This is a genomic window from Pseudomonas sp. GM74, assembly GCF_000282455.1.
Classification (GTDB): domain Bacteria; phylum Pseudomonadota; class Gammaproteobacteria; order Pseudomonadales; family Pseudomonadaceae; genus Aquipseudomonas.
Window position 1 is genome coordinate 55,646 of record NZ_AKJG01000046.1, and the last position, 57,671, is coordinate 113,316.

The window sequence follows — 57,671 nt, forward strand, 5'->3', positions numbered from 1 at the left end:
CACGCTTCGCTGTCGTCTCTTCAGGGAACAGTCTAGCCGTTGCTGCATTTCAGGCTATTGACCGAAAGTCGCCTGTCACCAACCAGTTCGCTCTATCGAATTCACTCCACTACCGTTTAGAGCTATACCGTAGCGGCGCGGCGACCTATGATCGACGACCAAGCCGGGAATGGGATTGCCTGGCGTCTGAACCTGAACAAGAGAGAGATGATGGTGCGGGTATTTTCTCGAATTTTGTCGACCATGCTGATCGCCGGTTGCGTGGCAAGCCTGGCGGGCTGTGCCGGGAGCGTTGCGCCCGAGATCAAGCGCTTGCCCGAGCGCGTCGAACTCAGCGGCCGGTTCTACCGGGGCGATGCGTATCAAAGCGGGCCGCAGGTGCTGGCCAGCATGCTGTCCCAGCAGGGCATCGTGATTACCCCGGGGTTGCTCGACAAACCCTTGCATTTGCCGGGGGGCGAAGCCCGGTTGCAACAGAACATGCAGAACCTTGCCCGCGAGTACGGGATGGTGGTTTATCCCCTCGATAGCAACCTTGCGGCCTTGTTGGCGCAAGTCGCCGCCGGTTATCCGGTGATGGTGCGCTTTACCGAAGGCTCGGCCATGTGGGCCGAACCGCGTTACGCCATTCTGGCCGGCTACAACCGTCAGAAGCAGACGGTCCTGCTGCGGGCCGGGATGAATCGCCGCGAACTGATGGGCTTCAGTTCCTTCGAGTCAGCGTTCAAGGATGCCGGTGGTTGGGCGGTGCTGATCCAGAACCCGACGCAGGTCCCGGCCCAGGTCGATCAGCAGCGTTGGCTCAAGGCCGCCAACGATCTGGCGCAGGCCGGTCAGGAGCAGGCCGCCGCCAGGGCGAAGAAGGCCCTGGCCAGCCAGTAAGTCCGTTGGTCACCCGCCGGGCACCATCGCTCATCGCCAGCCTCTGATCTTAAGGGCCCGGAACTTTGCTTCGGGCCGAGATCAGGAGGCACCCATGGCTCATTCCAAAACGCCCGTCGGTCCGCATTCGTCTGAACATTCGTCTGGTAATGAACTGGGTTTCGATCCTGACTCCCCGGACCTTTCCGATCCTCAGGTTGACCCGATCGGGCCCGCCAAGGCGCCGAGGGACGTGAAGCCGGGTGAGAACTCCAAGGCTCCGGCCAAGCCCTATGATCCACTGGGCAACCTGAAGCCTTAGGTTCAATGGAGGTGTGTATGTCTACCGATTCCAGTTTCGACGACAAACGTCCGGAAACCGTCCCCACAACCCCCGAGCAAAGCTCCGATCCGGTGATGGATCCTGACAGCCCTTTAAGAGATCCCCTGGCGCGGCCAACGGTGGTGCCCACTGAAAAGCCGAAGGGGTGGAGAGATCCAAGTGCCGGCGACGGCATCCCGGATGACGACCAGATGCCGCTGCCCAACGACTGACTTTGCGACGAAAAAAAGCCCCGAATATTCGGGGCTTTTCAATGGGGTTGCAGCAAGGTTACTTCGACGCTTCAACCACGCCGCTCTGGCGCTGCTTGAGGTTCTTGTCTGCCTTGTACTGCAAGGCCACGGAAGGCACGTCCGCGCTCTTTCCGCTCTCTACCCAATTACGCATGCGCGTGGCATCGGCAAAATGGGTGTACTTGCCATAGGCGTCAAGGATCACCAAGGCCACCGGGCGGTTACTCATTCGGGTCACCAGCACCAGGCAGTGACCTGCTTCGTTGGTGAAACCGGTTTTTGTCAGCTGGATGTCCCAGTCCGGCTTGCGGACCAAATGGTCGGTGTTGCGAAAGCCCAGGCTGTAGTTCGGTTTGCGAAACGAAACGGTCTTTTCCTTGGTTGTACTCAGTTCGGTCAGCAGCGGGTACTTGTGGGCGGCGATCAACAGTTTGCTCAAATCGCGCGCGGTCGAAACGTTGCGCGGCGAGAGACCTGTCGGCTCGACGAAATGGGTATTGGTCATGCCCAAGGCCCGGGCCTTGGCGTTCATTGCAGCGATGAACGCGGCGTAGCCACCCGGATAGTGGTGGGCCAGGCTTGCAGCGGCCCGGTTTTCAGATGACATCAGGGCAATCAGCAGCATTTCCCGGCGCGGCAGTTCGCTCTTGAGCTTGACCCGGGAGTACACACCCTTCATTTCCGGTGTGTCGCTGATGTTGATGTTGATGTATTCATCCATGTTTTGCCGGGCTTCAACCACGACCAGGCCGGTCATCAGTTTGCTGACGGACGCGATGGGGACGACAACGTCCGGATTGCTGGCATAGATGACTTTGTTGGTCTGCATATCCAGCAGTAAAGAGCTGCCGGAAGCGAGCTTGAGTTGCGAGGTATCCCGAGGCGCGGCTGTGGTTTCGCCAGCGCTGGCGATTGGCGTGATGAAAGTCCCTGTAACTGCAAAAAATAGGCTCAGGATAGAAAGACGGATTTTCACGCTGGCAGACTCGTAAGGTGTTGATAAGCCGTTTTGTAACGGGCTATTTCGTAAAAAGCGCGACATTCTGGAGTATGGCTGAATAACTGTCGATGGTTGTTCAAGCAACGGGTGAAAGTCCTGAGAAACATGAAAAAAAAGTCATTTTCCGTCGGGTGGTCGAGGTTGTTTGCAGGCAAAAAAAACCCCGCCAGGGGGGGCGGGGTCCTTCGTCACGCTATCAGCGTCCGCGGTGAAACTCAGCTATGCAGGGTTTCGGCGGCATACAGGGTGTTTTCCAGCAGGCAGGCACGGGTCATCGGGCCTACGCCGCCTGGTACCGGAGTGATCCAGCCGGCGCGGGGCAGGGCGGTTTCGTATATCACGTCGCCCACCAGCTTGCCGTCTTCCTGACGGTTGATGCCGACATCGATCACGATCGCGCCTTCCTTGATCCATTCGCCCTTGACCAGACCCGGCTTGCCGGCGGCAACGACGACCAGGTCCGCGCGGCCGACATGGCCGGCCAGGTCCTTGGTAAAGCGATGGGTGACCGTCACGGTGCAACCGGCCAGCAGCAATTCCATGGCCATCGGGCGGCCAACGATATTGGACGCGCCGACAACCACGGCATTCATCCCGTAAAGGTCGACACCGGTGCTTTCCAGCAGGGTCATGATGCCTTTGGGGGTGCATGGGCGCAGCAGCGGGATACGTTGGGCCAGGCGACCGACGTTATAAGGATGGAAACCGTCGACGTCTTTATCCGGACGAATGCGTTCCAGCAGCCTGGAGGCGTCCAGGTGTTCGGGAAGCGGAAGCTGAAGCAGGACGCCGTCGATTGCAGGATCGTCGTTCAGGCGATCGATCAGCTCGGTCAGCGCTTCTTGAGTGGTTTCGGAAGGCAGGTCATAGGCTTGGGATAGAAAGCCGACCTCTTCACAGTCTTTACGCTTGTGCGAGACATAAACCTGAGAGGCAGGATCGCTGCCGACCAGGATCACCGCAAGGCCGGGCGTGCGCAGGCCTTGCTGGCGACGCTCGGTGACACGTTGGGCGATCTGCTGGCGCAGGCTGGCGGCGATCGATTTGCCGTCGATAAGTTGTGCAGTCATTGCGCGTGATTAACCATCGAGAGGGGAAAAAAAGAGAACGCATTCTCGCATGTCATGCGGTGAGGGCAAAGGCGCTTGGTCTGCAAATTCCCCTAACTCCTTTAATTAAATGAATTTTTTTTAAAAAGGATTTGACGACCTTCGGGTGGCTCTATACTATTCGTCGCACTTGTCGGGCACAGCCTAGCACTGGTTAGGAAGGTTGAGCGGGATTACGATTCTGCAAGACTGGAAAGCACTTAGTTTGTAGTCCTCCAAGGTTACAGCTAACAAGGCGCCCGTAGCTCAGCTGGATAGAGCATCCGCCTTCTAAGCGGATGGTCGCAGGTTCGAGTCCTGCCGGGTGCGCCATTAGGCAGCTTTGGCACAAGTAGCGCGATATGGTGGGCGTAGCTCAGTTGGTAGAGCACGGGATTGTGACTCCCGTTGTCGTGGGTTCGATCCCCATCGTCCACCCCATATTTCGAAAGGCGCCAGATTAACAGTCTGGCGCCTTTGCTTTAAAGGCTTCACCCGCGGATGTGGTGGAATTGGTAGACACACTGGATTTAGGTTCCAGCGCCGCGAGGCGTAAGAGTTCGAGTCTCTTCATCCGCACCAATTAAAGCTTCACTCAGGCCGTTGGTCTGGCTGGAGCTTGATAAAGAAGTTGTTTGGCTTCTTTAACAGGCAATATGGTGGGCGTAGCTCAGTTGGTAGAGCACGGGATTGTGACTCCCGTTGTCGTGGGTTCGATCCCCATCGTCCACCCCATATTTCGAAAGGCGCCAGATTGAAAAGTCTGGCGCCTTTTTTGTTTCGGCGGCCGCAGGTTCCGGGTCGCAGGGGCGGGGCGTTTCGTCGTATTTATGTTTCTCGATGATGCAGTCCTGCCCGCCGGCCTTGCTTGCGAGATCGGCTGTCAGGGAGATGATTGGCTGCCTTCTCTATATATGGAAAGGTTGGCGCAGAGCCCTGGCGTGATTGGTTGTATTTGCCATCGGGGCGAGGTGCATTCGTGCATTCGCACCTATAAATTGCCTGCTGCGTTTTTACCCGTTTTCAGTAGGGTGACTTCTTGAGTTTGACCCACTAGAATGCATGCCCTTGATTCTGGGGTCGGAAACGGCCGGCTAACGTCTGTGCAACGAGGAATATCCATGCAAGTTTCTGTTGAAAATACTACTGCTCTTGAGCGCCGCATGAGCGTCACCGTGCCGGCTGAGCGCATCGAGAGCCAGGTCAACAAGCGTCTGCAGCAGACCGCCCAAAAGGCCAAGATTGCTGGCTTCCGTCCAGGCAAAGTGCCAATGAGCGAAATCAAGCGCCGTTTCGGTGCTGACGCTCGCCAGGAAGCTGTAGGCGACGTGATCCAGTCTTCCTTCTACGAAGCTGTGGTTGAGCAGAAGCTGAACCCGGCTGGTCAGCCTTCGATCGAGCCAAAATCCCTGGAAGCAGGCAAGGACCTGGAATACGTAGCCGTATTCGAAGTGTTCCCTGAGTTCACCGTTGCCGGTTTCGAAGGTATCGCCGTAGAGCGCCTGAGCGCTGACGTGTCTGATGCCGATCTGGACAAGATGCTGGACATCCTGCGCAAGCAGAACACCCGTTTCGAAGTGGCCGATCGCGCCGCTCAAAACGAAGACCAGCTGAACATCGATTTCGTCGGCAAGGTCGACGGTGAAGTGTTCGCTGGCGGTTCCGCCAAGGGTACTCAGCTGGTTCTGGGTTCCGGTCGCATGATCCCTGGTTTCGAAGATGGCCTGGTTGGCGCAAAAGCCGGTGAAGAGCGCGTTCTGAACCTGACTTTCCCAGAGGACTATCAGAACCTGGACCTGGCTGGCAAAACCGCCGAGTTCACCGTGACCGTCAACACCGTTTCCGAGCCAAAGCTGCCAGAACTGACCGAGGAGTTCTTCGCTCAATTCGGCATCAAGGAAACCGGTCTGGAAGGCTTCCGCGCCGAAGTTCGCAAGAACATGGAGCGTGAGCTGCGTCAGGCGATCAAATCCAAGGTCAAGAATCAGGTAATGGACGGTCTGCTGGCCACCAACCCGATCGAAGTGCCAAAGGCTCTGCTGTCCAACGAAGTTGACCGTCTGCGCGTGCAGGCTGTCCAGCAGTTCGGCGGCAACATCAAGCCAGACCAACTGCCGGCCGAGCTGTTCGAAGAACAAGCCAAGCGCCGTGTAGTGCTGGGCCTGATCGTGGCTGAAGTGGTCAAGCAATTCGACCTCAAGCCTGACGAAACCCGCGTTCGCGAGATGATTCAGGAAATGGCTTCGGCCTACCAGGAGCCTGAGCAAGTTGTGTCCTGGTACTACAAGAACGACCAGCAACTGAACGAAGTTCGCTCGGTTGTGCTGGAAGAGCAAGTTGTGGATACTGTTCTGCAGAAAGCTAGCGTGACCGACAAATCGGTCTCTTACGAAGAAGCGGTCAAGCCGGTAGAAGCACCACAAGCCGACTGATCACTTTTGCGGTAAGAAGCAAACACCATAAGCCAGCCTTCGAGCTGGCTTATGCGTATTCAAGACATAACTATTTGGGAGTGACTGCAGAGCATGTTCCGTAATTCGTATATTCAGCAGAACTCTGATATCCAGGCCGCAGGCGGCCTGGTCCCGATGGTTGTCGAGCAGTCCGCTCGTGGCGAGCGCGCCTATGACATCTACTCGCGTCTCCTCAAGGAGCGGGTGATCTTTCTGGTTGGTCCGGTAGAGGACTACATGGCCAACCTGATCTGTGCGCAACTGCTGTTCCTTGAAGCGGAAAACCCGGACAAGGACATCCATCTCTATATCAACTCCCCGGGTGGTTCGGTGACGGCGGGCATGTCGATCTATGACACCATGCAGTTCATCAAACCCAACGTGGCGACCACCTGTATCGGTCAGGCGTGCAGCATGGGTGCGTTCCTGCTGACGGCCGGTGCTCCTGGCAAGCGTTACTGCCTGCCGAACTCGCGTGTGATGATTCACCAGCCACTGGGTGGTTTCCAGGGCCAGGCGTCGGATATCGAAATCCATGCCAAGGAAATCCTCTTCATTCGTGAGCGTCTCAACACGCTGATGGCCCAGCATAGCGGGCGCACTCTCGAAGAAATCGAGCGCGATACCAATCGCGACAATTTCATGAGTGCGGAAGCCGCGCGTGAGTACGGGTTGATCGATGAAGTGATCAGCCAGCGTCCTGCTTAAAATAAGCAGCTCAAAATAAGGTTGGTCGGCGGGTCCGACACCTGCGGGCTTGAAAAAGCCCGCAATAGCCTTCATCTTGTGTTGCAAGCCTATCGGATTTGGATCGAACGAATGACTGACACCCGCAACGGCGAGGACAACGGCAAGCTGCTCTATTGCTCCTTCTGTGGCAAAAGCCAGCATGAAGTACGCAAATTGATTGCCGGCCCCTCGGTCTTTATCTGCGACGAGTGCGTCGACCTGTGCAACGACATCATCCGCGAGGAGGTGCAGGAAGCACAGGCCGAAAGCAGCGCGCATAAATTGCCTTCGCCTAAAGAAATCAGCGGCATCCTTGATCAGTATGTGATTGGTCAGGAGCGTGCGAAAAAGGTTCTGGCCGTAGCGGTGTACAACCACTACAAGCGCCTGAATCAGCGTGACAAAAAGAATGACGACGTCGAACTCGGCAAGAGCAACATCCTGCTGATCGGCCCGACAGGCTCGGGTAAGACCCTGCTTGCCGAAACACTGGCCCGTTTGCTGAACGTTCCGTTCACCATCGCCGACGCAACCACCCTCACCGAGGCGGGTTACGTGGGTGAAGATGTCGAGAACATCATTCAGAAGCTGTTGCAGAAGTGCGATTACGACGTGGAAAAAGCCCAGATGGGCATCGTCTACATCGATGAGATCGACAAGATTTCGCGCAAGTCTGACAACCCGTCGATCACCCGGGACGTTTCCGGTGAAGGCGTGCAGCAGGCCCTGCTCAAGTTGATCGAAGGCACGGTCGCTTCCGTTCCGCCACAAGGTGGTCGCAAGCATCCGCAGCAGGAATTCCTGCAGGTCGACACCCGTAACATCCTGTTCATCTGCGGTGGCGCGTTCTCTGGTCTTGAGAAGGTCATTCAAAACCGTTCCACCAAGGGTGGCATCGGTTTCAATGCGGAAGTGCGCAGCAAGGAAGAAGGCAAGAAAGTCGGTGAGTCCCTGCGTGAAGTCGAGCCTGACGATCTGGTCAAGTTCGGTCTGATCCCGGAGTTCGTCGGTCGTCTGCCGGTACTTGCCACGCTGGACGAGCTCGACGAGGCTGCGTTGATGCAGATCCTCACCGAGCCGAAAAATGCTCTGACCAAGCAGTATGCCAAGCTGTTCGAGATGGAAGGCGTGGATCTGGAATTCCGGACCGACGCTCTGAAATCGGTCGCCAAGCGTGCCCTGGAGCGTAAAACCGGTGCCCGTGGCCTGCGTTCGATTCTCGAAGGTGTATTGCTCGACACTATGTATGAAATCCCCTCGCAATCGGAGGTGAGCAAAGTAGTGATCGATGAAAGCGTGATAGAAGGCAAGTCCAAGCCACTGTATATCTACGAGAACAGTGAGCCGACCGCCAAGGCCGCGCCAGACGCTTAAGCGTCACGCAGCCGGTACAAAGAAGGGGCCTTCGGGCCCCTTTGCTATTTTGGGGCCTGACCGGCAGGCGTTGGCTTGCCAGCGATGACGGTTTTTGAAGACGTATCCGGCCCATCCCGGCAGCTTTCGTAAGCTGCAATCTTTCAAGTGGTTCTTTTATCCGCTTGTTTTTTTCCAAGGCAGCCCCCATCTTGGTTTCAAGCTTACTTCCATCTGTTTACGGCCTTACGGCCGCCGTAGAGGCGAAATCATGAAGACAACCATCGAATTGCCTCTCCTGCCATTGCGTGATGTCGTGGTTTATCCGCACATGGTTATCCCGCTGTTCGTGGGGCGCGAGAAATCCATCGAAGCCCTCGAGGCTGCGATGACGGGTGACAAGCAGATTCTTCTGCTGGCCCAGAGAAACCCGGCTGACGACGACCCCGGTGAAGAGGCTCTGTACCGCGTGGGTACGATTGCCACTGTTCTGCAGCTGCTGAAACTGCCTGACGGAACGGTCAAGGTTCTGGTCGAAGGCGAGCAGCGGGGCGCCGTTGAGCGCTTCAGCGAAGTGGACGGCCACTGCCGCGCCGAAGTCTCCCTGATCGACGAAGTTGAAGCGCCAGAGCGCGAGTCGGAAGTGTTCGTTCGCAGCCTGCTGTCCCAGTTCGAGCAATATGTGCAGTTGGGCAAGAAAGTCCCGGCTGAAGTCCTGTCGTCGCTCAACAGCATCGATGAGCCAGGCCGCCTGGTGGACACCATGGCCGCGCACATGGCGCTGAAAATCGAACAGAAGCAGGAAATCCTCGAAATCATCGATTTGTCGGCCCGGGTCGAGCACGTCCTGGCGTTGCTGGATGCCGAGATCGATCTGCTGCAAGTCGAAAAACGGATTCGCGGTCGCGTCAAAAAACAAATGGAGCGCAGTCAGCGCGAGTACTACCTGAATGAGCAGATGAAGGCCATTCAGAAAGAGCTCGGCGACAGCGACGAAGGTCACAACGAAGTCGAAGAGCTGAAAAAACGTATCGATGCCGCCGGTCTGCCGAAAGACGCGCTGGCCAAGGCGACGGCCGAACTGAACAAGCTCAAGCAGATGTCGCCGATGTCCGCGGAAGCGACCGTGGTGCGCTCGTACATCGACTGGCTGGTTCAAGTGCCGTGGAAGGCTCAGAGCAAGGTGCGCCTGGACCTGGCGCGTGCAGAAGACATTCTGGACGCCGACCACTACGGCCTGGAAGAGGTCAAGGAACGCATCCTCGAATACCTCGCCGTGCAAAAGCGCGTGAAGAAGATTCGTGGTCCGGTGTTGTGCCTGGTCGGTCCTCCGGGGGTGGGTAAAACGTCCCTGGCGGAGTCGATTGCTCACGCCACCAACCGCAAATTCGTGCGCATGGCCCTGGGCGGTGTGCGTGACGAGGCGGAAATTCGTGGCCATCGCCGTACTTACATCGGTTCGATGCCAGGAAGATTGATTCAAAAGATGACAAAAGTGGGTGTCCGCAACCCGCTGTTCCTGCTCGACGAAATCGACAAGATGGGCAGCGACATGCGTGGCGATCCGGCATCGGCGTTGCTGGAAGTGCTCGATCCCGAGCAGAACCACAACTTCAACGATCACTATCTGGAAGTCGATTACGACCTGTCCGATGTGATGTTCCTGTGCACCTCGAACTCGATGAACATCCCGCCGGCGTTGCTGGACCGGATGGAGGTGATCCGTCTGCCGGGCTACACCGAAGACGAGAAGATCAACATTGCCGTCAAATACCTTTCGCCGAAGCAGATCACTGCCAACGGCCTGAAGAAAGGCGAGCTGGAGTTTGACGCAGAGGCGATCCGCGACATCATCCGCTACTACACCCGTGAAGCCGGTGTGCGTGGGCTGGAGCGCCAGATTGCCAAGGTCTGCCGCAAGGCCGTCAAGGAGCATGCGCTGGAAAAACGCTTCTCGGTGAAGGTCACCGCAGACATGCTGGAGCACTTCCTGGGCGTGCGCAAATTCCGCTACGGCCTGGCCGAGCAGCAGGATCAGATCGGTCAGGTGACCGGCCTGGCGTGGACTCAAGTGGGCGGCGAACTGCTGACCATCGAAGCGGCCGTCGTACCGGGCAAGGGCCAGTTGATCAAGACCGGTTCCCTGGGTGACGTGATGGTCGAATCGATCACCGCGGCCTTGACCGTTGTCCGCAGTCGGGCGAAGAGCCTGGGGATCCCTCTGGACTTCCATGAGAAGCGTGACACGCACATCCATATGCCGGAAGGGGCGACTCCCAAGGACGGCCCTAGCGCCGGCGTGGGCATGTGCACGGCCCTGGTATCGGCATTGACCGGCATTCCGGTACGCGCGGATGTCGCCATGACCGGCGAAATCACGCTGCGTGGTCAGGTCCTGGCCATTGGTGGCTTGAAAGAAAAGCTGCTGGCTGCCCATCGGGGCGGAATCAAGACCGTGATCATTCCTGAAGAGAATGTGCGCGATCTCAAAGAGATTCCGGACAATATCAAGCAGGATCTACAGATTAAACCGGTTAAATGGATTGACGAGGTCCTGCAAATTGCGTTGCAATACGCGCCGGAGCCCTTGCCGGACGTGGCTCCGGAGATAGTCGCGAAGGATGAGAAACGTGACGCAGATTCTAAGGAAAGAATTAGCACGCATTAGTACGTATTTGCCTGGGGGGCTTTCTTGACAGCTTTTTAGAGCCCTTGTTATAAAGCGGCTCTTAAGTGTCTGTAGGCCATTCAGCACTCGTTTTTGCTTTCACCAAAAAAACTTAGAATCATACTCAAATAGATATAAGGGGACTTAGAGTGAACAAGTCGGAACTGATTGATGCTATCGCTGCATCCGCTGATATCCCGAAAGCTGCTGCTGGCCGTGCGCTGGACGCTGTAATCGAATCCGTCACTGGCGCTCTCAAGGCTGGCGACTCTGTTGTTCTGGTTGGTTTCGGTACCTTCTCCGTAACTGATCGTCCGGCTCGCATTGGTCGTAACCCACAGACCGGTAAGACGCTGGAAATCGCAGCAGCCAAAAAACCAGGTTTCAAAGCTGGTAAAGCACTGAAAGAAGCTGTCAACTAAGTTCGATTCAGGTTTTTACCCATCCGGGTCGGGGTCATGCCTGACTTGGCAGCGGAGCGGCAGTCCTGACAGCAGGTCGCCGGTTCAAGACACCGAGGGCCGCCAGTTCGAGCCCTCGATCCGCTCCGCCAGTTACGAGAAGGCGCATCCTCGGATGCGCCTTTCTTCTATCCGGACTCTACCCACGCTCCACGGTTGCCTAATTTTGAAGTTCAACCGTTTCTGGGGGACGCATGCTGCAGAATATCAGGGACAATTCACAAGGCTGGATTGCCAAGACTATTATCGGGGTCATCGTTGCACTGATGGCCTTGACCGGTTTCGACGCCATTTTTCAGGCCACGACGAGCAAGAATGAAGCGGCGAAGGTCAATGGTGAAGAAATCAGCCAGAACGAGCTGAGCCAGGCGATGGATATGCAACGCCGCCAGCTCATGCAACAGCTGGGCAAGGATTTCGATGCTTCCTTGCTGGATGAAAAAATGCTGCGCGAATCGGCTCTCAAAGGCCTGATCGATCGCAAGCTGCTGCTGCAAGGCGCAGAAAGTTCGAAATTCGCTTTTTCCGAAGCGGCTCTGGATCAGGTCATCCTGCAAACGCCTGATTTTCAGGTGGATGGCAAGTTCAGCTCCGAGCGTTTCGACCAGGTGATTCGCCAACTCGGCTACTCCCGCATGCAATTCCGCCAGCTGATGGCTCAGGAAATGCTGATCGGGCAACTGCGTGCCGGTCTGGCCGGTAGCGGTTTCGTGACCGATGCACAGGTTCTGGCGTTTGCCCGTCTGGAAAAACAGACCCGCGATTTTGCCTCCCTGAACATCAAGACCGACCCGGCAGCGGTGAAGCTGACCGACGATGAGGTCAAGGCTTACTACGACGACCACGCCAAGGAATTCATGACGCCGGATCAGGTGGTCATCGATTACCTCGAGCTGAAGAAGGCTTCCTTCTTCGATCAGGTCAGCGTCAATGACGAAGACCTGCAGGCGGCCTATCAGAAAGAAATCGCGAACCTGTCCGAGCAACGCCAGGCGGCGCACATTCTGATTGAAGTGAACGACAAGACCACCGAGGCGCAAGCCAAGGCGAAGATCGAAGAAATCCAGGCCCGTCTGGCCAAGGGCGAGAAATTCGAGGCGCTGGCCAAGGAATTTTCCCAGGACCCTGGTTCAGCGAACAACGGCGGTGACCTGGGTTATGCCGGCCCTGGCGTCTACGACCCCGCGTTCGAAAAAGCCCTGTATTCGTTGGCCAAGGATCAAGTCTCGGGTCCGGTTCGCACCGATTTCGGGTACCACCTGATCAAGCTGTTGGGCGTGGAAGCGCCTGAAGTGCCGACATTCGCCAGCCTGAAAGACAAGCTGACCCATGGTCTGAAAATTCAGCAGGTCGAGCAGCGTTTCGTCGAGGCGAGCAAGCAGCTGGAGGATGCCTCGTTCGAAGCCTCCGATCTGGCTCAGCCGGCGCAGGACCTGAAACTGACCGTCCACACGTCCAAGCCGTTCGGCCGTGAAGGCGGTGAGGGTATTGCCGCCAACCGTGCCGTGATCACGGCTGCGTTCAGTCCGGAAGTCCTGGATGAGGGCGCGAACAGCACCGCCATCGAGCTCGATCCGGAAACCGTAGTCGTGTTGCGTGCCAAGGAGCACCTGAAGCCTTCGCAATTGCCGCTGGAAAGCGTTTCTGCCGCGATCCGTGTGCAATTGACCAAGGAGCACGCCAGCGCCGATGCCAAGACCAAGGCTGACGCCCTGATTGCCAGCCTTCGCGAAGGCAAGACCCCGCTGGATCAGGCGATCGACGGCCAGACATGGAAAGTCACCGAAGCGGCGACTCGCGCTCAGGAAGGTGTCGATCCAGCGGTACTGCAAGCGCTGTTCCGCATGGCGAAGCCTGCGGCCAAGGACAAGCCGACCTTCACCAGCGTGACGCTGGCTGATGGCAGCCTGATGATCGTGCGCCTCAATGGCGTGAACGAAGCCGCGGCGCCGACTGAAGAGGAGAAAGCACAGTATCGTCGCTACCTCGCTTCCCGCATCGGGCAGCAAGACTTCGCGGCTTATCGCAAGCAACTGGAAAGCCAGGCGGAGATCAAGCGTTACTGATGTCTGATCAGGTTTAGCGCTGCACGGAAGACCCCGGCCGAAAGGCCGGGGTCTTTTTGTTTGGCCGTACGTCAATTGCCGCGGTGACTTTTGGGCAAAACCGGGGTCAATCAGCCTGTAACCGTTTTAAGACACGATCGATGCTCCGCTAAGCATCGATCTGTTGCACAATACGCCCCGAACCGTTTTCCTCAGGATGTTCAATGTTTAAATCACTTCCCATGCGGGTTGTCGGGCTGGCAGCCGTGCTTGCCACTGCGGCTGGTTGTTCATCGAACAAGGCCGCGATCTATGAGCATGAGAATTTCGACGACTCCGGTACCTTTTCCCGAAACTATCCGGTCACCGATACCCAGAGCTGTGAAGCCGCCCGTCGCGCCTTGCTCAGCCAGGGTTACATCATCACCAGCAACGATCCCAAGCTGGTCAGCGGTCACAAGAGCTTCCAGCAGACCGGCGAGAATCACATGGAGATCAGCTTCAGTGTGGTCTGCGCCGATGACGGTAGCGAAGGGCACCACGCGACCGTATTCGCCAATGCCCTGCAGGATCGTTATGCGTTGAAGAAGACCAACAACTCCGCCAGTCTCGGTGTGGGTGTGTTGGGCTCGGTGTCGATGCCGATCGGCTCCTCCGATGACTCGATGGTCAAGGTCGCCAGCGAAACCGTATCGTCTGCCAAGTTCTACGAACGTTTCTTTGCGCTGGTCGAGTTGTTCCTGCCGCCGGAAGCGAAAAAGGCTGCGCACATCCCCGAAAAGCCGAAAACGGATCTGGGCATGCCTGAAGCCAAGGCACCGCTGGCACCTGCCCCGGCAGCGACTCCCACTGTAGAGCCTGCTGCACCTGCACCTGCACCCGTTGAAGCGGTTCCAGCGGCCTCCGAGCCTGTTGCACCGCCTCCTGAAACGGCGCCGATCACGCCGACCGAGCGTGTAGAGCCTGCATCGCTCCAGGAAGTCGTCACGCCACCGTCGAACCCGAGTGACTTGCCACCGCCGAGCGAACCCATCCCGGCGATGCCTGCCTCCGGCCAGTGATGGAGACGTCACGGGATCGGGTCGGATGACCCGGTCCCGTGGCCAGCCAAAAGATTGACCCTCATCAACAAGGTCCGCTGTTCTGCGGCCTTGCGCTAAAAAAACCAATGATAAATTCCTGACCAGATGCTACGTTTTATTCAGTAGCGACAGAGTGTCGTGTCCGCGTCATTTTTCTTTCACGCGGGCACTTTATGCTCAGGGAACTGGTCATTAATTCAGACGTTTTTTCAGTATGGTTGGGGGATTCAAAAATGGACGATTATCAAGAAGAGCTGCTCGAGTACCAGGCATTTGAACTGGATCCACTGGAGCCGGCGGAAGACGCTACCGAGTTGTAGGCATCAGGTGGATTGGCGATGGCTGCGGCGAAATTCGCCGGGTGTCTGCCCGTTCCAGCGTTTGAATGCCCGTTGAAACGCTTCTGCTGAGGCAAAACCCAGCAGGTAGGCGATCTCTCCGAACGCCAGTTCGGTGTCGCGTATGTAAGTCATGGCCAGGTCGCGACGTGTGTCGTTGAGAATCGCACGAAATTGTGTGCCCTCATCGGCGAGCTTGCGACGCAAGGTCCAGGTGGGGAGCTTCAGGCGTGCCGCCACCTCCTGCAGGTCGGGCTCTCGGCCGCCATTGAGCAAGGGTCCCAGCAGCGCGATGATGCGTTCACGCAGGCTACGGGTGCGTGTGAGTTGTTCCAGTTCCCGCTCGCACAGTTGCAGCAAATGCCGCCAGGTACTCGGGCAATGCTCGGGGTTGCGCTGGGCGAGACTTGTCAGGCTCAAGCGCAGTTGATTGCGCTCGCCGCCAAACTGAATCGGACAATCACCCAACACGTCATAGGCCGCACGGTAACCGGGCTCCTCGAATTCGATCTCGATGCGTTCGGCGTGCAGCGGGGCAGGGCTGACACTGGATAATTGCTGCAACCATCCGGCGATGATCGAATCCACCACAAAGCGGTTATAGGCGTTGTAGGGGCTGATCGAATAGAAGCGCAGCCAGGCGCCCTGGGCGTCTTCGTGAAAACTTGATTGACCCCGATAATTGGAGCCGTACAAGGCTTCGAATCGAATCAGGCAGCGCGCGGCTTCTCGTACGGTCGGCGCCTGGGCGGCGGTGACCCCTGCGAGGCCTGCCTGGCTCAGGCGACTGAGCTGACCCATGCGCAAGCCAAGGGCCGGGTTGTCGGTCAGTTGAATGGCGCTGTGGCCCAGGCGCATGTAGCGCGGTATCGATAACCGGGCACCGGCTTCGCTCAGGCGCGCGGCATCGAGACCGTATTGATCGAGCAGTGGCTGCGGGTCGACGCCATGACTGCGCACGGCATCGGCCAGGCTATGAACAAAGCCCACCGACAGATCGCCAAGGCGCATCGGCTGTGGATTCATGGCTTACAACCAGAGGTTCAGCAAGCGCGCACCCTGGGCGTTGCCATCGGCAAAGTGCTGGCCGTTGCTGCTGAGGAAGCTATGCCCGGCGCTGCCCTGGTCCCAGAACTGTCCCCGCAGGAACACACTCATGCCAGCGACGGCCTGACTGGCCGGCATCCGGGTCGTGAGGGTCAGGTGCTGCCAGGCCTGGCCTTCACTGACTTCTCCAGGCTTCAAGTTGACCGACGCCGGTGCCGAAGAACCCCTGTAGCCGCGCCACGGTTGATCCCAGGTGCCACGGCCGGCAACAAAGGCCGGTACCGCAACCAACTGTACGCTCTGGTCGTTGAGCTTGAGGTAGTTGTCCGGGTACCAGCTGTCGTGGCCGATCAATACGCCCAGCCTTCCCGCGGGGGTATCAACGACATTGAGCGAGTGTTCGCCATTCGCCTTGATCCCGTTTTGTTGCGCGAAGAACGGGTGTATCTGGCGTTGGGGCTGGCCGATCGGCAGGCCATCGCTGTTGAACACCACGCTGCTGTTGTACAGCGCGCCGCGGCCGATTTTCAAGGTGCCGTCGATGATGCTCGGTTCGGGCAGCACGATGGAGCCCGCCACCAGTGTCACGTGGAATTCTTTGGCCAGCCCTCCGAACAATGCCTGGTAGTCCCTGGCCATTGCCTTGGCTTTCATGCGCAGGTGGGCATCGTCCAGACGATTGCCGCCCTCGGCGTTGATCCACGCCTTGGCGAACTTCAGGGGATTGCTCACCGCCAGCCAGTTCATGGCCTCCTTGAGGGTGCTGGCCTGATACAGCTCATCCTTCTCGCCGCTGACCATCAGCCAGGTACCGACGTGCTCCGGCAGCACAACGACGGTCTTGCCGTTCAGCAAACCCTGGTCCCGGGCTGCTTGCAGATAGGCCGCGAGCTTGCGGTGCAAACGCTCGGGGCTTTGATAGTCGGTAGGAAACAGTTCGGGCTGGATGCCCAACAGATTGCCTCGGTCCGCAGGCGTGCCCTGGTCGACAGCCAGGCTGATCCGCAGGTCCGAAAGGTAATGACCCACTGGCCGGTCTGCGGCCCACATCGCGTAGGTCGTGAGGGCGGCGAGCAATGCCATGGAAAATGTCAGGTACAAAAATTTGCGCATGGGGAAACAGTTTACAGCCTGGAGCCGGGCGTGGCTTTTGATTTGGAGCGGGATCGAGCATAAAGGGAATCAAGGGCTTATTGGGCAAATTTCAGCGGTGACTGTTTATTTCTCTGGCGGCTGCCTTTCTGCGTGAAGGCGCGGTAATGAATGGCTTGGTGGGGATCATGGGAGGAGGGGGCCGGTCAGCCATCATTTGGCGCGACCGGCCGGCAGGTGAACGTTATTTGGTGACCAGCAGTTCCGGGCCGAGGTAGTTGTTGATCTGGTCAATATCGTCGTCGCCCAGGCTGCCCACCGAAGAGGCCAGGCGCAGGCGCGACATCAAATAGCGCAGCTTGGCATCGAACAGATCGTGGCGCGCAACGAAGAGCAGTTCTTCTGCATTGAGGACATCCGAGTTGGTGCTGGTGCCGCCTTCCTTGAAGCCCTTGCGTGACGATGCCAGTGAGCGCTCGTTGGACGCCACGGCCTTCTCCAGCGCACGAATGCGTTTGGCGCCGCTCAGGATGCCTTGATACTCGCGGGTGGTTCCGGTGATGACCTCCTGTCGTGCGGCGTCGAGTTCGTCCGTGGCCTTGTCGCTATTGGCACTGGCCTGGCGTGTCAACGCGCTGACGCCGCCACCGGCGAATATCGGGATGTTGACTTCCAGTCCGATCGAACCGTAGCGGTTGCGTTGATTCAGTTCGGAGAGGGATTGGCTCTCACCCGCGGTGTAGCCGGCAACGAAATCCAGGGTTGGCCAATGGCCGGCCCTGGCGCGGTTCACTTCTTCTTCGGCGAGGTCGCGACTGTAACGGCGCGCATGGAGCAATGGGCTATCGACCTGGGCTTTGACCAGCCAGTCCTGCAGGTTGCTTGGTACCAGCGGTGGTGTATCGAAACTCGGACGCAAGGTGGTCAGGGATTCGGGGGTTTCACCGATGTATTCCTCGAGCTTGCGGCGCGCGTTGACCAGGTTGTCTTGGGCTTCGATCAGTTCGGCTTCGGCGAGGTCGCGGCGAGCGGTCGATTCGTCGACGTCGGTGACGGTGCCGGCCCCCAGTTCCAGGCGCCGTTTCGCCGAAGCGAGTTGCTCTTCAAAGGCGTTCAGCTTGGACTTGGCCAAGGTGATGGTTTCGCTGGCCAGGAGCACGTCGAAATAGCTTTCGGCCAAGCGCACCGCGGCATCCTGGCTCTTGGCATCGAATACCGCGTTGCTGTAGTCGGCACGCTGCTGACCCTGGCGGTACTCGGCCATCTTCTGTTTGTTGAACAGCGGCTGGCGCAGGCGCACGTTGGCGCCCTTGGAGTCGTAGTCGAGATCCCTTTCGATGCCACTCTGGCGTTGTGTGCCGTTGACCTTGTTGTCGTAGGCAGAGGCGTTGATCTGCGGTAGCAGGCCGGCCGTGCCGATGGCGCGGTTTTCCCCGCCGGCCTCTTTTTCATGCATGGCGGCCTGGTAGATGGGCCCCTGGAACTGCAACAGATCCCAGGCTTGCTTGAGGTCCATGGCGTTGGCCGGCAAGGCCAACCCCATCAGGCAGAAGAGCAGGCAATGACGATCCATTTCATTGTTCCTTGAATGAGCTGTCCACACGTTCGAGCATTGGTTTAAGAAGATAGCTCAACATATTGCGTTCGCCGGTCTTGATGGTGACGCTGGCGGGCATCCCGGGGCGAATGTGATTGGTGCCAAGCAGGCCCATGCCATCGGGGGTGACTTCCACCTGGGCCAGATAGAACGGCTGCTTGCTTTCCTCGTCCATCAGGCGGTCGGCGGAAATGGTCATCACACGGCCGGGGATGTTTGGTGTCTTGGCATGGTTGAAGGCCGGGAAGGAAATGTCCACGGGCAGGCCGGGGACCATTTTGTCGATGGCCTGCACAGGAATCATCGCGTCGACCTGCAAGGGTTCGTTGACCGGAACGATTTCCATGATCTTGAAGCCGGGTTGAATGATCCCGCCGACGGTGGCGATGCTCAAAGCCTGGACCATGCCATCGATCGGCGATCGAATCACCGTGTGGGTCACTTCATAGTCGAGCGCGCGCAAGCGGTCGGCCAGGGTGGTGTTTTCCTTGGCGGTTTCCGTCAACTGCGATTCGACTTCCTTCAGGTAGTCGTGCTGGCGCTGCAGGATGCGCAGCTTGATTTCGGTGGTCTGGCTACGCACGCGGGCGATGTTGTTGAGGTTCTCGGCCTGGCCGGCGGAGAGGTCGGCATTACTGCGTTCCAGCTCAAGCAGGCGGTTGCGCGGCACATAGCCTTCGGCCGTCAGCACGCGGGTGCCTTGCAGTTCCTGGTTGAGGAAACTGATCTGTGAGGCGCGGGCACTGTAGACCTGCTGCAGGCCCTTGAGCTGCACGGCCGACGCCGCCAGGTTCTCCTGCAGGATGCTGATCTCGCCGGCGAGACCGGCGCGCCGGGTGTCGAGCAGACGCTGTTGCAGGTCCATGGCGGCTTCCAGGCGGTGGTCATCCTTGAAGCGCTTGAGCAGTTCAGGATCGAAGTTCACCACCTCGCGGCCGTCACGTTCCGCTTCCAGACGGTTTTCCACCGTCTTGCTGACGATGTACTGGGCGCTGACCGCACCCTGTTCGGCAAGGGCACGCAACGAGTCGAGGCGGACCACCTCCTGGCCTTTTGTCACCAGATCGCCTTCGCGAACGAGAATGGCCTCCACGGTGCCGCCGCTCAGATGCTGCACGGCTTTGCGATTGCTGGTGACCTTGACCGTGCCTGTCGCTACCACGCCGGCATCCAGCGGCGCCAGCCATGACCACAGGAGGAAGCCGCCGAAGCCGGCAAGCACCAGCCACACGCCCCACCGCGCGGGTTTGCCGACGTCCAGGTCTACCACGCTCCTGGAATCGGCTGTAATCATCTCGGTATGTTGGCTCATTTGCATGATCGGTCACTCCCGTGCTTTGACGGAGGCCAGCGGAGTCGAGGCGCCTGCAGGGATCACACTGGCCTTGCGCAGCGCTGCGAATACTTCATCGCGCGTGCCGAGCATCTGCACGCCGCCGTCGCGCAGCATCAGCACCTTATCGACGGCACAGAGTACGTTGGGACGGTGAGAAATCAGAATGACGGTCGCGCCACGGCCCTTGAGTTCGGCCAGGGCATCGACCAAGGCCTTTTCGCCGACGTCGTCGAGGTTGGCGTTCGGCTCGTCCAGCACGATCAGATTGGGCTCGCCATACAGCGCGCGGGCCAGGGCGATGCGTTGCTTCTGGCCGCCGGATAGCGGGCTGCCATCAGTGCCCAGGCGGGTGTCGTAACCCTGCGGGAAACGCAGGATCATCTCGTGCACGCCAGTGATCTTGGCGGCGCGGATGACCGCTTCGCTGTCCACTTCGCCAAAGCGCGCAATGTTGTCGGCGATATTGCCCTCGAACAACTCCACGTCCTGTGGCAGATAGCCGAGCCAGGGGCCAAGTTCGCCCTTGTTCCAGTTGAATATGTCCGCACCGTCCAGGCGCACCTTGCCGGCCTGCGCCGGCCAGACGCCGACCAGCAGGCGGGCGAGGGTGGATTTACCCGAGGCGGACGGACCGATAATGCCAAGGCTTTCGCCGGGGACAAGGCTGAAGCTCACGCCCCGCAGAATCGTGTTGTTGGTAGCCGGGGCACCGGCATACACATTCTCAACCGCCAGCATGCCCATTGGTCGCTGCAGCGACATGCTCGGTGGCCGGCGCGGATAGTCCTGCAGCATCTCGTTGAGCCGGCCCCAGGCCGAGCGGCAGCCGAGCAATTGCTTCCACGACGCGATGACCTGTTCCACCGGACCCAGTGCGCGGCCGGTGAGGATCGAGCAGGCAATCATCATCCCCGGGGTGATCTTGCCTTCGATCGCCAGCAGCGCACCGGCGCCGAGGATCAACGACTGCAAAGTGATCCGCACGAAGCGCCCGGTGCTGCTGATCAAGGCGGCGCGATCGGAGGCCAGGGTCTGCATTTCCAGGATGCGCAAATGGCTTTGGAACCAGCGCTTGCTGATCGACGGCAGCATGCCCATGGCCTCTATGACCTCGGCGTTGCGCAGGTTGTTGTTGGCGTACAGGGCGGATGAGAGGGCAGCCTGATTGGCGTCGGCCAGCGGCTTCTGCGTCGCCTTCTCGGTGAGCCAGGCCAGGGCCACCAGAATCAGCGAGCCGATCAGCGTGATCAGTCCGAGTATCGGGTGGATCAGATAGGCGACCAACAGATAGATCGGCGTCCACGGTGCATCGAAGAAAGCGAACAGGGAATTGCCGGTGACGAACTGACGGACCTGGGAGAGGTCTTGCAGGGCCTGGGCCGGGTTACCTCCGGCGCGGCTCAGGTTGCGCTCGAATGCAGCGGTGAAGATGCGTCGGTTGAGGTCCATGTCGAGGCAGTTGCCGACCCGGATCAGTACGCGGGTGCGAACCATTTCCAGCGTGGACATCAGCAGGAACAGACCCACCACCAGGACCGTCAACATCGCCAGCGTCGTGACGTTGCGACTGACCAGGGCTCGATCGTAGACCTGCAGCATATAAATAGCTGGCGTCAACATCATGACGTTTATGACACCGCTGAACGCCGCCAGCGAATAAAAACTGCGGCGCAGGCGAAAGAGCGCGTCGGCCAGTTCGGAACGGATGTTCGACTGCTTGGGCATGTTGGTCCTCCCACTGCGAAAAGCCGATTGCCCTTGGGGCGCAGCAGCTAACAGTAAATGTAGTCCCATAAACAACTTATGGACACGCAGGCTGGTCGCTCTATGGATGGCGAGTCTTCCGAAATCGCTGCGTTGCTCCCTTATGCAGCAGCGTAGGTGGCGGTTAAACACTCCGAAATAACATTTCGCTCTATACCAACGCGCAACTTTCTATATGTCTTTTAAAAACAGCTAGTTGGGATGCCTGCCACCAGTCGTCTGTTTTAACGACGGAATATTGACAAAGATTTGCTATGGAACTTTAGTCTTAGTTATCGGGGGGCCCGCCCGCCTGAAGCCTGCCATCGCTTTGGCAGTGCAAGGCGCGGTGATTTTCCCGAGAGGAGCAGAAATATGTCGATCATTTCGTTCTTTTGCAGAGGGAAGGGGCTTTCCAGAACGTTTGCCTTCACTTCCAGATTCCATGGCCCGCCCAGGGCTCGAATCCGCTCTGCCTGAACGCCCGGCGAGCAATTCATATAGCGAATTCCAGGCGCTGATCCCGGGTCCCGGGTAACGCCAGCTCTCGCAAAAAAACACAACCAACAAACTGCGCAAGCCAGCACTTGACTTGGCGCGGGAGGATTTTCTCGTCCCGCGCCTTTACCCAGACAAATCGAGGGCAATCCAAAATGGCCAATTTCAGCAAGTCGGACCTGGAGTTCATCCTCAAGCAAATCTTTATCGCGGAAGCGAACGCCGACGGCGCCAGCCTCATTGATTTGCTTCCCAACACTCAGGTGCCGTTCGGCCTGCGTACCGTTGATGGCAGCTTTAATAACCTGGTCACCGGTCAGAGTGAATTTGGCGCAGCGGACAATCCCTTCCCGCGCCTGCTCGATCCTTCCTTTCTATCGCCGCAATACGCCGGAACAGGGACGGTGGTCGACCCGCAACCACGGATTATCAGTAACCTGGTCGTCGACCAGACCGCCAACAACCCGGCGGCCTATGCCTCAGCGTTCGATCCAGGCCTGGACGGTGTGCTCAACTTCGGCGCGGTGGGTAATGACGACGTGCTCAAGGAAGGCGTACAGATAGTCACCAGCCCCGGGCTCGATGGCGTGTTCGGCACGGCCGATGACAAGGATGTGTTCTTCTTTCCCAACGTGTCGCCGGATGTCGGCCTGACCGCCAGCTTCAACTCGTGGATGACCTTCTTCGGCCAGTTCTTCGACCACGGTCTCGACCTGGTCACCAAGAGCGCGACCGACGTCGTGTTCATTCCGCTGCAGCCGGACGATCCGTTGTTCGTACCGGGCAGCCCGACCAACTTCATGGTGCTGTCACGTGCAGTGCGTACCGCGGGCGCGGACGGAGTCGTCGGCACGACCGATGATGGCCAGACCAACACCACTTCGCCGTTCGTCGACCAGAGCCAGACCTACAGTTCGCACCCTTCGCATCAGGTGTTCCTGCGTGAATACGTCCTCAATGCGGCCGGTGATCCTGTTGCAACAGGGCGTTTGATTACCAACCGTGACCTTGGCCCGGATGGCCTGTTCGGCACTGCCGATGATGGCGACGGCGAGAATGGCGGCATGGCGACCTGGGCAGTGGTCAAGGCCCAGGCCCGTGACATTCTGGGCATCAACCTGACCGACGCCGACGTGCACAACGTGCCATTACTGGCAACCGATGCGTACGGCAACTTCATCCGCGGGCCGAACGGCATGCCGCAGGTGGTGATTCGTATCAGCAACGGTGCCGACGGCATCGCCGGCACGGCTGACGACGTCACGCAACTGGTCGAAGGCAACCGGGCAGCTCCGATCAGTCTGACCAACGCCGTGAGTACCGGACATGGCTTCCTCGACGACATCGCCCACAATGCCGCGCCGGTCGTCGTCGGCGGGGTTCTGCAGGCGGATGCCGACATCGCTGTCGGCAATGCGCAGCCCGTTGGCCCTGGCGGCAACAACCTGACCTATGACAACGAACTGCTCGACGCCCACTACATTGCCGGCGATGGCCGGGCGAACGAGAACATTGGCCTGACCACCGTGCACCATGTGTTCCACTCCGAGCACAACCGCCTGGTCCAGCAATCGAAGGACACTATCCTGGCCTCCGGCGACCTGGCCTTCCTCAATGAGTGGCTGGTGGACGACGTGGCTGCAATACCGACTACACCTGCCGGGATCGCGGCATTGGTGTGGGATGGCGAACGCCTGTTCCAGGCCGCCAAGTTCGGCACCGAGATGCAGTACCAGCACCTGGTGTTCGAGGAGTTCGCGCGGACCATTCAGCCACAGGTCGACGAGTTCCTAGCGCCCAACGGCTATGACACCTCGATCAACCCGGCAATCCTCGCCGAGTTCGCCCACGTGGTGTACCGCTTCGGTCACTCGATGTTGACCGAGACCGTCGATCGCTTCGACCCTGCGTTCAATCCGCTGCTCACTGACCCGACCAACCCGGACTCGCAACTGGGTCTGATCGCAGCCTTCCTCAACCCGTTGGCATTTGCCAGCAGCGGGGTGACTGCGGACCAGGCGGCAGGGGCGATCATTCGTGGTGTGACCCGGCAGGTCGGCAACGAACTCGATGAGTTCGTCACCGAAGCGTTGCGCAACAACCTGCTCGGTCTGCCGCTCGATTTGCCGACCCTGAACCTGGCACGTGGTCGCGACACGGGCATCCCCACCTTGAATGAAGCGCGCCGTGAGTTCTACGCATCCACCGGCGACAGCCAACTCAAGCCGTACATCAGCTGGGCTGACCTGGCGGACAGCCTCAAGCATCCCGAGTCGCTGGTAAACTTCATCGCGGCCTATGGTACGCATAGCACGATCACCGCGGCGCTCACACTGGCAGACAAACGCGCTGCAGCCCTGGCGCTGGTATTGGGTGGCGTGGGTTCGCCGGCTGACCGTCTGGACTTCCTCAACAGCACCGGTGCTTATGCCAACGTAACGCAGGCCGGTGCGGATGGGGTACTGGGTACTGCAGATGACGTGACCGGTGTGACGGTCACGGGCGTCGACGACATCGACTTCTGGGTCGGTGGCCTCGCCGAACAGAAGATGCCGTTCGGCGGCATGCTCGGCTCGACGTTCAACTTCGTGTTTGAAACCCAGATGGAGGCGTTGCAGAACGGCGACCGCTTCTACTATCTGTCGCGTACCGCGGGCCTGAACTTCGGCACCGAGTTGGAGAACAACTCCTTTGCCAAGCTGATCATGCTCAACACCGATGTCACCCACCTGTCGAACACCGTGTTCCTGACGCCGACGTTCACCCTCGAAGTGAATCAGGCCTCTCAGTTCACCGGCCTTGGCGTGGATGGCCGCGCCGATCCGACCGGCGGCATCATGATCAACGGCGTGGAAGTCGTGCCCCTGGTGATTCGCGATAACCCCGACACTGTGGGGCCGGACGCCAATTATCTGAAGTACACCGGTGAAGACCATATCGTCATGGGCGGCACCGCCGGCAATGACATCATCATTTCCGGTGAAGGCGATGACACCATTTACGGTGACGCCGGTAACGACCTCCTCGAAGGCGGTGCCGGTAACGATGCGGTACTGGGCGGCGATGGCGATGACATCATCAGCGACTCGTTCGGCGACAACCGTCTGGAAGGTAACGACGGTAACGATGTGATCGTGGTCGGCAGCATGCTTGTTGGCGGCAACCTGGTCCTGGGTGGCGACGGCCAGGACTTCATCATCACCACCGAAGACATCACTACCACCTTCGGCGGTCAGGGCGACGACTTCATCCTCGGTGCCAAGACCAACCTGCCACCTACCGGTAACGAAGGTGACGACTGGATCGAGAAGGGCACCCAGGACGGTGCACCTGGCGATAACTTCTCGCCGCTGCTCAATGACGATGTGATCGGCAACGACATCTTTATTGGTGGTGGCGGTTTCGACGAAATGATCGGCGAGGGCGGCGATGACATCTTTATCGGCAGCGATGCCCAGGACAAGATGGACGGCATGTCCGGTTTCGACTGGATCAGCTACAAGAATGATCGGGTCGGCGTGACCGCTGACCTGAGCATGGCCGCGCTGGCTCAGCCCCACGGCAATACACCAAACCAGAATGCCGGCATATTCAATCCGGTCGGTGCCTCGCCAGCCTCGATTCTCGACCGTTTTGCCGAGGTCGAAGGCTTGTCCGGTTCGAGTTTCGGCGATGTACTCAGGGGCGATGATGTCGATGCGGACACCATCATCAACCACGGCGGCACCACGGGCAGTGCGCTGACCAATGTCGCGTTGATCCGCGGCCTGGACCAGTTCCTGGCCGATGCCGGATTGCCGGTCACCGGCTTTGCCACTGGCAACATCATCCTCGGCGGTGATGGCAGTGACCTGATCGAAGGCCGCGGTGGCGACGATCTGATCGATGGCGACAAATGGATCAACGTCAGGATTGCGGTTTATGCCGTCGGCGACGTCGACCATACCGGTCCCGAAATCGACTCCTTCGACAGCATGGTCGATATGATCCCGCTCATGCTGGACCGCACCTATAACCCTGGTCAGCTCAAGGCCGTGCGGGAAATCATGCCCGGCACCTCGACTGGCGGGGCGGCCTTCGACACTGCCATTTACTCCGGGGTTGAGGCCGACTATGCGGTGACGGTCGACGACCGTGGCACGAACGATGTGACGGACGATGTCTGGACAGTGGCGGATAGCGTCGCAGGTCGCGACGGCATCGATACCCTGCTGAATATCGAACGCCTGCAATTCGCCGATGGCCAGCAAGTGCTGGTACCGGGGCTGAACGCACAACCGGTTGGCAGTCCTACCGTTTCGGATGGAAACGGCGGGGCGATAACAGTGGGCGACACGCTGACGGTCAGCGTGGTCGGGGTGCGTGATGCCAACAACGTCACGCCGGGTAATCCACAGGGGTTCATTACCAACAGCTCGGTGTCCTACATCTGGCAGTTCGAGGCCGATCCAGGCACTGGCGTATTCGAGGACATCATTCTGTTGCCCGCTGGCGACCTGGCGTTCCAAAGCGCCGACGGTACGGCGTTCAAGGTCTCTCCTGACCTCGCCGGGTTGTCGTTGCGGGTCAAGGCGATCTATCAGGACGGTCACGGCACCACGGAGATCCTGTTCTCCACGCCGACGGCTGCCGTCGTTGCCGGTGCACCGGTTACGCCAACGGCGCAGGTACCTGTAGTCGATGCCACTGCGGGTGGCGCGGGCCTGCACATGGTCCGCTCCGACCTCAACTTCATCCTTGACCAGATCAGGATTGCCGAGGCGGATGCGGCCGGTCAGGACATCCTCTCGCTGATCCCGAATATCCGCGCACCGCTGGGGCTGCGCACGGTCGACGGGTCGAACAACAACCTGATGAACCTCAACGGCAACAATCACACCGAGTTTGGTGCCGCCGATAACCTCTTTCCGCGCTTGACCGATCCGGTCTTCAATCCGGCGGAAGGGGGAACGTCGTATACGCAGAGCAACGGCCTTGTGATTGACTCGCAGCCGCGCACCATCAGCAACCTGATCGTCGATCAGACGGCAAACAACCCGGCGGCCTATGCCACGGCTTTCGACCCGGGCCTGGACGGTGTGCTCAACTTCGGCGCGGTGGGTAACGACGACGTGCTCAAGGAAGGCGTACAGATTGTTGCCAGCCCCGGACTGGATGGTCAGTTCGGTACTGCCGATGATCACGATGTGTACTTCTTCGAGAACACCACGGCGGATGCGGGATTGTCTGCGCCGTTCAACGCCTGGATGACCTTCTTCGGGCAGTTCTTCGATCATGGTCTGGACCTGGTCACCAAAGGTGGTTCGGGCACCGTCTTCATTCCGCTTCAGCCGGATGATCCACTCTTTGTCCCAGGTAGCCCGACGAACTTCATGGTGCTGACCCGCGCGACCAACCAGCCAGGGGCGGATGGCGTTCTTGGCACGGCCGACGACATCCATGAGCACACCAATACCACCTCGCCGTTCGTGGACCAGAACCAGACCTATAGCTCGCATCCGTCGCACCAGGTGTTCCTGCGCGCTTATCAGATGACCGACAGCGGCCCCGTAGCGACCGGCAGGCTGATCACCAACCGTGATCTGGGTGTGGATGGCACGTTTGGTACCGCGGACGACGTCGAAATTGGTGGCATGGCGACCTGGAAGGTGGTCAAGGCGCAAGCCCGCGACATCCTGGGTATCAACCTTACCGATGCCGATGCCGACAACGCCCCGCTGTTGGCGACTGACGCCTATGGCAACTTCATCAAAGGGCCGAACGGCTTCCCGATGGTGGTGATGACAGGGAATGACGGTATTGGTGGCACGGCTGATGATGTCCTTGTCGAAGGCAATCCGCTTGCTCCCCTTAACCTGACCAATGCTGTGCGCACCGGTCACCAGTTCCTCGTCGACATCGCCCACAATGCCGTGCCGGTAATCGTCGGCGGGGTTCTGCAGGCGGATGCCGACACGGCTGTCGGCAATGCGCAGCCCGTTGGCCCGGGGGGCAATAACCTCACCTATGACAATGAACTGCTCGACGCTCACTACATGGCTGGCGACGGCCGGGTCAACGAGAACATCGGCCTGACCGCGGTGCATGCGATCTTCCACTCCGAACACAATCGCCTGGTCCAGCAGACCAAGGACACCGTGCTCGATTCGGGTGACTTAGCCTTCCTTAACGAGTGGCTGCTGACTCCGGTGACCGCGTTGCCAACTACCCAAGCTGAGTTCGATGCGCTGCTTTGGAATGGTGAACGGCTGTTCCAGGCTGCCAAGTTCGGCACCGAGATGCAGTATCAGCACCTGGTGTTCGAGGAGTTTGCGCGGACCATCCAGCCCAACATCGACCTGTTCTTCGCACCGACCCAGGTCTATGACGTCGACCTCGATGCCTCGATCGTCGCCGAGTTCGCCCATACCGTGTACCGGTTTGGCCACTCGATGCTGACCGAGACCGTCGATCGCTTCGATATCGATTTCAACGTGGTAGGCGATCCGGCCAGCGCTAATCCCGATCAGCAACTGGGCTTGATCGCGGCGTTCCTCAACCCGTTGGCGTACGCCGCCAGTGGCGTGTCGCCAGAGGATGCGACCAGTGCGATCATACGTGGGGTGACCCGGCAAGCCGGTAACGAAATCGACGAGTTCGTCACCGAGGCGCTGCGCAATAACCTGCTCGGCCTGCCGCTCGACCTGCCGGCGATCAACATCGCCCGTGGCCGCGACGTGGGGATTCCCTCACTCAACGCGATCCGCCGCGACATCTACAGCCAGACCGGTGATACCCAACTCAAGCCGTACACCAGCTGGGTCGATCTGGTGCAGTACCTCAAACATCCGGAGTCGTTGATCAACTTCATCGCGGCCTATGGCACGCATGACACGATCACGGCGGCGACCACGCTGGAAGGCAAACGCGCTGCAGCTCTGGCGCTGGTATTCGGTGGTGTGGGGGCGCCGGCTGACCGCCTGGACTTCCTCAACAGCACCGGTGCTTTTGCCAACGTAACGCTGGCCGGTAGCGATGGGGTACTGGGTACTGCCGACGACCTGAGGAACGTGACGATCACGGGTGTCGATGCCATCGACCTCTGGATCGGCGGCCTGGCCGAACAGAAAACCCCGTTCGGCGGCATGCTCGGCTCGACCTTCAACTTCGTGTTCGAGAACCAGCTGGAAAAACTGCAGGACGGCGACCGCTTCTACTACCTGGAGCGTACCGCTGGCCTGACGATGAATGCCGAGCTTGAAAGCAACTCGTTCGCCAAGCTGATCATGGCCAACACCTCGGCCACGCACTTGCCGGGCCTGGTGTTCTCGGACCCTGGGTTCTATCTGGAAGTGGACCAGGGCAGGCAATTCAACGAAGGTCTGCTCACCGCCGATCCGCTCGGTCCGAACGGCGAGCAGGTGGTGTTCCGCGACAACCCGCTGACCGTGGGGCCGGACACCAACTACATTCGCTACAGTGGTGACGAGCACATCGTGCTGGGTGGCACCGAGGGTGCAGACATCCTCGTCTCCAGTGAAGGCGACGACACGGTCTGGGGTGATGGCGGCAACGATCGCATCGAAGGCGGTGACGGTAACGACCAGTTGCGCGGTGGTGCCGGCGACGACATCATCACCGACACCGGCGGCGACGATAACCTCCAGGGTGGCGACGGCAACGACGTGCTGCACGGAGGCAACGGCGTCAACCTGCTCATTGGCGGGTTCGGCAACGACTTCATCATTACCGGTGAGGACGCCTCCGAAGCCATTGGTGGCCAGGGCAACGACTTCATCCTGGGCAGCAAAGCCAACGAACAGGACATGGGTAACGAAGGCGACGACTGGATCGAGAAGGGCACCTCGGACGGTGCGCCTGGCGACAACTTCGACCCGCTCGGCAACGACCCGGTCATCGGTCACGATGTCTACATCGGCGGTAACGAGAACGATAAGTTCAACGGCGAAGGCGGTGATGACATCATGGTCGGCAGTCTCGGCTTTGGTGACCGCTATATCGGCGGCTCGGGCTATGACTGGGCGACCTTCAAGGATCTCGCCCAGGGCGTGAGCGTCGATTTCAGCGACCGCTTCTTCGATGTGCCACCGATGCCGGGTTCGGGCGCTTCGGCGCTGGTGCGTTTCGACATCATGGAAGGCCTGTCGGGGTCGTCCCACGGTGACTTCCTGCGCGGTGATAACGAAGATGCAACATCGCTGCCTACTGCGGGTGCTACCGGCAGTGTGCTGACCAACATCAGCCTGATCAACGGTCTGGCGGGTCTGTTGCCAGCCGGAGCGACGTTCTTCGACGGTGGCAACATCATTCTCGGTGGTAGCGGCAGCGACCTCATCGAAGGCCGCGGCGGTGACGACATCATCGATGGTGACAAGTGGCTGAACGTGCGCATCAGCGTACGGGCGAATGCTGATGGAAGCGGCGCGGAGATCGCCACGTTCAACAGCATGGAACCACTGGTACCGTTGATGCTCAACGGTACCTACAACCCGGGCCAACTGGTCATCGTGCGGGAGATTCTGACCGGCACGGACAACTTCGACACTGCGGTGTTCTCCGGTAATGCGTCGGAGTACACAGTTGCTGTCGATGGCAACGCTGTCATCGTGACCGATCTGGTTGCAGGGCGTGATGGCGTCGATCGCCTGACGGGCATCGAGCGCCTGCAGTTCGCTGACCAGACGCAGGCCTCCGGTGTTGGCACCGTCACGAACAGCGCTCCTGTGGGGCGTCTGGCGATCCTCGATGCTACCACCGGTGCGCGTGTCGATGCGCCTGTCGCCGGCCAGCTGCTGCGCGTCAGCAGCCAGTCGATACGCGACGCCAACAACGAGGGTGTGGCCAATGTGACCGGCGCGATTACCGGGCCCGTGTCTTACTACTGGCAGGTCGAAAACGTCCCGGGTTCGGGCATCTTTGAGGACATCACCTTTATCGCCGCAGGCGAGGCTTCGCGGGCGACCGGCGCCACCTATATGGTGGCGGACGATGTCGCCGGTCTGAACATCCGCGTTCGGGCGGTGTATCAGGATGCCATTGGGACGCTGGAGATCGTCGACTCGTCGGCGAACAACGCACCGATTGCCGGGCCGGGCATCCTTGGGTTTGCGTTTTTGAACGAAGTGCTGACCGCCAACCTGTCGACCCTCGTCGACGTCGATGGCCTCAGCAATCCGCAGTTCACCTTCCAGTGGCAGGAGACCAACGGAGTCAGCTTCGTCAACATCCCAGGAGCCACCGGTAGCACGTTCACGCTTGGCCAGGCTCAGGTCGGCGATCAGGTGCGCGTGGTGGTCAGTTTCGTGGATGACTTCGGTGTGTCCGAAAGCATCGCATCCGACGCCACGGCCCCGGTGCTCGTCGGTACGGTGTTTGCCGGTACCGTCGGTGTCGACACATGGATCGGCACGGCAGGCAATGATGTGGCCAGCGGAGGTGATGGCAACGACATCATGAACGGCATGGGTGGCAACGACATCATCAATGGTGACGCGGGCAATGACATTCTCATCGGTGGTAACGGTAACGATACGATGGCCGGCGGTACTGGCAACGATATCTACGAAGTTACCTCCGTTGGGGACGTAGTGACCGAACTCGCCGGTGGCGGCAGCGACACGATCTGGACCTCGCTCGCGAGCTACACCCTGGGTGCCAACGTCGAGAATCTGTATTTCGGCGGTAGCGGCAACTTCGCGGGTACCGGTAATGCGCTGGCCAACACGATCGCGGGTGGTGCGGGTAACGATGTCATCAGAGGTGGCGGTAGTGCCGACACGATGGTCGGCGGTGCCGGCAACGATGTCTACGAGGTCACCGACCTTGGAGACGTTGTGACCGAGCTCGCCGGTGGCGGCAACGATACGGTCTGGACCTCGCTCGCGAACTACACCCTGGGTGCCAACGTCGACAATCTGTATTTCGGCGGCAGCGGCAACTTCACGGGTACCGGTAATGCGCTGGCCAACACGGTCGTGGGTGGTGCGGGTAACGACGTCATCAGAGGTGGCGGAAGTGCCGACACGATGGCCGGCGGTGCCGGCAACGATGTCTACGAAGTCACCGACCTTGGAGACGTGGTGACCGAGCTTGCCGGCGCCGGTAGCGATACGGTCTGGACCTCGCTCGTGAACTACGCCCTGGGCGCCAACGTCGACAATCTGTATTTCGGCGGTAGCGGCAACTTCAGGGGCACCGGTAACGGGCTCGCCAACACGCTTGTGGGCGGTGCAGGTAACGACGTCATCATCGGTAGCTCAGGTTCCGACACGATGGCCGGCGGTGCCGGCAACGATGTCTACGAAGTCACCGACCTTGGAGACGTGGTGACCGAGTCCGCCGGTGGTGGTAACGATACGGTCTGGACCTCGCTCTCGAGCTACACCCTGGGTGCCAATGTCGAGAGTCTGTTCTTCGGCGGCAGCGGCAACTTCGCGGGCACGGGTAACGGGCTCAACAACACGATCGTGGGTGGTGCGGGTAACGACGTGCTCACCGGTGGTGGTGGTAACGACCTGTTGAGTACCGGTACCGCCGGCAACGATACCTTCATGTTTGCTGCCGCGGGTTTCGGCACCGATGCGATCTTTGGATTCGGAGCCAATCTGGTCGCAGGGCACGACTTGATCAACATCGCGGGGCTGGGGATCACCAGTGCGACGTTCGCGGCCAACGTGAGCATAACGACCGACGGGGCGGACACGATGCTGGGGATCGGGGCGGACTCCATCCGCCTTGTGGGTGTCGCCAGCGCGGCCGTTGATCAGACGGACTTCATTCTGGCCACTTGAGGTCCTGGTCAGTACTGTCGCAGGGAGCGTGGACAGCGGAGGGGAGGGCAATGGATGCCCTCCCTTTCTCCTTCCATTCGATTGCCCATTAGCTATCGGGGTGCCAGCAGCGTACTGGAACTCATCTAGGCAGGTTGGAACCGAACTGCGAAATCAAAGAATCAATGGAAAAAGGAAACCCGGCCTTGAACATTTCAGCCATCTGCCTCTTGAGCAGCTTATTGGTTTCGGTCGCGGCATCTGCCAGTGGGGTCACTCCGCTCTTCGACCTGGACTTCACCAGATCAGCCACGCAAACGCTCAAGGAAATGGGCATCAACGACGCCTGTATTATCGCCGTCTCAAGTCCTGCTGCGTTTACCTACTGCCGGGAGGGATCATCAACGCTCTGGAAGTACCAGGCGCTGGATCTGGAGCAACAGGCGGTGATCCAGATTGGCCAACAGCGGTCTTCGGCGGGCTATCAGCGAATAACCGTTGTGGAAGTCGATAGCGTTGCTTGCGAACAGGATCACCTTGCGCCATTGGTTAAACCGGCTTTCAGGCATGCACTTGTCCTTGGCCTGATTACCCTGTTTCTGTTGGTCGGTCTGCGATATACCTACCGGGCGATCATGCATTACTGTTATGACCAGGCCGGATTTTCGAAGTTCGGCTTGCAGCGATTGGACGAATCCTGGTCGACGCAAAATTCAACGGTAATGGCGTTGGTTGCATGGGGTATCGTGGCAGCTACGGCATTTATCTACTTCGGGTTTTGAGCGTGACCACAACTGGCGGGTATGCCGTTTCAATGTACTTTCCATTCGATGTGGTTTGACCGTGCACAGTTTTATTCGCTGACAATTAACTGACTTGATTGGCATCCTGTTTGTTTCAGTTAATCCTGCGTTGCCGTCTACCTGAAAGGGTGGCTGGATCACCGTGAAATCCGCAGTTGGAGTTTGCTCTGGATGAGAGTCGCTCGCTATTGCGTGAGTTGTGAGATGTATAACAACTAGCGGATCCAATTTGCAATTGTCGAAGTGCATCTAGTCAAGCAGACCCGTTGTCGTGGGCAATAGCGCGGAAGTTGACTCCTTGCTGTCGCGTCAGACGAACTTTCGCTATGCACCGTTTGTCGGTGGTTTGTGCGAAAAATGAACATTGCAGCGTCTGCGGCCTCTGATCCTTGAGCACGTCAGCCATGACCTGCCTCCGCGATTGCAAAAAAAGAAGTGGAAATGGAATCTCAAATGCAGTGAAAGCAAATGGGGGGATTTTATCTGAAACTCAAGGAGGCAATAAACCAGCCGGTCATTGATTCGCCAAGTGAGTCAATGAGGTTGACAGCGCCGAGTCCATGATTTGGCTTATCTTTTAGAAGTAAGGTCGTACAGGATTTTTAATAATTGAAGATTCTGTCAAGTGGTCGATCCGTACTCTCGAATAAGGTGGAGAAAATACCGTGGCGATAAATACCATTATGAGTCTGCTGGAAAATAAGGAATTCCTGGAGTTTTTGCGTCTGGGCGTTATTTACGTTCATTTGGTGGCGTGTTGTGTGGCCATTGGTTTGGTGCTGACCAGTGATGTTGCGATGGTCAGGGACCTTCTAAAACGGAAAGTATTCACTGAGCATGATAATGCTCACATGGAAAGTCTTCAGAAGTCTGTCATCGTTGCACTAATAGCGCTGTGGGTAACGGGGGTCGCTGTCGTCGGTATTGATTACCTGGATAAAGGAGCCGATTACTTTTTGAATCCAAAGCTTCAGGCCAAAGTCATTATTGTGGCATTGCTCAGTTACAACGGCGTCCTGTTGCATCGCCTGGTACTGCCAGCCCTGCAAAAGGCAGGCTCCTTGCTCAAGCTCGGATTCAGTGCACGGATGCTGGCGTTGGCCTGCGGGTCGCTGTCGGCAGTGTCCTGGATGTATGCCGCCATGCTGGGAGTCGGGCGCCCCTTGGCCTGGAAGTATTCCCTTTCCGAACTGTTGATGGCTTATCCGCTACTGATTTTGCTGGGGTTCCTGACGATGCTGGTGTTGACCCAGCGAGCAAAACAACAGCATGACTACGTTGCGCCTGCGCGGGCCGTAGCAAGCGCATGCTAGGCCCATACTGCGGGTAAATCCTGCGGGCTTGTCCAGAGCCCGAAAGGAAGCGGCCTTTCGGGCGCAGGTTTCAATGCGGACCTGCACCGCAAGGTCGTTTTTGTTTTGTGTCATTCCCTTTAGCCCAATGTCGCTGCTCATTTCGATCAATAAGTTGTCATTTATGGTCATTGAGGGATGGCGGCGCGACTCTTAGTCTGTCGAACATGACTGATGGGGGCCACAGAGCTCCTGCACTTTCCGTGATCGCTCGATGTGGAGTTACCGATGACCGCCGCTCAATACCCGCACCTGCTGGCTCCGCTGGACCTGGGGTTCACCACGCTGCGCAATCGCACCCTGATGGGGTCGATGCACACTGGCCTTGAAGAGAAACCGGGTGGCTTCGAGCGCATGGCAGCGTACTTCGCCGAGCGTGCCCGTGGCGGTGTCGGCCTGATGGTCACCGGCGGTATCGGCCCGAACGACGAGGGTGGCGTGTATTCCGGCGCGGCCAAGCTGACGACCGAAGAAGAGGCGCTCAAGCACCGTATCGTCACCCGTGCCGTGCATGACGCGGGCGGCAAGATCTGCATGCAGATCCTCCATGCCGGTCGTTATGCCTACAGCCCGAAACAGGTTGCGCCCAGCGCGATCCAGGCGCCGATCAACCCGTTCAAGCCCAAGGAACTGGATGAGGACGGCATCGAGAAGCAGATCAGCGATTTCGTCACCTGCTCGGTACTGGCACAAACCGCCGAGTACGACGGCGTGGAAATCATGGGCTCCGAAGGTTATTTCATTAACCAGTTCCTCGCCGCCCACACCAACCATCGTACCGACCGCTGGGGCGGCAGCTACGAAAACCGCATGCGCCTGCCGGTGGAGATCGTCCGTCGCGTGCGTGAAGCGGTAGGTCCGAACTTCATTATCATTTTCCGCCTGTCGATGCTCGACCTGGTCGAAGGCGGCAGCACCTGGGAAGAGATCGTTCAACTGGCCAAGGCCATCGAGCAGGCCGGTGCGACCATCATCAACACCGGTATCGGCTGGCACGAAGCGCGGATTCCGACCATCGCCACCAAAGTTCCGCGCGCGGCCTTCAGCAAGGTCACGGCCAAGCTGCGGGGTTCGGTCAATATTCCGCTGATCACCACCAACCGTATCAACACCCCGGAAGTGGCCGAGCAGATCCTGGCCGACGGCGATGCCGACATGGTGTCCATGGCGCGGCCGTTCCTCGCCGACCCGGATTTCGTCAACAAGGCCGCTGAAGGCCGTGCCGATGAGATCAACACCTGCATCGGTTGCAACCAGGCCTGCCTCGACCACACCTTCGGCGGCAAGCTGACCAGTTGCCTGGTCAACCCGCGTGCCTGCCACGAAACCGAGCTCAACTATCTGCCGGTGCAGCAGCTGAAGAAAATTGCCGTGGTCGGTGCCGGTCCGGCCGGTTTATCCGCCGCGACCGTGGCCGCCGAGCGTGGTCATCAGGTGACGCTGTTCGATTCGGCCAGTGAGATCGGCGGTCAGTTCAACATTGCCAAGCGCGTTCCGGGCAAGGAAGAGTTCTTTGAGACCATTCGCTACTTCAACCGCAAGTTGCAGACCACCAACGTCGAGGTGTGCCTGAACACCCGCGTCGACGTGGCGGGGCTGGTCGAGGGCGGCTACGACGAGATCATTCTGGCCACCGGCATTGCGCCGCGCGTGCCGGCCATTCCAGGGGTGGAAAACGCCAAGGTGCTGAGCTACCTGGACGTGATCCTGGAGCGCAAGCCGGTCGGCAAGCGCGTCGCGGTGATTGGTGCCGGAGGTATCGGTTTCGACGTTTCCGAGTTCCTGGTGCATGAAGGCGTCGCCACCAGTCAGGATCGCGCCGCGTTCTGGAAGGAATGGGGCATCGATACACACCTTGAAGCGCGCGGCGGTGTCGCGGGAATCAAGGCAGCGCCCCATGCGCCGGCCCGCGAGGTATTCCTGCTGCAACGCAAGACGTCCAAAGTCGGCGACGGCCTGGGCAAGACCACCGGCTGGATTCATCGCACGGGCCTTAAGAACAAACAGGTGCAGATGCTCAACAGTGTTGAATACCTGAAGATCGACGACGAAGGCCTGCACATCCGCATCGGCGAAGCCGGCGAGCCGCAGGTGCTGCCGGTGGACAACATCGTGATTTGCGCCGGGCAGGACCCGCTGCGCGAATTGCATGACGGTCTGGTGTCGGCGGGGCAGAGCGTGCACCTGATCGGCGGCGCGGATGTCGCGGCAGAACTGGATGCCAAGCGTGCGATCAATCAGGGTTCGCGCCTGGCGGCGCAGTTGTAATACGCAGATCCAGCGAGCCAATGGCTATCGCGGGCAAGCCCGCGAAGGCGTCCTCAAGGCTGTTAAGATGCCTGTTCCCCACTCGGATCAGGCGTCAATGCTTCTCCCTCCCGATACTTGGCTACCCCAGGCCCCCCTCGAACGCCTTGATCTCGACTGGCTCACCCACGCCGGCATTGAGGTGGCGATCCTGCGTCTGGACCAGATCGACCCGCTGATCAGCGGCAACAAATGGTTCAAGCTCATCGAGCACCTGAAGACCGCCGAACGCCAGGGTGGCGAAGGCATCATCAGTCTCGGTGGCGCGCACTCCAATCACCTCCACGCGTTGGCGGCGGCGGGCAAGCGCCTGGGCTTTTCCACTGTCGGCCTGTTGCGCGGCCACCCTCAGCAAACCCCGACGGTCAAGGACTTGCAGGCGTTCGGCATGGAGTTGCACTGGCTGGGTTACGCCGGCTATCGAGCGAGGCATGAAGAGGGTTTCTGGCAACCCTGGCAAACCCGCTACCCGACGTTGCATCCGGTGCCTGAAGGGGGAGGCGGTTTGCCTGGCGCTCTGGGTTGCATGCAACTGCGGGCCAGCGTTTGCGCGCAACTGGAGGGCTTGGGTTGGCGTGACTACGACGGCTGGTGGCTGGCCTGCGGGACCGGCACGACCCTGGCCGGCCTGGTGCTGGCCGAAGCGGGGGATCATCCGGTGTACGGTGCCCTGGCGGTACCTGACGATCACGGGGTGGCGCAGCAGGTCGAGAGGATCGTGCGGGAAGCGGGTCTGATCGCTGCAGCTTATGAGCTGTTCGAGGCCAGTCGCGGCGGGTTTGCCAAGGTTGATCCGCTGCTACTCGACTTTATCGAAAAGACCGGGAAGGGTAGCGGCATTCCCCTGGAACCGCTGTACACCGGCAAGGCTCTCATGGCCCTCAAGCAACAAGTCGAGGTGGGTAAGTTCGCCCGGGGCACGCGGCTGATCTTCGTCCACACCGGCGGTTTACAGGGACGAAGGGGGTTCAGTCTACAAATCTGAAACGCACGGCAAATCAATGTGGGAGCGAACTTGCTCGCGATGGCGGTGTGTCAGTCGACAAATGCGCCGAATGCAATACCCTCATCGCGAGCAAGCTCGCTCCCACATTGGAATTCATTGGTCTCAGGCGTCGCGGTTCACCCGCTTGGGCATCATCCGCAGCAGGGTGTTATCGCCCACCACATAGTGGTGATACAGCGCGGCCGCGGCATGCAGGCCGATCAGCCAATAGCCGATAGTGCCGCCGAGCTCATGCCAGTCCTGGAGTTGTTTGGCCAGGTCCTTGTTTTCCGCTACCAGCATCGGCAGGTCGAAACCGTAGAACATCACCTGATTGCCTTTGGCGCTGGTGACCAGCCAGCCGAGAATCGGCGTGACGATCATGAAAATGTACAGCGCCCAGTGCATCAGCCTGGCCAGCGTCGTTTGCCAGTGCGGCGACGCCGGGAAGATCTGCGGCGCCGGGCCGAAACTGCGTGCGAACAATCGCAGCCAGACCAGAACGAATACGGTCAGGCCGAGCATGAAGTGTGATTCGACGATCAGCGTGCGCCCGCCACTGCCCTTGGGAAAGAACCCGCGAAACTCGATACAGGCGTAAACCAGCACCAGCAGGACCAGCATCAACCAATGCAGCGCGATCGATATGGTGCTGTAGCGCGACTCGGAGTTTTTCCACGGCATAACGGTGTTCCTCAGAGGTCCGGTTTAAAGCCACCGCTGTTGTTCGACGGTGAGCTTTAACTGTAATCCTGTTTCACCGGGTTTGCCTGAGGCGATTGGTCGCTGAAGCCCTGGTTCAGGTAATAGACAGAAAGCACTATCACCGCCACGAAAAAGGGGACTTGCGTCCCCTTGCGGTATTGCCTTGTGCAGCCCTAAACCATCAATAGATGTCCTTCGACAACAAGGTGAACGGCGTCTTCACCAGAATCTTCAGGTCCAGCCACAGCGACCAGTTGTTGATGTACTTGAGGTCGATCTCGACACGCTTCTGCATTTTGTCGATGGTGTCGGTCTCGCCACGACAACCGTTGATCTGCGCCAGGCCAGTGATGCCCGGTTTGATTCGATGGCGCGCCATGTAGGCGAGAATTTTCCCCGAGTAGTAGTTGTTGTGCGCGATGGCGTGAGGGCGCGGGCCGACCAGTGCCATGTGTCCTTGCAGCACGTTGAACAGTTGCGGCAACTCGTCCAGCGAAGTACGACGGATGAAGCGTCCGACGGCGGTGATACGCGAGTCGTTACGGCTCGCCTGCTTGACCTCATGGTCGTCGTGCACGCGCATGGAGCGGAACTTCCAGACCTGAATCACCTTGCCGTTCCAGCCATGGCGGTCCTGCTTGAAGAACACCGGGCCGGGGGAGTTGAGCTTTACGGCCAGGGCAATGACCAGCAACACCGGGCTCAGCAGGATAATGGCCAGCAGGGCCACGCTTTTTTCCACCAGGCTTTTGCTGAGCGCGGCAGTGGGCCGACTGGTCAGCGGACTTTCGTTCAAGTAGATCGCCGGCAGGCCGTCCACGACTTTCACCGAGTGATTGAGCAGCGTCAGGCTGTTCAAGTCCGGCACCCAGACCACGTCAACGTTGGCATCGAGCAAATCGACGTACATGGCTTCGATTTTTGCCGCTTCCGACAGGGGTAGCGTGATGTACAAACGACGGATGTCATGGGTCTTGATCAGCTCCAGCAGGTCCTCCTGGGCGCCGACGATGCGCGGTGCGCCCGGCTCCAGGGCAGGAAGGGCACCGTTGCTGACCAGGCCCACCAATGGCAGGTTTTCGAGGTCGCTCAGCTTGTTCGCCAATCCCAGCGCCAGTTCACCGGTGCCGACGATCAGGGTTTTATGCTCGCTTTTGCGTGACCGCTGGTAGAACTTCGAGAACGCATGCAGCGGCGCATACAGCAACGCCTGGCCGAGGAAGCCGTACACCGCCCAACCCAGGATGACTTGTCGGGAAAACAGCTCATCGGCCTTGCAGACAAACGCGATGCAGGCCAGCGCCGCCATCGTCATGGACCAGCCCATGAACAGGCGTCCCAGCCCTGACAGATAATTGTCTCTTTTGCGGTACACGCCGCTGAACGTATAAGCCGGAACCGAGGCCAGGACGGCGAGCGTTGCGCACATTCGGTAATAGAACTCGACCGTTCCAGTGTGCCGCTCGGCAAGTATGAACAACAGAGAAACTACAAAACCCTGTGCCAGCGCCCACTGCCCCCAAAAGGTAAGTCCCTTGAGGCCGGTGTTTCGATTGATACTAAGAGTAAGATCCATACAATATCCCCAAAAGACGTCCATTCAGGTTTCGACAGTTGAAATCCGAGTTGTTAAGTAGGCTTATTATTGTTGTTGGAACAGTGTCCTGAGGTAACAACGTCGATATGGCGAACTGTCGTCAGTCAATAGACTAAGTTATTGGCGGAGTTGCTGTCTGACGAGTTCTAACAAGATGGCAAAGTGCCAACTATCAGGATTTTAGAAAAGGTCGAGCGTTAGAAAAGGTCGAATGGAAGGAGGTGAATAATTAGAGTGGTCTTTGGTATTGTAGGAGGGGTGGGGATGAGGGCGGTCTGACTGGCGCGGAGGTTGAAACCAAACAGAGTGCTTTTTTATTGTTGTAATCGCACTGTTTCTGTTTGTTTTATTCGCTAAAAGTGGGGATGTTTACGCCACGACTTCCTGGATCAGGCAATAGCCACGATTTCTTACTGCACGAAACAGCCGTTCACCGTTGCTGGCCATTTTGAATTTGTCTTGCAGTCGACTCAGGCACATTTCCAGGCCGCGATATTGTTCCGGCTCCCTGCCGATGCTGAGGATCAGTTCGTCTCGACTGACGACACGCTCTTCATGGTGCAGCATTTTCTTTACCAGTGCGGCTTCCAAACCGGTAAGGCTGATCTCGACGCCCTCTTTTGCCAATACGCTTTGATCCTTGTCGAGTTGCCAGGCTTCGCTGTAAGGCGAGTCGCCCTCGATTGTTCGCGCAATGTCGTTGGCTGCCCCGGCGGTTGCCGGCATGCTGTGGAATGGATTCGTCGATTGCGCTGCCAGCCATTCGGATTCCAGGGTGGCCAATAGTCGCTGTGTATCATGTTCGATACTGCGCGCGACGTTCTTCCTTGAAACGTTTGGGTAGCTGAACTCCATCAGCACGGGAGCGGAAGAGGGCGACGCGGCACCTTCAATAAACATCTGTGCCTGAGAGGTGCCAAACGAGTTGAAGCGCTCACTGGACAGGATGGTCTCAAGTTCACGCTGCGACGTAGTGCTGTGGGTCACGACGACAAAGTATTTCCTTGGGAGGGTTGTACTAGTTTCCATGTCTCTCTCCTGAAGTACACACCAAATTTGGCGAAAAGATGATCGGCAGGGGAGTAATAACTCCCTCGGAAGTAATCGAAAGGCAGGGTCTGGGCCCAAATTTGGCCCTCGATAGGTTCCACTCGATCTACAGCTACAGAATAAACTCTTATTGTTATGGCCCGATGTTGCCTCGGTGATTGAATCGATAAGTGCCGTCAGTATGAAATACAAAAAAAACGATGAAGTCGAGACCTTTGTATCGTTGAGGAAAATCGCCTGTTGAATTGATATTAAAGCGCCATCCCTGCGGTGTATCAGGGGGTCGAGATCAGCCCCCTCATCAGCCGGTACCCATGCCCCCGGATGCTCTGGATGGCGTTCGTACCATACATGTCCTTGATTTTTCCACGAAGGCGACTGATCGACTTTTCCAGCGCCCTGGGGTCATAGAAGTTGGTGTTGAGCCCCATGATATTGGCGATTTCATCGTGGCTTAGTATGTGATTACTGGTTTGCGCAAAGGCTTCCAGGATCTTCATTTCTGCAAAGGAAATGTCCAGCTTCTTGCTGGTGCCCAGTAGGCAAATACGGGTGGGGTCTAATATCAAATTGATATCTCTTTGCCATTCTTCACTGTTGAAGAACTCGGCGAGCAACTCGGAGCTTTCATCGGAAAGGGTATTGAACTTGATACAGTAGTCGGCCCCCGCAAGATAGTACTTGATCTTGTTGTAGGTGCCTCGGCCCGTGATCACCGCGCAAATGATGGGTTTCAAGTTGCCGGTGCGCAGGTCTTCCACTAGCGCGAGGCTTTCCTCGAGGGCCTGGGGGCTGTCGATGATGATGAAGATGGCGCGGTACGAACCAGAGCGTTCATTCTTCTTGAATGAACTAGTGTAGGCGTTGGCCTCTAGTGCCATATCGGTCCGCACATGCCTTGCGACTAGCGCTCTAAAATGTTCAGCCACGCCACGGGTACGACCCAGAGTGAGAACTCCGGGTTCATCGTTAGTCTGGCGCTGGCTTCTAGTCGCTAAGTTCCCTGTAAGCATCATGCATTGACTCGAATAGGTGCTGACATCGGGATGTTAAAGCACCGGTTCTCATCTGTGACTGACAATTGGTAACATTTACGCGAATTTTAGACGTGGCTCCCGAGTTTTCTAACAATACTTAAGCTTTTCAAGCTTTTAGTTGATTTTCTCGGTGGGCTGAACTAGTGAAATATCGTCGTTAGATGGTGGCAATATGGAATTGTGCCACTATTTTGAAACGATGGCGATTTGTTTTTTATGTCCTTTTGCCACTGTTTGGCCCACTGCGTGCCATCATTCATGCCAAGGTGCTGAATCCAGTAAGACACACAATTAGTGTGAGGGCGGTCACACTTTATTGAGTGGCGAGACTTTTTTCTACTGAATACCTAAATATATTTCCGAGGTGTTCGTACTCGGACGATTATTAACATGGCTTGAGTGTGTCTTTTGATAAGACATATTCTCCCTCGCTACATCAGGTAATGGGTGTGGATGTCTCGATTGTTTTGCTTGAGCTACTCAATATCTGAGTGCAGTTGACGGATCGTTCCCAAAGAACGGTCTGACGGAGGATTGATGGATTTCTGGACCCTTTTCAAAGTGTTGATCCTGGGCGCGGTAGAAGGCCTGACTGAGTTTTTGCCGATCTCCAGTACGGGCCACCAGATTATTGTTGCGGACTTGCTGGAATTTGGCGGTGAACGCGCCATGGCGTTCAATATCATTATTCAGCTGGGCGCAATTCTTGCCGTTGTCTGGGAGTTTCGCCGCAAGATTTCGCAGATCGTCAAAGGACTGCCCACCCAACGCAATGCACAACGATTCACCCTGAACTTGCTGATCGGTTTTCTTCCGGCCGTGGTTCTGGGTGTCTTGTTCGCTGACCAGATTCATCACTACCTGTTCAACCCGATCACCGTGGCAGTCGCCTTGGTCGTGGGCGGCATTGTCATGTTGTGGGCGGAGCAGAGGGACCACGTGGTGCACGTCGACCATGTCGACGACATGCGCTGGTCGGATGCACTGAAGGTAGGCTTCGCGCAATGCCTGGCGATGATCCCGGGCACTTCCCGTTCCGGATCGACCATTATCGGTGGCTTGCTGTTTGGCCTGTCGCGCAAGGCGGCCACCGAGTACTCGTTCTTCCTGGCGATGCCCACCATGGTCGGTGCGGCGGTGTATTCAGGCTACAAGTACCGGGAGCTGTTCCAGACCGGCGACCTGCCGGTTTTCGCCCTGGGCTTCGTCACAGCGTTCTTTTTCGCCATGATCGCCGTACGCGGCCTGCTCAAGTTCATTGCGAACCACAGCTATGCCGCCTTCGCGTGGTACCGGATTCTTTTCGGATTGTTGATCCTGGCAACCTGGGCATTCGGCTGGGTGAACTGGACGGCGGCGGCCGCCAGCTGAACAGGCGAGCCAGGCGGATCAAACCGCCTGGCTTAATTGGCGAGAACAACCGGGCATCAACGCCCTTCAAGCAACCCGGCAGCTTGATCCAGCAAGGCCAGGGGCTCCTTGGCCTTGTGGATATCCACCGACAACAACTGCCGAAACTTGCGCGCCCCCGGGAACCCGGTGCCCAGCCCCAGCACATGGCGAGTGATGTGGTGCATCGAACCGCCAGCGTCGATGTGTGCGGCGATATACGGCCGCAACTGTGCCAGTGCTTCGGCCCGCGTGATCACCGGCGCCGTGCTGCCGAACAGCTGCTGATCCACCTCGGCCATCACATAAGGGTTGTGATACGCCTCGCGGCCCAACATCACGCCGTCGAACGTCTGCAAATGCTCGTGGCAGGCCTCCAGCGTCTTGATCCCGCCGTTGAGAATAATCTCCAGCTCGGGGAAATCCGCCTTCAACCGCGCCGCCACGTCATAACGCAGGGGCGGGATGTCACGGTTCTCCTTCGGCGACAACCCCTCCAGAATCGCAATCCGCGCATGCACGGTAAAACTGGTGCACCCGGCATCCCGCACCGTGCCAACGAAATCACACAACTCCTCGTAACTGTCCCGGCCATTGATCCCGATACGGTGCTTGACCGTCACCGGAATCGACACCGCATCCCGCATCGCCTTCACACAATCGGCCACCAGTTGTGGGTGCCCCATCAGGCACGCGCCGATCATATTGTTCTGCACCCGATCACTCGGGCAACCGACATTCAGGTTCACCTCGTCGTAACCATGCTCCTGCGCCATGCGAGCACACGCGGCCAGGTCCAGGGGCACACTGCCACCGAGCTGCAGGGCCAGCGGGTGCTCGGCCTCGTTGTGCCGCAGGAAACGCTCGTGATCGCCATTGAGCAGGGCACCGGTGGTGACCATTTCGGTGTAGAGCAGGGCGTTTTTCGACAGCAGGCGCAGGAAGAAGCGGCAGTGGCGGTCGGTCCAATCCATCATGGGTGCAACGGAAAACCGCCTGGACAGCGCGTGACCTGTGTTTACTGGGCTAGATTGGGTGTTTTGTACCATTTTGCTCAACGTGTTTATAGCGTATTTTTAGGCGTTTTCAGGCGTTTTTTCAAGGTTACTGGTACAATGTACCAATCACTTTTGGAATTGTACCAGTCGACTATGGCAACGATCAGAGCACGAAAACGCACCGATGGCTCAGTCAGCTACACGGCACAAATACGCCTGTTCCGCGATGGAGCGCAAGTCTACCAAGAGAGCCAGACCTTCGCCCGAAAACAGGCTGCTCAAGCCTGGGTGCGGCGACGTGAGGCCGAACTGGATCAGCCAGGCGCGATTGAGCGAGCGAACCGAAAGGGTGTCACAGTCCAGGACATGATCAAGCAGTATCTGGATGAGATGGAGAAAGTCCGGCCACTGGGTAAAACCAAGGAGGCCACTCTCAATGCCATTGCAGCGTCGGAGTTCGGCCAGACCGTTGATTCCGACATCAACAGCCAGCGCTTGGTGGATTTCGCGCTCTGGCGAATGAGCAAGGAGGGAGGTGCTGTCCAGCCACAGACCGCTGGTAATGATTTGGCGCACCTTGGGGCTGTCCTATCGATTGCGCGGCCAGCATGGGGGTACGAGGTCGACATTCACGCGATGGCGGACGCTCGGAAAGTATTGAGAAAGCTTGGCTACAACATGAAAAGCCGTGAGCGTGATCGGAGGCCAACGTTAGGTGAGCTTGATAAGTTGCTCGAGCATTTCACAGGTATCCTGCAACGCCGGCCTAGCTCAATCAATATGCTCAAAGTGACCGGCTTTGCATTGTTCTCGACACGCCGGCAGGATGAGATCTGTCGCATTCTCTGGGCCGATGTTGATGAGGCTCGTCAGCGTGTGCTGGTGCGGGACATGAAGAATCCAGGACAAAAAATCGGCAACGATGTTTGGTGCTACATCCCTGATGAGGCGTGGCGAATTCTGAAGACGATGCCAAAGTCGTGCGCTGAGGTTTTCCCCTATAACTCGGCAACTGTTTCTTCAAATTGGGCCAAAGCCTGCAAATTTCTCGAGATTGAGGATCTGCACTTTCACGATCTCCGACACGACGGGGTGAGTCGATTGTTCGAAATGGATTGGGATATTCCGAGGGTGGCCAGCGTTTCTGGGCACCGGGACTGGAACTCATTGCGTCGATACACCCATCTGCGTGGTAGAGGTGACCACTATTCTGAATGGGTGTGGCTGGATAAGATCATTCAGGCGCCAGTAAAAGAAGGCGCCAAGATCATGAGTAAAGCTATTTGTTTATAAAGGGACGAGGTTGGAGCTGTGCCCCCTTTTTTGGCTGAAGTGTTTCGGCGTCACATCGTTCAAACAACTCATTATGCCATTCAATACCAACTGGGCATTCGTGAGCATGGAGCGGTGAGCCGGAAATGTATTTTTCGCCATTCCAAATTACTCCAATAATTTTAGGAAGACCGACCCGATACAACCCCATCAGCTGGGGAGATCCACCGCTCTGTGGGTCCTCCCCGCTTGCCAGCGAGTCGCAGAACGCACCAAAGACGCTTCTGCTGGTGTCTTTGATAGCTGAGTCTTTCCATTTTTGATACCAGTTGGAAAGAGGTTTTTTGCCGGAGCCAGAATACTGAATGAGGCCTGATACAGTGGGTAACTTAAGTACTTCGGCTTTGACGTCTCCTTGTCCTGACCAAGAAACAGATCCAGCATAGAACTGAGATCTCATTCCACTTCCTGACCGAGATATGTATAGGATCTCAAAGATATTTTTGGCCTGTCGAGGATAAGAGGTGAAGCCGTATGAGATAAACGCTCTAACGATTTCGAGTTTTTCCTCGAAGCTCATGTCGCTCGATAACACATGCTCAAAATCTATTTTGGTACACAGCTTGTCTAGAATCTGGGCGGGAAACAGAACGTCACCACAAAAACCAAAAACTTCAGGGTGTTTGGTTGAAGCATAGAGTTTTTTTCCGTCGTTCCAATGGGTTTTATCGGCCCAAGTAAATCTACTATCACTAGCTAAATAAATTGCGGACGGTTGCCTGTGGTCGACTGATACCCAAGAAATCAATGTTGTCATAGGCTTCCACTGCTAATTTGTTTTGTGTATCTTAAATGGTATTGGCATACGCAACACGCCTCAATGAGCAACTCCCAGGCCCTCCACCAATAAATTTCGACGGGGGGTGAGGTCGGAGGACCTATCCCCCGGGTAACCGGGGGATGGCTGGGTCCCTTTCTAGATCGACAATTCAATTTGTCTCACCCCCTCTCTCATTATCTGATGTCAGGTACGGGTGGGTGTTTGGCAGGTTTATGCGCGAATCCCATTGAGCTGACGATACTCCTTGATTGCTGCAGTGCGCTGAACGTCCAGATAGTCTGCCAGATCGCTGATATGCACGCCTTTGGCGCTTTTCTGGCTTGCCTCAAGGCGGGTTATGGGAATTCTAATTTGGCCAGCCATAACTTTGCGTTGAAACATGTCTGTGGTGAGATGTGTAAAGTAGTCTTTGCAGACTCGTTCGAGTGGCACGATTGCTTGCCCTTCGTACTGGGCCATCAACAAAAATAAGGTATTCATTCTGCGGCCTCAGTCATCTTGCGCTGATAGTTGAACGAATGCTGCTGCTGCCACTCGTGGAACCTGTCCATTTCCAAGGGCTTTAATTCGGTCCATCCGATGGGCCACCCCATGAGCCACTCGACCCATTCCGGGTTCAATTGGCCACCGTCTGACGCCATCACGGCATGGTCCAATCGATCGTTCGATCGATCGGCACCGGACTTGCGCGTGAGAGCGGCCTTTGATGATCCCTTTGCCATACTCGCCACCGGTGTTGGCCAGGTCCGTGTCACTGCAGTACTTCGCTCTTGATCCCCATCTGCAACCGCCCCATACGATCTCGTTGGCATAGGCCATGAGCCAAGTTCGGTCCCGCTTGTGGGGCGCTCCAACGTCGGATGCTGAAACAATGCACCACTGCGCGTCATACCCCATTTCGGCAAGTTCACCGAGGACCAAGGCAAGTCCTCTTCCCACAAGCAAAGGTGAGTTTTCCAGGTAGACGAGTGCAGGTCGTACTTCGCTGATAATTCGTGCCATTTCTCGCCAGAGTCCAGAACGTGATCCGTTAATGCCGGTGCCGTTTCCGGCCGCAGAGATGTCTTGGCATGGGAATCCGCCAGAAACCACGTCAACAAGGCCTCGCCATCGTCTTCCGTCAAAACTGCATACGTCAGACCAAATTGGGAAAGCCGGGAGTGAGCCATCGGTTTGTCGTTGCGCCAGAACTTGTGCGGCGTAGGCATCACGCTCAACGGCGCAGATGGTGCGCCAGCCCAGGAGGTGGCTTCCGAGTATTCCGCCACCAGCGCCTGCGAAAAGAGCCAACTCATTCACGTGGCCTCCATCAACGTGTCTGTGGATCCCGCAGTAGTCAGCTCCGGGAGATGGTTCAGTGTTTTCGGCACAATTAGGGCTGCCATAGCGAGGGCTTGATTTCGAAGAGCGAGAGAGTCACGTTCCAGTTTTTTGCCAGTCCTAAACGCACTGAAAGTTTCGGCTGCGATACGCAGTTTCTCGGCGATTTCCAGTAAGGTCTGATGGTGCGTTTCGTTCAGTGCCTGGATGTCCTTGAGCTTTTTGCAATGCCGATCAAGGTGTTGATGATCGGCTCGAATGAGCTGAAGGGACGCTTCTAGTTCGTGGATGGTTTTAGCGCTGTTAGCACGCTGATTAATCGTGCCTTCGTCGACTCCAGCGATACGGCCGTCAGTCAGGCCGATACGATAACCGGTCCAGTAGAGTAGGGCGGCTGCAACGATGAGACTGATTAGTGCGCAGAGTTGAATAGGTGTCATGTGCTGTGTTCCTCGGCAGAACCCGCCGGCGGGATCGTTGGTGAGAGGTCGGCGGCGGGGGGCTACTTGGGTTGACTGGTTATGCGCTGAAGGTGCCCAGGGTTAGGCTCGCAGCACCGCCGACTTCTTTGGCGAGTGTCGTTTTGAACTCCTGGGCGATTTCTTCGACCTGCTGTTCTTCGCCTGCCCAGCGGAGTTTGAGGGTTGGTTTGTCATCGCCAGTTAGGATGCTGAGCTTTAAGGTGAATACTCGGGTGCCCAGGCCTTCGTACGGGACCAGTTCGAAGAACAGCGCGTCGATACGGCTCTCGGCGCTAGCGGCTTCGATGCTATCCATTGCACTGCGAGAGGCGCCGAAGTTGTGTTCGCTGCTGGTGGCCGAGCTGCGGGCCTCAATGGTGATGTTGCGTACGCTGGCGATGGCGGCACTGATGGGCATGGTGCCGCCGCCTTCCTTGCTTGCCACGAGGCTGAGGTGCCAGTCTTCGATCCACTCGGCCAGCTCGCGCTGGCTGAGTTTCTTGCCGGCGATTTGCTGAAGTGCTTTGTAGGCTGCGGTCGGCTTGAGCTTCAGTGTTGCAACGTCATCCGCATGGCCCGGTGCAGTGTCGTCGCCGAGGTTGAAAAAGATCTTACAACTCATGTCGTCCTGATCGACGAAACCTTTGGCGGTAGGGCCGGTGCGCGAGATCGTGTACTCAGCAAAGTCGCGCACGCTACTGGTGTGCAGCGCACCGCGGAAACGGGAGCGTAGCGCTTGGTACTTTTCAAGGTTATGGATTTGAACGTTGTCCGGCAGCGCGGTAACAGGAATGAGCGTTGCGGGAAGGGCGCTGGCGGCGTGTGCTTGGGCGACGATCAGTTCGAGTGTGTCTTTAGCGAGTGGCATTGATGCTTCCTTTTTGGTGAGAGGACTTCGGTGCTGTGTCTTGGTAATGCTTTTAGCGAGGGACTACTGGGGTGTCTTCGCTCTTGAAGAGCTGCGAAGTCGGGTCGTTCTGGAATAGGGTCAGCCCTTGAGGCGTGAGGTACAACGGAGTGTCCAGAGTTGAGTCTTCACGCAACTTGCCGCGTTTGGTGGGCTGGGCGAAGTCGAGGGTATGGCTGATTGCGACCTGATTGCTCTGGCCGATTTGCTTCATCTTCAGCGTGATTTTCACTTCGCCCGCTTTGCCATAGTCGATGACCCCGGCGGCGACGTTTGAAAGGGCTTGGCCGATTTGCTGGGCGAAGACGCCTGCATTGAGCGAGTTAAAGAAGTCGTTCGTGTCCGTGGCTTTCATGTGCTGTGCCTTCTTGAGTACGAGTTGTTTGCCCCTGGACGGCAGGGACCACCGTGAATCAGGCTGCTTGCTTCGCTGCTTGCGCGTCGAGAAAGTCAGCCAGGTCGTGCAGGTACACCACCCGTTGCGCGCGAGCGGACCCGTGTAGCCGATTCACAACCAGCGCAATACGCCCGGCTTTGATCTCGGCCAGCAGGTAGCGATCGGTGCGGATGTGCGAGAAGTAGTGCTCGCGAACGGCTGCCAGCGTCGGGCACGGTGTTGCGAACTGACGCCGAAGTTGGTCGAGGGTGTTGCTCATGCCGCGTCCTCCCCGAACCCCTCCGATGGGGGCAGCAACTTGAGGCGGATCAGTTCGGCGAGGCCTTCTTTGCTTTTGCCCATTGCTGCCGCGCAGACGTTGCCGCGTTGGTCGGCGACGACGGCGCCGTAGGGGTACTCCGGCGATTTAGTCGGGGTGACGTAGGCGATTTGCCCCTCGCCAATGACAGCGTCGACACAACGGAATACCTCGGCTAGTTCGGCGCTGACCGGAGGTAGCGATTCCAGCAGCTGTACGGCTTCGGCTGAGGCGCCAATCAGCGTGGCGCGGCTGATGACAGTCGGGTGGTTGAGAAACATCGGGACCAGCTTCAGTGCGCCGATGGCTTGGGTAATGACGTTCTGGCTCATGCTGCGGCGTCCTTGTGCGTAATGGTGATGTTCAGTTTCTTGGCGACCCACTCAACGCCTGCTTCTTTCACCATCACCACTGCGTAGTGGCGGTGCTGCTTGATGGCAGGGACCCAGGTACTACGTGGGTCGGAGAACAGGTAACCGCGATCGCGGTGTTTGCTGGCGAGCTCGCCGTTGTTGGTGAGGATTCCCAGCTCCCGCAACCTGGTGCGGAAGGCGCGGGGCTTGAGGCCAAGTACGGCTGCCGTTTGATCCAGGGTACGGTTCATGGCTCTGTCCTCAAGCTGCGAGCAGTTTTCGAACGCTGTTCAGGAGTGCTTCCGACTCGGCCAACATTTGCTGTATTTGCGCTGTAGGAGTGGGCTGCCCTGGCGGCGGCATAGGCTCTGCCGACTCGATGTGTCCGTTCGCGATGTCCTGGATAAAGTCCCGCAGGTGCAGGTGATTGGCGCGATCCGAACGCTTTAGGGTCAGCTCGCCGGTGTGCCCGCCGAAGTCCACGCTGATGACTGCGTTGTCGTCGGTCAGCTCCACCTCAAAGCTCGCGTGGATGGTTTGTTCCGGTCGGTGAAGGGGGCAAACGGCGGCACCGCCAACCTGAAGCATGTGATGCAGCAGCTCTTGTTTCGGGAGGGGGATGAGATAGCTGTTCATGCTGCATCGCCTCCGAACGGCCAAGTGCTGTCTTCTGCTGCGGTAGTGTTGCCTGGCATTACTGCCTTGGTGCGACCTTTTGGGGTGGTGATTACAAGCAATCCAGTACGGTGCTGGATGGCTTCGACGGCGGCGCGGCTGCTGCATGCGGACGGATGCAGATAAACCGGGCAGCGGGTATTGCTGTGCTGTGTGGTTTGCATGGCTCGTACTCTTTGGTGAGAGGTATACGAGGCAAACGATACAAATACGCATTGATTGAGTCAATACGTATTTGCATTGATTTTAAAGTTGGGTATAAAAAAGCCCGCAGGAAGCGGGCTCAATCTGGCGGGCGATGTATTAGAAAATTTCTAACTTCGAGAAGACGACACCACAGATCATTGCATCGTCTCCTAGCTCGATGATCGGCTCAGGCCAAGCCGGGTTCAATGGCTTCAGGAACCGGCGCTTTCCTTCCATCACCAGTTGTTTGAACGTTGCCTCTTGGCTATCAACTAGTTTGGCGATGACAAGCGATCCATTTTCGGCATCCTTCGCAGGGTCAACAAAAATGATGTCTCCATCTCTGAAAGAGCGACGTTCATGTTGGTTGAACATGGAAAGACCGCGAACTCTCAGAGCGTAACTTTGGCTACTATGAGACGCGGCGCATGGCAGCCATATCTCTGCATCATCAAGCGTCCGAACGTCTTCTATTTCGCACCAAGCTCCTGCTTGAACCCAAGAAATCAACGGCACATATCCTTTGATTGCCGGCCCTGGTTCTACATTGGATTCAGAGCTTGAGGCTGAATTGACCTCAATAGTTAGATCTTTGTGTTCGCCACCTTTCCACAGCCAGTTGCTGCTGACCTTCAAGGCTTTGGCGATTTTCTCGACGTTCTCGTTACGCGGGCTGGTTACCGCGTTAGTCACGATCCTATGAATAGTTGGCTGAGGGACACCAGAGCGGCGGCCTAGCTCGCCTTCCGATAGTTCAAGTTCTTGCATGCGTTGAGCGATGCGGTCACCAATCACTTTTCTCTGCCTTGATTCAAAAACGTATCGCCGATTGTATTGAATCAATCAATACGTTTGTGTATTGTGGCGTTCAATGCGAAAGCGCATCGGTGAACGATATGACTATCCAAGAAATGCTTGCGGAGTTGCTGCGGTCGGGTTTGTCCCAGCGAGTTATCGCAGACCGCGTAGGTACAACGCAGCCAACCATCAATCGTGCTGCGAGAGGCGCGGATGTTCGGTATGTGACAGGGAAGGCTATCGAAAACCTTTACCTGCAAGAAAAAGCAGCTGCTGGCTTGAAGTCGGCAGCTTAAAAGGGTGCCGAGCTGGGGCCTCTCACCAAAGAATCCCCCAGCTCAGCTACGACGACACACAGCACATGCACATCGGTCGTGGTCGTAGGATAGGGACTACCTCATCTTATGGCTACACCGTAAACAGGGGATTTACGGTTATGAGTCGAACAGATCTATTGCCGGACGCGGGTCCGGTCCTTCCTTTGCGTCAGGCGATCTATCGCGCTGGTCGAGACTACAAGGGCGGAATTACCGCCCTTGCCTTTGACATGGTGTTGGACAACGACACCCTCCAGAAGAAACTCAAGCTCGATGAAGAACGCCGCTGGCTGAACCCTGATGAGCTTGAGGAGGTGATCCGGCTGACGGGCGATTCACGTTTGCTTGACGCGCTGATGCGTCCAGCAGGTGCTGTGTGGTATCGCCCGGTGCCGGTACCGGCAACCCGCGATGCCCTGAAAGCCGTAGGCAAGTTGCTCGGCGAGACCGGGGAGTTTGTGGCGGCGATGCACGACGGTGCTGCCGACAACGTCTGGGAGCTGCGTGAGGTCGTGGACCTGGAACAGCGCGGCATGGACGTGATTCGCGAAATCCTCGGCATCATGGCGGGTGCTCGTCAGGCGATGGAGGATCGCAACCATGGCTGACGAAATCGATCGCGCCAACGACCAGGCGCAATACTTGCTCGACGTTGCGCTTCAGCGCAGCCGTCGTGTGCCTTCGAACCGCGTGAGCGCGCAGTTCTGCGCGGATTGCGACGAACCTATCCCGTTACGCCGACAACAGTCGATTGAGGGTTGCCAAACCTGTGTTGACTGCCAGGGGTTGCGGGAGGCTCGGCGATGATTGAACCGGCCAAAGGAATAGCCATCGCCACATGGGCAAAACGTTACATCAACACTTTCGATCTCGCCTTGGTATCGATCGAGCCAGGTGAAAAAGCTCCAAAGGGCTTGGGGTGGAATAAACCGGGCGGTTACTTTACCGATGCCGCCACCGCTGAAGCATTCTGGCAACGAAACCCTAATCACAACCTCGGCGTCGTACTTGGGCCGAGCCGTGTCTGTTCGCTGGATGTCGACGACGTTCAGTGGACGCGCCATGTGTTGTATGAGCTGCTGGGTGTCGATCTGGATGCCATGGCGTTGGTGTATCCGACCATTGTGGGGAACCCTGCGCGCTTCCGGGTGCTGTTCAAGTTGCCGGAAGGCATTGAGTTAACCCGGCATTCTCTTTCATGGCCGAATGAAAAAGACCCTGACGGTTCGATTCACAAAGGCCTGATGGACAAAGCCAAGGCTGCGAAAGAGCAGGGCGATGGCGTCGCGGAAGCTGCAGCGCGCACGGAGGCCGAAGAATACAAACGCTTCACTGTGTTTGAACTACGTGCCGGCCTGGTACAGGACGTGTTCCCGCCTTCGATTCATCCGGGTACCGGCAAGCCTTACACCTGGAGAACCCCGCCCAACGCCGCGGACGGATTGCCAACGCTGACCCAAGAGTTGCTTTCTGTCTGGAAAAACTGGGACTTCTTTAAGCGTGATGCTGAAGCGGCATGCCCCTGGGCGATCAAGCCGACTACGCCACCGGCGAAAGTTGCCAAACGTCCAGCAGATGCGGTGGGTCAACGCCCGTCGGTGATCGATGAGTTCAACCGCTGCCACGACGTCGAGGAGCTGCTGCGTAGACACGGTTACATCAAGCGAGGCAGTAAGTGGCTTTACCCACAGAGCAGCACCGGGCTGCCCGGCGTGACGATCAGTGAGGGCAAGGTCTATTCGCACCACGGTGCCGATCCGCTCGCGAACGGGCATCAGAATGACGCCTTCGAGGTGTTCTGTTTACTCGAGCACGGTGGCGACCAGTCGAAGGCGGTGAAGGACGCTGCGCGTATGATGGGTATGCAGCATTCCTCGCGTCCTGATCCGCGTGATCTTCCCCCGCCCCCATCTGGTGACCAGTGCGAGCCGAGCCGCGGTGCCGACGAAGTCAGCGAGGCCGCTCCGGCTCCTGACGGGGGCGCGGGGGAGTCGCTGACGCTTGACCAGCTATTGCGGCGTTTTGCGCTGGTCGAGGGCACCACGCAAGTATGGGACTGCGATCAGTCGCGGGTGATGAAGAAGGCCGCCTTTGAAGCGCGGGTGGGCAAGCCGCTCGCGAAGGCGTGGCTGGAGGACACGGGCAAACGGTTGATAGCGGATGATCACGTCCGTGACATCGAACAGGCGCGGCGCATGGCGGGCAAGAAGGGCGGCGCGTTCGGCATGCCACCGACTGACCGATATGTGTACATCGACGGCACCAAGGATGTCTGGGATCGGGAAAAGAAGCGGCGTATCGCCGAGGGCGCGGTGAAGATGGCGCTGGGTGACACTTATCCGCTGTGGCTGAACAGCGGTGAGCGGCGCACCGTGGATGTCGAACATATCGTGTTTGATCCGACCATGAGTAAGGACCCAGCGGTGTACATCAATACCTTTGATGGCCTACCGCTCGAACCGGTCAGGGATGACGAAGCCTGCGCCAACCTGCGTTGGCTGATTTCGTTTTTGTGCAACCACGATGAGGCGGCGCAGCAATGGCTGACCCGCTGGCTGGCGTACCCGTTGCAGCACCTGGGCGCCAAGATGGACACCGCCGTGCTGATGCACTCGATCATGGAGGGCTCAGGCAAAAGCCTGTTGTTCGCCGATGCACTGGGCATGTTGTACGGCCAGTACGCGGCCACGGTCGGTCAGACGCAGCTGGAGAGCAACTTCAACGCTTGGCAAAGCCGAAAATTGTGGTCTGTGTTTGAAGAAGTAGTGAGTCGCGATCAGCGATACAACCAGGTGGGCAAGATCAAGCACCTGATCACCGGCAAAACGGTGCGGATGGAGTCGAAGTTCATCAACGGTTGGGAGGAAGCCAACCATATGAATGCGGTGTTCCTGAGCAACGAAATTTTGCCGTGGCCGATCAGCGACAGTGACCGGCGGATGCTGGTGATGTGGCCTATGGAAACCTTGCCGGTCGAGCGCCAAAAGGCAATCGGGCGGGAGCTGGAACAGGGTGGCGTCGCAGCGCTGTACGGTTGGTTGTTGTCAGTCGAACTGGGTGACTTCAACCAGCGGACGCGACCGCCATCGACGGACGCCCGTGAGCGCCTGGTGGCCTTGAGTCGGGCTGGATGGCAGACGTTCCTGCATCTGTGGAAGTACAGCGAGCTGGGGCAGGGGCTTTGGGGGCCGTGTCTGTCGACCGACCTTTATTCGCTGTTCCTCGAATGGTGCCAACGCAACAAAGAGCATGTGATGAGTCAGACGAAGTTCTCGCTGTTCATCAGTTCTGAGGTCGATAAAACCCGCGCTATTCCCTGGACCGACGGCAACAACCGGCGCTTTGGCGCGTTCTTCTTTCCCGTCGATCCGGACGCTTCCCCGCCCCCATCACTGAAGGCGGCCGAGCTGGGCAAGCAGGTCGAAAATTGGCGGGCCAAGGCGAAGCTCGCGGGCTGGCATGTGGACAGCTGGGACCACATCAAGGCGGCTGCCGCATGACTTCATCTAAAAGTGTGTTGGGTGTGTCGTGTGTGTGTTGGGTTGATTTCAGATACCCCACACAGATTGGAGCCTTCTTTTTCGGACGTTTGCGGGCTTTGTGTCGGGTGTGTTGGGTTTTGCTACGCGTGCGCGCATGCGTGACGTTAGATAGTCGGTTTCTGATGGCGGATTATTTTCTTCATGCGAGAACAGGAATACCCAACAAACCCAACACACTAAACACAATTCAATTAAAGCTATTGATTTTAAAGGGTTTTAACTGTGTTGGGTTTGTGTCGAGTAGCGTGTTTTTTGTGTCGGGTTCGATTTTCAGGGGAGTGGGGCGATGATCGAGGAAGTTGAGGTGTTGATGCAGCATTGGGGCACTCAGCACGGCCAGGTTGGCGACGGTGGAGGCTTGGGCAGCCCGATGGCGACGATCATGCAGTACGGTGGTTGCGCTCCCCGCGGTACTCCGGGATCGCGAGATCTGATGATGTCGGCCGGTGGCGGTATGGACCATGCGAGTACCGAGGTTGCCGCTGCTGTGGCGCAGCTCGAACGGCAATCGAAGAAGGGCGCCCAGCTGGCTCTGTTGGCTCGCAATCGCTACTTGGCCCAGCCGCCAATGACTGTGCGTGAACAGCTTCGGTTGTTGCAGTTGGCCGAGGATGCTGACCGGACATACCGGAATTGGGTGCATCGTTTGCACCAGCAGGTGTTGTTGATCCTGACCGTACGCAGCGCAACAACACGTGGGCGTGAGCGCCGCAGTGGTACGGTGGAAACTAACTACACACGGGCATCAATGTGCAAGCGTACGCGGGTTTGCTGATTACCACTCGTCGGGGTGGTTTGCCTCAACCCTGAGTCAAAGTTGCGTCAAAGTTGCGTCGAGTTGAACAACCGAAAATGGCCCCTTTTCGGTTTTTCCGGAGACGGGTAAAAAGTCCCCACGATATGGAATTTGCGCCTTGGCGCTTCCCGGAGCACGTGCTGTGCATCTTCACCCGGCCTCCCTGTGCCGGACACCTAACCCCGCTTCGGCGGGGTTTTCTTTTTCGTTTAGCAGATGGCATGGGAGGGGCGTATGGAAGTGCAGATCAAAAATCAGGTCGGCGCTGTTATTTGGTCTCGAAATCCCACAGGAGGTTCTACATCTACCTCCTATGGGGCGAGTGGGATACTGCGAAAGATCGAACGGGCTTTGGAGCTTGCGCTAGAACAATGCCGCGGCGAATTAGCTGTTTCGAATAATGCTGATGGAGTGTTGGATGTTAGCCGAGCCCCCACCTAGATCGATGGTGATATTCCAATAGCCGGTGTGTGGTGCAGCGATGCGGGCGGGCAGCATTTTGAAGAAACCACCAAAATATTGGTGCTGGCGATTGTTTTTGAAATTGGA

The 57,671-nt window shown here is 57.9% G+C and carries 46 protein-coding genes and 4 tRNA genes (1 of these 50 cut by a window edge); 25 read left to right on the forward strand and 25 right to left on the reverse strand.

Translation table 11 applies throughout. The annotated features are described in order from the left end of the window. Positions 1-147: 147 nt before the first annotated feature. The 3 genes from PMI34_RS18030 to PMI34_RS18020 all read left to right on the forward strand — a co-directional run bounded on the left by PMI34_RS18030 (position 148) and on the right by PMI34_RS18020 (position 1,416). A complete protein-coding gene (locus tag PMI34_RS18030) occupies positions 148-882 on the forward strand; it encodes a hypothetical protein (RefSeq protein ID WP_008048840.1) in 735 nt (244 codons plus the stop codon). A gap of 94 nt (positions 883-976) precedes the next feature. After that, positions 977-1,183 carry a DUF6021 family protein gene (locus tag PMI34_RS18025; RefSeq protein ID WP_008048841.1) on the forward strand — a complete coding sequence of 69 codons (207 nt, stop codon included), beginning with the start codon at positions 977-979 and terminating at the stop codon, positions 1,181-1,183. A gap of 17 nt (positions 1,184-1,200) precedes the next feature. After that, positions 1,201-1,416 carry a hypothetical protein gene (locus tag PMI34_RS18020; RefSeq protein ID WP_008048842.1) on the forward strand — a complete coding sequence of 72 codons (216 nt, stop codon included), beginning with the start codon at positions 1,201-1,203 and terminating at the stop codon, positions 1,414-1,416. 58 nt (positions 1,417-1,474) lie between these two features. Here PMI34_RS18020 and pbpG read toward each other — a convergent pair whose 3' ends face one another. Both pbpG and folD read right to left on the reverse strand, forming a co-directional pair. Further along, a complete protein-coding gene (gene pbpG, locus PMI34_RS18015) occupies positions 1,475-2,413 on the reverse strand; it encodes a D-alanyl-D-alanine endopeptidase (protein WP_008048843.1) in 939 nt (312 codons plus the stop codon). A gap of 239 nt (positions 2,414-2,652) precedes the next feature. Further along, entirely contained in the window at positions 2,653-3,507 is an 855-nt protein-coding gene (folD, locus tag PMI34_RS18010; RefSeq protein WP_008048844.1) for a bifunctional methylenetetrahydrofolate dehydrogenase/methenyltetrahydrofolate cyclohydrolase FolD, read from the reverse strand. A gap of 274 nt (positions 3,508-3,781) precedes the next feature. Here folD and PMI34_RS18005 point away from each other — a divergent pair. From PMI34_RS18005 to PMI34_RS17960, 11 genes are all read left to right on the forward strand, one after another. Next, a tRNA-Arg gene (locus PMI34_RS18005) sits at positions 3,782-3,858 on the forward strand. A 32-nt stretch (positions 3,859-3,890) separates the two neighbouring features. Further along, a tRNA-His gene (locus PMI34_RS18000) sits at positions 3,891-3,966 on the forward strand. Positions 3,967-4,022: 56 nt separating this feature from the next. After that, positions 4,023-4,107: transfer RNA gene (locus PMI34_RS17995), tRNA-Leu, on the forward strand. A gap of 77 nt (positions 4,108-4,184) precedes the next feature. After that, positions 4,185-4,260 (forward strand) — tRNA-His (locus PMI34_RS17990). 386 nt (positions 4,261-4,646) lie between these two features. Beyond that, entirely contained in the window at positions 4,647-5,957 is a 1,311-nt protein-coding gene (gene tig, locus PMI34_RS17985) for a trigger factor (RefSeq protein WP_032829541.1), read from the forward strand. A 93-nt stretch (positions 5,958-6,050) separates the two neighbouring features. Further along, positions 6,051-6,686, forward strand: coding sequence for an ATP-dependent Clp endopeptidase proteolytic subunit ClpP (clpP, locus tag PMI34_RS17980; protein WP_008048846.1), 636 nt, complete (start codon positions 6,051-6,053; stop codon positions 6,684-6,686). Between the two features lie 111 nt (positions 6,687-6,797). Further along, the gene (clpX, locus tag PMI34_RS17975) at positions 6,798-8,081 is read left to right on the forward strand and encodes an ATP-dependent Clp protease ATP-binding subunit ClpX (protein ID WP_008048848.1); all 1,284 of its coding nucleotides are present in this window, start codon (positions 6,798-6,800) and stop codon (positions 8,079-8,081) included. Positions 8,082-8,331: 250 nt separating this feature from the next. Further along, entirely contained in the window at positions 8,332-10,728 is a 2,397-nt protein-coding gene (lon, locus tag PMI34_RS17970) for an endopeptidase La (RefSeq protein WP_008048849.1), read from the forward strand. A 149-nt stretch (positions 10,729-10,877) separates the two neighbouring features. Further along, a complete protein-coding gene (locus tag PMI34_RS0127200; RefSeq protein WP_002552737.1) occupies positions 10,878-11,150 on the forward strand; it encodes an HU family DNA-binding protein in 273 nt (90 codons plus the stop codon). A 233-nt stretch (positions 11,151-11,383) separates the two neighbouring features. Beyond that, on the forward strand, positions 11,384-13,255 hold the full coding sequence (locus tag PMI34_RS17965) for a SurA N-terminal domain-containing protein (protein ID WP_008048850.1): 1,872 nt from the start codon (positions 11,384-11,386) through the stop codon (positions 13,253-13,255). A gap of 203 nt (positions 13,256-13,458) precedes the next feature. Then, complete coding sequence (locus PMI34_RS17960) at positions 13,459-14,295, forward strand: DUF2242 domain-containing protein (RefSeq protein WP_008048853.1); 837 nt, start codon at positions 13,459-13,461, stop codon at positions 14,293-14,295. 344 nt (positions 14,296-14,639) lie between these two features. Here PMI34_RS17960 and PMI34_RS17955 read toward each other — a convergent pair whose 3' ends face one another. From PMI34_RS17955 to PMI34_RS17935, 5 genes are all read right to left on the reverse strand, one after another. After that, a complete protein-coding gene (locus PMI34_RS17955; RefSeq protein ID WP_008048854.1) occupies positions 14,640-15,680 on the reverse strand; it encodes an AraC family transcriptional regulator in 1,041 nt (346 codons plus the stop codon). 3 nt (positions 15,681-15,683) lie between these two features. Then, positions 15,684-16,814 (reverse strand): carbon-nitrogen hydrolase family protein, encoded by a 1,131-nt coding sequence (locus PMI34_RS17950; protein WP_008048855.1) that lies wholly within the window; start codon positions 16,812-16,814, stop codon positions 15,684-15,686. Between the two features lie 223 nt (positions 16,815-17,037). Next, complete coding sequence (locus PMI34_RS17945) at positions 17,038-18,366, reverse strand: TolC family outer membrane protein (protein ID WP_008048856.1); 1,329 nt, start codon at positions 18,364-18,366, stop codon at positions 17,038-17,040. Position 18,367: 1 nt separating this feature from the next. Next, positions 18,368-19,708, reverse strand: coding sequence for an HlyD family type I secretion periplasmic adaptor subunit (locus PMI34_RS17940; RefSeq protein WP_008048857.1), 1,341 nt, complete (start codon positions 19,706-19,708; stop codon positions 18,368-18,370). 6 nt (positions 19,709-19,714) lie between these two features. After that, positions 19,715-21,451: a type I secretion system permease/ATPase gene (locus PMI34_RS17935; RefSeq protein WP_008048858.1), complete on the reverse strand. Its 1,737-nt coding sequence runs from the start codon at positions 21,449-21,451 to the stop codon at positions 19,715-19,717. A 671-nt stretch (positions 21,452-22,122) separates the two neighbouring features. Between PMI34_RS17935 and PMI34_RS17930 the strand changes: the two genes are divergently transcribed. The 5 genes from PMI34_RS17930 to PMI34_RS17915 all read left to right on the forward strand — a co-directional run bounded on the left by PMI34_RS17930 (position 22,123) and on the right by PMI34_RS17915 (position 38,183). Continuing rightward, positions 22,123-32,757 (forward strand): peroxidase family protein, encoded by a 10,635-nt coding sequence (locus PMI34_RS17930; protein WP_008048859.1) that lies wholly within the window; start codon positions 22,123-22,125, stop codon positions 32,755-32,757. 185 nt (positions 32,758-32,942) lie between these two features. Then, positions 32,943-33,518 (forward strand): hypothetical protein, encoded by a 576-nt coding sequence (locus tag PMI34_RS28745; protein ID WP_032829542.1) that lies wholly within the window; start codon positions 32,943-32,945, stop codon positions 33,516-33,518. A gap of 686 nt (positions 33,519-34,204) precedes the next feature. Next, entirely contained in the window at positions 34,205-34,852 is a 648-nt protein-coding gene (locus PMI34_RS17925; RefSeq protein ID WP_008048865.1) for a hypothetical protein, read from the forward strand. A gap of 267 nt (positions 34,853-35,119) precedes the next feature. Next, positions 35,120-37,159: an oxidoreductase gene (locus tag PMI34_RS17920; RefSeq protein ID WP_008048866.1), complete on the forward strand. Its 2,040-nt coding sequence runs from the start codon at positions 35,120-35,122 to the stop codon at positions 37,157-37,159. A gap of 97 nt (positions 37,160-37,256) precedes the next feature. Continuing rightward, positions 37,257-38,183 (forward strand): 1-aminocyclopropane-1-carboxylate deaminase/D-cysteine desulfhydrase, encoded by a 927-nt coding sequence (locus tag PMI34_RS17915; protein ID WP_008048867.1) that lies wholly within the window; start codon positions 37,257-37,259, stop codon positions 38,181-38,183. Positions 38,184-38,306: 123 nt separating this feature from the next. Here PMI34_RS17915 and PMI34_RS17910 read toward each other — a convergent pair whose 3' ends face one another. From PMI34_RS17910 to PMI34_RS17895, 4 genes are all read right to left on the reverse strand, one after another. Continuing rightward, positions 38,307-38,867 carry a cytochrome b gene (locus tag PMI34_RS17910; RefSeq protein WP_008048868.1) on the reverse strand — a complete coding sequence of 187 codons (561 nt, stop codon included), beginning with the start codon at positions 38,865-38,867 and terminating at the stop codon, positions 38,307-38,309. 202 nt (positions 38,868-39,069) lie between these two features. Beyond that, positions 39,070-40,464, reverse strand: a complete 1,395-nt coding sequence (locus PMI34_RS17905; protein WP_008048869.1) for an undecaprenyl-phosphate glucose phosphotransferase — start codon at positions 40,462-40,464, stop codon at positions 39,070-39,072. Positions 40,465-40,854: 390 nt separating this feature from the next. Beyond that, positions 40,855-41,514 (reverse strand): winged helix-turn-helix domain-containing protein, encoded by a 660-nt coding sequence (locus PMI34_RS17900; protein ID WP_008048870.1) that lies wholly within the window; start codon positions 41,512-41,514, stop codon positions 40,855-40,857. 296 nt (positions 41,515-41,810) lie between these two features. Further along, the gene (locus PMI34_RS17895; RefSeq protein WP_032829543.1) at positions 41,811-42,551 is read right to left on the reverse strand and encodes a winged helix-turn-helix domain-containing protein; all 741 of its coding nucleotides are present in this window, start codon (positions 42,549-42,551) and stop codon (positions 41,811-41,813) included. Positions 42,552-43,109: 558 nt separating this feature from the next. Between PMI34_RS17895 and PMI34_RS17890 the strand changes: the two genes are divergently transcribed. Then, positions 43,110-43,943 (forward strand): undecaprenyl-diphosphate phosphatase, encoded by an 834-nt coding sequence (locus tag PMI34_RS17890; protein WP_008048872.1) that lies wholly within the window; start codon positions 43,110-43,112, stop codon positions 43,941-43,943. A 56-nt stretch (positions 43,944-43,999) separates the two neighbouring features. Here PMI34_RS17890 and dusA read toward each other — a convergent pair whose 3' ends face one another. After that, the gene (dusA, locus tag PMI34_RS17885) at positions 44,000-45,010 is read right to left on the reverse strand and encodes a tRNA dihydrouridine(20/20a) synthase DusA (RefSeq protein ID WP_081498063.1); all 1,011 of its coding nucleotides are present in this window, start codon (positions 45,008-45,010) and stop codon (positions 44,000-44,002) included. Between the two features lie 102 nt (positions 45,011-45,112). Here dusA and PMI34_RS17880 point away from each other — a divergent pair, with 102 nt between their 5' ends. Further along, a complete protein-coding gene (locus PMI34_RS17880) occupies positions 45,113-46,252 on the forward strand; it encodes a site-specific integrase (protein ID WP_032829548.1) in 1,140 nt (379 codons plus the stop codon). Here PMI34_RS17880 and PMI34_RS28750 read toward each other — a convergent pair. The 12 genes from PMI34_RS28750 to PMI34_RS17835 form a co-directional block, all read right to left on the reverse strand. Beyond that, on the reverse strand, positions 46,239-47,048 hold the full coding sequence (locus PMI34_RS28750; RefSeq protein WP_008048875.1) for a hypothetical protein: 810 nt from the start codon (positions 47,046-47,048) through the stop codon (positions 46,239-46,241). The two genes, PMI34_RS17880 and PMI34_RS28750, sit on opposite strands and share 14 nt — an antisense overlap. 234 nt (positions 47,049-47,282) lie before the next feature. Then, positions 47,283-47,552: a pyocin activator PrtN family protein gene (locus PMI34_RS17875; protein ID WP_008048876.1), complete on the reverse strand. Its 270-nt coding sequence runs from the start codon at positions 47,550-47,552 to the stop codon at positions 47,283-47,285. 9 nt (positions 47,553-47,561) lie between these two features. Next, positions 47,562-48,371 carry a DNA cytosine methyltransferase gene (locus tag PMI34_RS27685; protein ID WP_081498064.1) on the reverse strand — a complete coding sequence of 270 codons (810 nt, stop codon included), beginning with the start codon at positions 48,369-48,371 and terminating at the stop codon, positions 47,562-47,564. Beyond that, complete coding sequence (locus PMI34_RS17870) at positions 48,368-48,832, reverse strand: hypothetical protein (RefSeq protein WP_008048878.1); 465 nt, start codon at positions 48,830-48,832, stop codon at positions 48,368-48,370. The genes PMI34_RS27685 and PMI34_RS17870 overlap by 4 nt, the downstream gene beginning before the upstream one ends. Positions 48,833-48,911: 79 nt before the next feature. Next, the gene (locus PMI34_RS17865; RefSeq protein ID WP_008048879.1) at positions 48,912-49,721 is read right to left on the reverse strand and encodes a DUF2303 family protein; all 810 of its coding nucleotides are present in this window, start codon (positions 49,719-49,721) and stop codon (positions 48,912-48,914) included. A gap of 52 nt (positions 49,722-49,773) precedes the next feature. Further along, positions 49,774-50,115, reverse strand: a complete 342-nt coding sequence (locus PMI34_RS17860) for a hypothetical protein (protein WP_008048880.1) — start codon at positions 50,113-50,115, stop codon at positions 49,774-49,776. A gap of 58 nt (positions 50,116-50,173) precedes the next feature. Then, complete coding sequence (locus PMI34_RS17855; RefSeq protein WP_008048881.1) at positions 50,174-50,416, reverse strand: pyocin activator PrtN family protein; 243 nt, start codon at positions 50,414-50,416, stop codon at positions 50,174-50,176. Continuing rightward, positions 50,413-50,787, reverse strand: coding sequence for a hypothetical protein (locus tag PMI34_RS17850; RefSeq protein WP_008048882.1), 375 nt, complete (start codon positions 50,785-50,787; stop codon positions 50,413-50,415). Before PMI34_RS17850 ends, PMI34_RS17855 begins: the two co-directional genes overlap by 4 nt. After that, a complete protein-coding gene (locus PMI34_RS17845) occupies positions 50,784-51,059 on the reverse strand; it encodes a hypothetical protein (protein WP_008048883.1) in 276 nt (91 codons plus the stop codon). The genes PMI34_RS17850 and PMI34_RS17845 overlap by 4 nt, the downstream gene beginning before the upstream one ends. 10 nt (positions 51,060-51,069) lie before the next feature. Next, on the reverse strand, positions 51,070-51,444 hold the full coding sequence (locus PMI34_RS17840; protein WP_008048884.1) for a hypothetical protein: 375 nt from the start codon (positions 51,442-51,444) through the stop codon (positions 51,070-51,072). Beyond that, the gene (locus PMI34_RS28010) at positions 51,441-51,647 is read right to left on the reverse strand and encodes a hypothetical protein (protein ID WP_081498065.1); all 207 of its coding nucleotides are present in this window, start codon (positions 51,645-51,647) and stop codon (positions 51,441-51,443) included. The genes PMI34_RS17840 and PMI34_RS28010 overlap by 4 nt, the downstream gene beginning before the upstream one ends. A 139-nt stretch (positions 51,648-51,786) precedes the next feature. Next, a complete protein-coding gene (locus PMI34_RS17835) occupies positions 51,787-52,464 on the reverse strand; it encodes a helix-turn-helix domain-containing protein (protein ID WP_008048885.1) in 678 nt (225 codons plus the stop codon). A gap of 439 nt (positions 52,465-52,903) precedes the next feature. Here PMI34_RS17835 and PMI34_RS17830 point away from each other — a divergent pair, with 439 nt between their 5' ends. The 4 genes from PMI34_RS17830 (at position 52,904) to PMI34_RS17815 (ending at position 57,101) form a co-directional block, all read left to right on the forward strand. Further along, a complete protein-coding gene (locus PMI34_RS17830; protein WP_008048886.1) occupies positions 52,904-53,392 on the forward strand; it encodes a phage regulatory CII family protein in 489 nt (162 codons plus the stop codon). Then, complete coding sequence (locus tag PMI34_RS17825) at positions 53,385-53,591, forward strand: TraR/DksA C4-type zinc finger protein (RefSeq protein WP_008048893.1); 207 nt, start codon at positions 53,385-53,387, stop codon at positions 53,589-53,591. Before PMI34_RS17830 ends, PMI34_RS17825 begins: the two co-directional genes overlap by 8 nt. Further along, positions 53,588-56,284, forward strand: coding sequence for a bifunctional DNA primase/polymerase (locus PMI34_RS17820; protein WP_008048894.1), 2,697 nt, complete (start codon positions 53,588-53,590; stop codon positions 56,282-56,284). Before PMI34_RS17825 ends, PMI34_RS17820 begins: the two co-directional genes overlap by 4 nt. A 328-nt stretch (positions 56,285-56,612) precedes the next feature. Next, positions 56,613-57,101, forward strand: a complete 489-nt coding sequence (locus PMI34_RS17815; protein WP_008048896.1) for a hypothetical protein — start codon at positions 56,613-56,615, stop codon at positions 57,099-57,101. A 405-nt stretch (positions 57,102-57,506) separates the two neighbouring features. Here PMI34_RS17815 and PMI34_RS17810 read toward each other — a convergent pair whose 3' ends face one another. Further along, a protein-coding gene (locus PMI34_RS17810; RefSeq protein WP_008048898.1) for a DUF1883 domain-containing protein crosses the window boundary here: on the reverse strand, positions 57,507-57,671 show its 3' portion. It continues 102 nt past the right edge of the window; 165 of the gene's 267 nt are visible here — the last part of the coding sequence; its start codon lies beyond the right edge, outside the window — the gene reads right to left on this strand; the stop codon is at positions 57,507-57,509.

Coding starts and splice junctions, on each gene's coding strand:
- PMI34_RS18030 (WP_008048840.1), top strand. CDS start 148: ATGATCGACGACCAAGCCGGGAATGGGATTGCCTGGCGTCTGAACCTG.
- PMI34_RS18025 (WP_008048841.1), top strand. CDS start 977: ATGGCTCATTCCAAAACGCCCGTCGGTCCGCATTCGTCTGAACATTCG.
- PMI34_RS18020 (WP_008048842.1), top strand. CDS start 1,201: ATGTCTACCGATTCCAGTTTCGACGACAAACGTCCGGAAACCGTCCCC.
- folD (WP_008048844.1), bottom strand. CDS start 3,507: ATGACTGCACAACTTATCGACGGCAAATCGATCGCCGCCAGCCTGCGC.
- tig (WP_032829541.1), top strand. CDS start 4,647: ATGCAAGTTTCTGTTGAAAATACTACTGCTCTTGAGCGCCGCATGAGC.
- clpP (WP_008048846.1), top strand. CDS start 6,051: ATGTTCCGTAATTCGTATATTCAGCAGAACTCTGATATCCAGGCCGCA.
- clpX (WP_008048848.1), top strand. CDS start 6,798: ATGACTGACACCCGCAACGGCGAGGACAACGGCAAGCTGCTCTATTGC.
- lon (WP_008048849.1), top strand. CDS start 8,332: ATGAAGACAACCATCGAATTGCCTCTCCTGCCATTGCGTGATGTCGTG.
- PMI34_RS17965 (WP_008048850.1), top strand. CDS start 11,384: ATGCTGCAGAATATCAGGGACAATTCACAAGGCTGGATTGCCAAGACT.
- PMI34_RS17960 (WP_008048853.1), top strand. CDS start 13,459: ATGTTTAAATCACTTCCCATGCGGGTTGTCGGGCTGGCAGCCGTGCTT.
- PMI34_RS17955 (WP_008048854.1), bottom strand. CDS start 15,680: ATGAATCCACAGCCGATGCGCCTTGGCGATCTGTCGGTGGGCTTTGTT.
- PMI34_RS17950 (WP_008048855.1), bottom strand. CDS start 16,814: ATGCGCAAATTTTTGTACCTGACATTTTCCATGGCATTGCTCGCCGCC.
- PMI34_RS17945 (WP_008048856.1), bottom strand. CDS start 18,366: ATGGATCGTCATTGCCTGCTCTTCTGCCTGATGGGGTTGGCCTTGCCG.
- PMI34_RS17940 (WP_008048857.1), bottom strand. CDS start 19,708: ATGCAAATGAGCCAACATACCGAGATGATTACAGCCGATTCCAGGAGC.
- PMI34_RS17935 (WP_008048858.1), bottom strand. CDS start 21,451: ATGCCCAAGCAGTCGAACATCCGTTCCGAACTGGCCGACGCGCTCTTT.
- PMI34_RS17930 (WP_008048859.1), top strand. CDS start 22,123: ATGGCCAATTTCAGCAAGTCGGACCTGGAGTTCATCCTCAAGCAAATC.
- PMI34_RS17920 (WP_008048866.1), top strand. CDS start 35,120: ATGACCGCCGCTCAATACCCGCACCTGCTGGCTCCGCTGGACCTGGGG.
- PMI34_RS17915 (WP_008048867.1), top strand. CDS start 37,257: ATGCTTCTCCCTCCCGATACTTGGCTACCCCAGGCCCCCCTCGAACGC.
- PMI34_RS17910 (WP_008048868.1), bottom strand. CDS start 38,867: ATGCCGTGGAAAAACTCCGAGTCGCGCTACAGCACCATATCGATCGCG.
- PMI34_RS17905 (WP_008048869.1), bottom strand. CDS start 40,464: ATGGATCTTACTCTTAGTATCAATCGAAACACCGGCCTCAAGGGACTT.
- PMI34_RS17900 (WP_008048870.1), bottom strand. CDS start 41,514: ATGGAAACTAGTACAACCCTCCCAAGGAAATACTTTGTCGTCGTGACC.
- PMI34_RS17895 (WP_032829543.1), bottom strand. CDS start 42,551: ATGATGCTTACAGGGAACTTAGCGACTAGAAGCCAGCGCCAGACTAAC.
- PMI34_RS17890 (WP_008048872.1), top strand. CDS start 43,110: ATGGATTTCTGGACCCTTTTCAAAGTGTTGATCCTGGGCGCGGTAGAA.
- dusA (WP_081498063.1), bottom strand. CDS start 45,010: ATGGTACAAAACACCCAATCTAGCCCAGTAAACACAGGTCACGCGCTG.
- PMI34_RS17880 (WP_032829548.1), top strand. CDS start 45,113: ATGGCAACGATCAGAGCACGAAAACGCACCGATGGCTCAGTCAGCTAC.
- PMI34_RS28750 (WP_008048875.1), bottom strand. CDS start 47,048: ATGACAACATTGATTTCTTGGGTATCAGTCGACCACAGGCAACCGTCC.
- PMI34_RS17875 (WP_008048876.1), bottom strand. CDS start 47,552: ATGAATACCTTATTTTTGTTGATGGCCCAGTACGAAGGGCAAGCAATC.
- PMI34_RS17870 (WP_008048878.1), bottom strand. CDS start 48,832: ATGACACCTATTCAACTCTGCGCACTAATCAGTCTCATCGTTGCAGCC.
- PMI34_RS17865 (WP_008048879.1), bottom strand. CDS start 49,721: ATGCCACTCGCTAAAGACACACTCGAACTGATCGTCGCCCAAGCACAC.
- PMI34_RS17860 (WP_008048880.1), bottom strand. CDS start 50,115: ATGAAAGCCACGGACACGAACGACTTCTTTAACTCGCTCAATGCAGGC.
- PMI34_RS17855 (WP_008048881.1), bottom strand. CDS start 50,416: ATGAGCAACACCCTCGACCAACTTCGGCGTCAGTTCGCAACACCGTGC.
- PMI34_RS17850 (WP_008048882.1), bottom strand. CDS start 50,787: ATGAGCCAGAACGTCATTACCCAAGCCATCGGCGCACTGAAGCTGGTC.
- PMI34_RS17845 (WP_008048883.1), bottom strand. CDS start 51,059: ATGAACCGTACCCTGGATCAAACGGCAGCCGTACTTGGCCTCAAGCCC.
- PMI34_RS17840 (WP_008048884.1), bottom strand. CDS start 51,444: ATGAACAGCTATCTCATCCCCCTCCCGAAACAAGAGCTGCTGCATCAC.
- PMI34_RS28010 (WP_081498065.1), bottom strand. CDS start 51,647: ATGCAAACCACACAGCACAGCAATACCCGCTGCCCGGTTTATCTGCAT.
- PMI34_RS17830 (WP_008048886.1), top strand. CDS start 52,904: ATGAGTCGAACAGATCTATTGCCGGACGCGGGTCCGGTCCTTCCTTTG.
- PMI34_RS17825 (WP_008048893.1), top strand. CDS start 53,385: ATGGCTGACGAAATCGATCGCGCCAACGACCAGGCGCAATACTTGCTC.
- PMI34_RS17820 (WP_008048894.1), top strand. CDS start 53,588: ATGATTGAACCGGCCAAAGGAATAGCCATCGCCACATGGGCAAAACGT.
- PMI34_RS17815 (WP_008048896.1), top strand. CDS start 56,613: ATGATCGAGGAAGTTGAGGTGTTGATGCAGCATTGGGGCACTCAGCAC.